The sequence below is a fragment of the Legionella nagasakiensis genome (genome assembly GCF_900639915.1).
GTDB classification, from domain to species: domain Bacteria; phylum Pseudomonadota; class Gammaproteobacteria; order Legionellales; family Legionellaceae; genus Legionella_A; species Legionella_A nagasakiensis.
In genome coordinates this window covers 1-57671 of sequence record NZ_CAAAID010000003.1, presented here as the reverse complement: position 1 = coordinate 57671, position 57671 = coordinate 1, and the positions used below count along the sequence as shown (strand labels likewise).

Here is a 57671-nt window from a genome sequence, read left to right as displayed (position 1 = left end):
AGATCTTTATCAATGTTTGTCCAAATATTTCCATATTGCGAATCCAGAATAACGATGGTACCGCGTAATACATTATTTTCTATTACAGGTTTTTGATAAGGCAACTTTACAATGGGCTCATTTAATACTGGCCCTACTTCTTCAAAAGAAATTTTTCCTGAAGCGAGTTTTGCAGCGGTATACGCATACACATCTCTGCCATAAAAAGTATAAGAAGCATTTGAAGCCTTTAGGCGATGTTTGGTCTCATCAATGATTCTGGTTTCTTTTATGCCATAAGCATCATCAATAAAAGTTAAGGTACCATTATCAGGGGTTACAAAATATTGTCCATGGTTGCTTAGAGCCACTACTGAGCGCCGCTCTGTACCTACACCGGGATCAATCACACTTACAAATACCGATTGTTTTGGCCAATAAGGAGCAGTCTGGTAAAGACGATAGGATGCTTCCCAAATATTATAAGCGGGAATTTCATTGGTCAAATCTGAAATAATGAGTGATCGGTCAATGGAATACATCACGCCCTTCACTTCACAGACTGCCCCATCTTTTTCGCCGAAATCACTTTGAAATATTACGATTCCAGGTTCAGCAAAACCATTTGACGCAATAAGGAAAAGGAACAATAAATAATAACGCGCTATTTTATACATTATTGAGCATCCTTTTTGTTATTTCAGGTAATTGTCTAACAGATTTTGTTGATAAGAATCAGGAGTGACCCGCAGGTTGTAATTTCCCCAGCCATGGCCAGCCGACCATATTGTCCAGCCAAGAAAACCAGCGTCTTTATCTTTTGCCGAATTATCTTTTAAATAATTTATAAATGCTATGAGTGCTGGCGCGCAACTGTCTGAATTTCTACCTGTTCCAAACTCTGTCACCATCGCTTTAAATTGATTTTGTTGTAAATAATCAACAAATGCCATCAGGTTAAATCCGGAAGGTCCAACGGTTGATAGGTCTTGCTGGCAGTTATCTTGTGTACCGCTAAAATTACTGTCCAAGTATTGATGAACGTTGATGACGATTTTAGACAAATCATAAATACCGGCTTTATTAAAATTTTCTCGCGTAAATAAACTCGCATTGGTATAAACATGACCATCAGTACCCTGCCATTGCTCCGTGGTCCAGGAATGCAATCCAGACCAGGCATTCCCTTCAATCAGAATGTAGCCTTCAAATCCTTGTTGTCTAAGCATTTTGATTAAATTTGCCTGAATGGTAAATACCTTATCATCAGGAACCCCAACCGGCTCATTAACTAAGTCTATCAAGATATATTGTTGATCAATGGCTGGGTCTTGTTTGATTAGCGTATAAAGTTTTTTCCAGATATCTTCGTAAGCCTTGGAGTTTGTAATCAACGTGCCATCAGGGCATGGGCCATCCATTCCACAGCCAGCGTATTGTTTACCGAACTGGGAATACCGCATGTAAGAATGCAAATCAACAATGGTATGAATTTTTGCGCGGGTTAATGTTTGCAATAAGGGGCGGACATAATAATTATAGTAATCTGTATAAATATCCCCTTTCCCTGGACCTTGCAATTGCAGATATCCCCAGCGCACAGGCACCCTTACCGTATTGATGCCATGTTCGATGAATGCGTTTATTGCCCTAAGATCACTATTAACGGTATCGACGTCTTCTGTAGATAAATTAGGAATCACAAAAGGATCAATGGATTTGCCGAACTCTAAACCAGATAAATTAATGCCGATAAAATCCCAATATTTTCCATTTTTTACTTGGCTCAGATCAGGGTTAGGATAAATTTGGGTATAGCGAATTTTACCTGTTATGTGACCTTGAGTATCAATTGCACCTTCTTCATAAGCGATATGAACACCTTGTGGTGGAGAATAATTGTTAATAAAATTATTTCCTTGGTTATTTAAACTGAATCCAAGGTAGCCAAGATAGGCGTTATTGTAACCACACCCATCAAATCGTAAAGTTGCACCTACATAATTGGCACTCCCTGACATGTTATTGCCATCAATGGATTGGCCTGGCGCCAAAGCGTAAGTGACCTGACCTAAGCCATTTTGAATGCAAATATAAGGCTTTATCGCATTATCTGGCCCAACCCCCTCTATTTGATTCGTGAGATTAGCCGAAAAACTGGCTTCTGATAAAAATAAAGAAAAAGTCATCAGAATAAATAATCTAAATTTAACGAATGGATTTTTAATACATCTCATGAGATGAGCCTATTGCGTTATTGGTTAGTCGATTGATAAATTGATTTTTTGATAACCATATTGTGATGAATTATAACTACGATGAGTCATCAATTTCAAATTATGGTATTTCCAGATAGTTTTGCACAAAAATCGTCCATTACGTGTTTTATTTTATTGTGCTAAACTTGCTACATACTTGTAAATTGAGGGGATTATTAAATGGCACCTGGGCGACAAAGAGAAATAGAACGTTTAAGAGAAGAAACAGAAGAAGCACGAACCGCAAGTGAACTTGCTACAAGGGAAATGAAAGCAAGATTACCTCAAAAATCACCAAAAGAATTTGCCGTAAAAAGTGATGTAGATAATGATCAGATGATTCGGGATTATATGGAATTTATTAAACGAATCACCGGAAAGCCATGTGATAAAGTTCCTGAAACGGTAAACGGAATAACAAAGCTAACCTTTCCCTCAATAAAAGATGCAAGTAATTTTTTCCTTGATCAAGCTGAAAAACATCCAAAATCAAGATTTATTATCATTGATGCTGAGACTAAAACCGTCATGGCTTATGCTAAAGATGGAAAGCTGTATCATGCCAATGGTAGTGAGTTTCAAAAAGGCGATGTGTTAACGCCTTCCGGCATCCAACATGAAGACTTTAAAATACCTGAGCCTGAAGAAACTGCAAGTCATAGACCAAGTAGATGATGAAGCTTGCAGTGTCTTCATTAACGCCACATAATGATCATTTTGAAATTAACAAGCATGATTAGTTCACTGAAAGATAATTTTAGTAAAAGTAATCCTAATCTATTAAAAATATAATTAAAATAGAAAATACCAGATAAAATTCCTTCCATTCAAGTAACTGAACCATTACACTTCATTTTAAATAGAACAAACCTCAGTAACAATTCTTTATGGGGAGATACATGAGTCAAATAAAAAACGGTCAAGATGATAGCTTTCTTCGTCAACTTGAGAAATTTGAAAGTTCCTGGCCAGAACTTTTCCAGCATTCTGATAAGACCTCTCTTAATGTGGCTCGTGTCAACCTGGCCAGTAGCCTTCGTGCATTATTAACAACAACAGACCCGGATAAAACAGACCAAAATGCCCTTATAGTCAGCGTTTATATAAAACTTCTAACGATGCATGAAAAGCTTTCTTCGATGCTGCCATCTGCGATCCGAAATAAATCTGCAACGGCAGAGAAAATATCCAGCTGCAGAGACACTCTTGAAGCGATGATGGCTTCTATCGAGAAAGAAAGCCAATATTTTGCATCTCCTATGATTCGAGATCATATTCGTAGCATACAATTATATAACAAAGAAATAAGAGACATAAAAAGAAGCCAAGTTTTCAAACTCGAAGCCATGCCTACACGAGCTGATTTAGAAAATATTAAAAGAAATATTACCGGCGTGGGAGCATACCTTTACATCCCATCGGCTAACCATGCGTTGTATTATCTGTCAAGAGAAAGCTCGCAACCAAAAAAATTAAACTATCAAGACAAGGATGCAAAAAATATTCGTTTTATTTTGCGTATGAACATTGACGGCACCGTACCGGAACTGCAACAAGCCCTTCTTGAAAAAAACACCAGGTATTATCCTAAATCTAATAGACGAGCTATAGCAAAACAAGTTGAGATTTTGCTGCGCAGGAGAGAAAAACTTATTGAAGACCTGGAAACAGTAGGCAATAGAATATCTGAAACGGATAGTGAGAGTAATCTAACAAGTATATCTATAGATACGGATGAATTACCTTCAACGGTGCCCGTTGCCCTGTCTTCGGGTTTTAGTTGTGCTCCTATTAGCCAATGGTTTAATTTTTTCCGCAATAAACAAACAAGAGAAACCGAGTCAACCATTCAATGTCCAGAATACGATTCTTCTCAATTCCAACCTCCTTTATAAATTAATTCCTTTGTTGTCTTTCCTGTGGCCGGTAATTTTTGATATTCACGGCCATAGGGATGTTAATATTTAGACAAATTCATCCTTGAACAATGACAATGAAAATTTTCTTTTTTGGTTTATTGATGAGTATCCAGGCTATTGCAGCGCCTTATTTCATCTCTGCTGAACCATTGCCCATCACACATGATGAGATTAACGGTTCAGCTTTGTGCGCCACAGCCAGGGAAACTTTGGCTTATTTAAACAAAGGGAGCCACTATGATCCTCAAGTGATTCATGCAGGCAAAGTCTTTCAAGTCCCACTCGCACGAGTCAAAGCAACGCTGGCATTTGTCTGTCGGCATCAACATGAATTAAATGATCCTGCTTTCATTAAGAAACATTTTGATTTTATTCGTTGGTATCCAGATCTTGAGCAAACCAAACCGTTTTTTAATAAGCCGCTTATTGGCAACTTGCCCAAAGATAAGATTTTAATGACCAAGTATTATGTTCATCTCGCCAAGGCATCACCTAAACCGACCTCCGCTTATCCTTTTGCCCTATATGCTCTTCCTAGAGATGAAAAATCGCTAACGCTTGAAGAAGCAAACACCAAACCTGGATTAATTCGTTTTCAATATGGTAAGCAGGCGATATTAAAAGGAGCATTAACTAACAAACCTGTTCCTGTTTTGGCTTATTTAAACCGAGAGGATTTGGAAGCAGCGCTCTTGCAAGGCACCATTGTGGCAGACTTTGGTGATGGAGTAAAAATATTTAATGTTCATCGTAACAATAACATTCTTTACGATAAAGCTAAAAATCCTTATCAGCAAGAGCGCTATTGGTATTTTAAACAAGTGGAAGGCATCAAGGGTTATGGTAAAGACGCCGAACACAAAATTACGGTCAATAGCGAAGCGACATTTGCCGCTGATCTCGGGCAATTTGGCTTGGGGAAATTGCTTATGGTGCAATACTCTGACTCGAAAGGAAATATAATAACCCGAGCTGGCATTTTCGCGGATACTGGCGGTGCATTCAAAGATAACTCATATCAGGTGGATTTTTTAACAGGCAGTTATGCGGGTCAAGAAGCTTTTTATCAAGCCAATCGTCACTTGCCCAATTATGTGACAGCCTATTTCATGGTGTTAAAAAAATAGCGTCCAATCAATGTATACTTAAATCTTCTTTTGCCAACGAGCCACAAACATGATACAAAAAAGTTTAATTATAATCGCGATTATTTTACTACTTTTAGGATTATTTTGGCCATTAATTAAAAAAATAGGTATAGGTCAACTACCGGGAGACATCATCATTCGTAAGGGAAATTTTACCTTTTATTTTCCCATTACCACATCGGTGCTTATTAGTATTCTGATCATGATTATTTTGTGGTTTTTAAATCGATAATTTTTATCTACAAATTAGGTATGTCCGCAATCACTGTTTTTTACAGCGAGTTAGATAATTGAGAATACGTCCTAAAACACTATAATATTTTTGATGTTATTTATCATGAAAATTTTTATACCACTTTTATTTTTTGTAAATTCTATAGGACACGCATTTTCTTGCCATGATCCTCAGATGATTCATAAAATGCCGATTCAATTTAATAGAGAACGTATTGCTTTAACGCAACAATATCAATTGACTCATTATGGCATTGATTCAGAATCCATTGATATTGAACCGAGGATGATTGTTTTGCATTGGACATGCATCCCTACTTTCGAAGCCACTTTTCGTACCTTTAATCCCCCTACTTTTCCGAAAGGTTCGCCACGACAAAGTGAATTGCCTGGCAACTTAAATGTTTCCAGTCATTTTGTTGTTGATCGGGATGGAAGCATCTATCAGCTTATGCCGGAAACTTGGATGGCAAGGCATGTCATTGGTTTAAATCATTATGCGATTGGCATTGAAAATATAGGTGGTGTAGATGGCAAAGATGATTTGACTGAAGCGCAAGCAGAAGCAAATGCATTTTTAGTATGTTATTTAAAGAAGAAATATCCAGAAATAAGCCATGTCATTGGCCATCATGATTATTTAAAATTCAAGAAAACTTCCCTTTGGCTTGAATTAGATCCTAGTTATCAAACCAATAAAAACGACCCAGGTTTTATTTTTGTAGAAAAAGTAAAGAAATTAATTAGTTAGAGTTTTTTTTAAGAATCTTGAGTCAAATAAAAAACATTTCATCTAATTTAGCCGGCTCAATGTCTTTTAACATGCTTCATCAATCGTTTTTTTCGTTTAATTTGCCGTGTACTTAATTTGTTTTTCTTATCCTTAAATGGATTTTGCCCACCTTTAAATTCTATTTTTAAAGGGGTTCCAATAAGGTTCAATTTTTGTGTAAATGCATTGATTAAATAACGTTTATAGCTATCTGGCAATGAGTCCAGTTGATTCCCGTGAACAATGATAATGGGGGGATTATGCCCTCCGGCATGGGCGTAGCGCAACTTAATCCGCCGTCCTTTAACCATAGGCGGTGTATGTTGTTGGACAAGTTCCTGCAGCAACCGTGTTAAAAATGGTGTGGAAAGTGTTTTGACAGCGGATGAATAAGCTTGCTCAATATCTTTGAACAATAATCCTACTCCACTGCCATGCAGAGCCGAGATAAAACGAATTTTAGCAAAATGGACAAAGCTAAGTCGGCGATCTAGCTCCTGTCGGATCTTTTCTTTGTGATCTTCATCTAGCCCATCCCATTTGTTCACCACAATAACCAACGCCTTACCAGCTTCAATGATAAAACCTAATAAATGCATATCTTGTTCAGTTAACCCTTCTTTGGCATCAATAAGCATCAAACAAACATGACAGGCTTTAATGGATTGCAAGGTTTTAATTACTGAAAATTTTTCAATTTTTTCATCGACTCTTGAGCGTCGGCGTACTCCGGCTGTATCAATAAGGGTATAGTGGCGTTGATCCCGTTCAAAGGGAATAGAAATACTATCTCTGGTTGTGCCCGGCATATCATAGACCACAACTCGTTCTTCACCCAGGATTCGATTAATCAAGGTGGATTTACCAACGTTAGGTCGCCCTACAAACGCGATTTTAATAGAATTATCTTCTGTTGCTGAAGTTTCACTGAAAGATGGAAAAAAGGCGGTAATAGATTTTAATAAAGGCTGTAAGCCTCGCCCATGGGTCGCCGAAATAGCATGGATATCTATAAATCCTAATGCTTGAAAATCAGCACAAGCAATTTCTTCATTCACGCCATCTGTTTTATTGACAATCAAATAAATCGGCTTGCTTGTTTTTCTTAGTTGATCAGCAATCTCTTGATCAACAGCAGTTAACCCGGCACGACCATCCACTAAGAAAAAGATAATGCTTGCCTCATCCAAAGCAATTTCAGATTGTTTAGACATTAGCTTATCTACTGCTAAGTCATCCACACCAACACCGCCCGTATCAACAACAATAAATGATTTATTATCAAACTGCGCTTCACCATACTGGCGGTCACGGGTTAATCCGGGAAAATCCGCCACCAAGGCATTTTGGCTACGAGTCAAACGATTAAATAAGGTTGATTTACCGACATTAGGCCGGCCAACCAAGGCAATGACTGGAAGCATGGTTTAACTCACAGATAAACGATTTAAGCGACCGTTTGCACTAATAACGTAAGCATGATTTTCTGAGATCACTGGTGCAATATACACTGGCCCGCCTAGTTGTGTACGACTAAGGAATTCGCCATTTTGGGTTGATAATGCATGAAGATAACCCGCTTTATCTCCCACGAGCAATTGTTTGCCCATGAGTACAGGTTCCGTCAATCCTCGTGCTTTTAAAGCAAGTTGCTTCCACTTTACTTGCCCATTTTGTTTATCAAATGCCCATATGACATCTTCGCTATCTGTCATATAAAGGTTCGCGGCATCTATGGCTATGTTTTTATAAGTTGAGGCTGGTTTACGCCATATAAATTGACCATTCATGAGAGATAATGCACCAATATAGCCTTGATAGCTTGCCAGATATACGATATTCCCTTGCACGATCGGATCAGCATCTATATCGACCAAACGCTCAACGTCGCTGGCACCACTAGCATAAGCAATTCCACGCTGCCAAACAATGGTTCCAGATTGTAGATCCACCGCGTCCAGTTTACCATCAGAAAAACCAACCAGGGCAAGCTTGTCTAAAATAACGGGGGAAGAGCTGGCTTTTAGCACAAGATTAGGAGCACCATGATCAGCAACCCATACTTTTTCACCATTTGTCAGATTGAATGCGTATAAATTTCCATCAATGGTTTTAACAATGACTTTTTGGGCGGAAATAACCGGTTTGGCTAAAGAATCTCCAGATATATTGGCTGTCCAAACCTCTTTCCCATTGGATTGCTGCAAAACCACAATGCTTGAGGCATTGGTTCCTAAGGCAATATAGCCATTTGCAACCGTTGGTCCGCTAATAATTCCCTGCTTCAATTGGTTTGTCCAAAGCACTTTTGCTGTCTTTTTATCAATTGCTTGTACTAAACCGCTGGCATCAGCACTATATAAAATCTGTCCTTGAACGACGGGTTGTAATTTTAAATAATGGCCATTCTTGGCTGGCTTACTGATAGGAATAGACCAATTTTCAACTAAATTAACCTTGGAGGTTATAGGTTGCAATGCTTGTGGCTTGGGCGTGTTATCTTTCCCAAGCACATAATCGTCCACTTGTGTACAAGCTTGGAGCAAATAACAAATGACCAAAAGAATAACGGTTTTACTATTCATATGTCCTCTATTTCTATGCAGCCTGATGTGTTTCTTGTGTCAAATTTAAAGAGTGCGTCAGCGCTGCTAATTCGTTAGTTTTCATTTCTAAAAAGAGATTACCAACGCCTTGTGTTTGCGCTTGATGAATTGCTTTACGATAAGAAGCCACCGCTTGTGGATAGCGTCCAGTTGCTGCATAAATATCGCCTTTTAATTCATTAATGACTGGCATATAAGAGGCATCATCAACGTGGGTTAATTCGGTTAACGCTTGATCGTATGCTTTTTCAGCGAAAAACAATCGTGCTAGCCGAATTTTAGCAACTTGCTGCAATGGAAGCATAAGGGAATGAGAGGCTACTTGTTGTAATTGTTCTTGAGCTTTTTTATAGTGTTCATGAGTAATGAAAAGTTTTGCTAACGTTAAACGAGCCGCATCAGCATAAACTGTTTTTCCGTATTCCTTTATTAATTGATTGGCATAGGATTGAACTTTTTTATTATCTTGATTTGAAAAGGCAATCATAAGATGCTCATAAGCATTAGAAGCTTGTTGTGCCATACGATATTCATGCCAGCTCCAATATTTATATCCTGCAATTAATAATAGTGTAATGGAAGCGATTATAGTTATGATGCCATTATAGCGTTGCCACCATTTTTTGATGGCTTCCAGTTGCTCTTGTTCTGTCATATAAACTGACATGTTTTTTTACTCCAAATGGGTTTTTATGTGTTGTTTTAATTCATGCTGAGCAATTGTTTTCTGCTCACTGGCATGACGCAAATCTTTTATGCTGATCTGCTGTTGGCTAACTTCATCCTCACCAAGGATTAATGCCAGTCGAGCCCCACTTTTATCCGCTTTTTTAAATTGGCTTTTAAAACTTCCACCAGACGCATGCACAATAATATTCCATTGAGGCTCATTGTCCCGCAGCATCTCAGCCAAAACAAGTGCTTGCTGCAACGCTTCATCGCCAACAGCAATAAAATAGATTAAAGGAGGTAATTCTTGAAATACCTTCGAGACAACCGTTTCCTGCAGTAATAATAAACGCTCAATCCCCATTGCAAAACCTACAGCGGGTGTTGGATTACCACCAAGTTGTTCGACCAGTTTATCATAACGACCACCAGCACAGACAGTAGCCTGGCTTCCCAGTTTATCGGTGACCCATTCAAAAACGGTATGTCCATAATAGTCAAGGCCACGTACCAGAAATGGATTGACCGTATAGGAAATACCTAACGTATCCAACCCCTGACACACCGCTAAAAAGTGTTGACGGCTTGTTTCACTGACGACATCCATCAACTTAGGCGCATGCTTGATTAAATCCTGAATTTCCGGATTTTTACTGTCTAATATACGCAGTGGATTTTTGCTTAGCCGGCGCTTACTGTCGTCATCTAATTGTTCAAAATGAGGCTTAAGATAATGTATCAAGGCTTCTCGATAAGCTTGACGCTCATTGAGTTCGCCCAAGGTATTAACTTGTAACTGCACGTCCTGAGTAATACCTAACAAGTCCCAGAAGCGTTTACAAATGGCAATAAGCTCAAGTTCAATACCAACCCCAGGAATTCCTAATGCCTCTACCCCCAGTTGATAAAATTGACGGTAACGTCCTTTTTGTGGTTTCTCATGGCGAAACATAGGACCACAATACCATAACTTCTGTTGCTGATTATGAAGCAATCCATGTTCGAGGCATGCACGTACGCAACCTGCTGTGCCTTCTGGTCTTAAAGTGAGACTATCTCCATTTAAATCTGTAAAAGTATACATCTCCTTTTCTACGATGTCCGTAATCTCACCAATTGTGCGCTTGAATAACTGCGTATTTTCTAATAGAGGAAGTCGAATTTCCTGATATCCATATTGACTTAAACATTGGGCAAAGGATTCTTCAAGGCGCCGCCAAATAAAAGTTTGGCTGGGTAATACATCGTTCATGCCACGTATTGCTTGAACTTTTTCACTCACCTGGCCCCTCCAGTGTATTGTATTGATTGCTTGAAGAGAGTAATGAACGCATTTTAGATAAATCAGTAAGTCGTATTTCACTTTCTGATTTATTGGATGAGGTTTCCTGACGGCTTACACTGGTTGGGAAAATGCGTTCATTATCTTTATTTTTATACCACCATACGGCAACGGCTATTAGGACGCCCAAAGCAAACAACGCGGTTAACCAGCGCACAGCATGTTCCGCTCTATTTGTTTCGCGTCGACTTTGCCACAATGCTCTTTCAAGTTTGCGCTCGCTGCTATATAAACCATTAAATGCTTCGAGCAATGGCTCCGGCGCAACATCAAGTAACTTCGCATAAGCACGAAGATACCCTTTAATAAATACCGGTTCAGGCATGTTTTGATATTCATCTGCTTCTAATAATTCAATTAACCTAACCCGCAAATGCAACTTCCCCGCGACATAATCGGTGCTATATCCTTTAGCTTGACGCACCGCTGCTAATTGTGCACCAGGTTTTTCCTGCATGCTCTCTTCTACTTCATCCATTATCGTTGTTGTATGCATGTTTCTCTCCGGTATTGTCCGAAAAACTATTTAATTGCTGCAAACGTGCTCTATAGTCTGCCTCAAGTTCAATCTTTCCAGTCTGTTGGGCGATGTCAGCCGCTAAGGATAACAAAGTACGATCACCTAAAGAAAGATTAGGGTATTTTTGTAAATAGGCTAGTGCCTCATTTGGCTGATTTTGTTTAATATTAATATTCACCAATTCATATAATGATTGCTTGCGAGAAGAGTCCTGTTCAAGCGCTTTGATAAAATATTCTTTAGCTTTGGTATAATCAGGAACAGCTATGGCACATAATCCTGCATTTTCATACGCTCCAGCTGTGTTTTCATAATGAATGTCTTTTACAGCTTTTGCAAAATACTCTTCCGCCTTATTATAATGACCTTGCCTGCATAAAAAAGCACCATAATTATTTAATTGCGCCCCACTGCTTGGTGCTAATGACATCGCTTTTTGGTAATAAGACTTTGCCTCCTTTAAATCACCTGTTTTTTCCATAAAATAGGCCATAGCTGAATTAACAGCAGGTGAATCAGGCGCCTGAGACAATGCGACTAATAATTTTCGTTTAGCTCGCGGCCTGTTTCCTTGTTTCAGATAAGCAAGTCCCAGTTGTATATTATAGGAAGCCGCCTCGGCCCGATTATATTCTCGAGTAAGCGTTTCTTCTTTAATCTCTTTTTGCTGTTGGCATGATTGCAATAAGAATAAGGTAATCACAAGAAACAGACGATAAAATTTCAATATTTGCTCTCTAAGCGTCTATGAATTGGATGGACATTATAACTGTGAATATAAGACGCCACAAATGAATTTATGGCCAAATCGTTTAAATAAGTATAGATATTGCTCAGAATGTCTTATTTGGCATTAATGTTCCACAGTGCTCTTAATTTGTTTCTATCGGTTTAAAATGCAATTTTTGCCAGCGCTGCGAGCGACTGGTTTTATCTTTTACTGAACCCGCTAATTGTCCACAAGCTGCATCGATATCCTCGCCTCGAGTTTTGCGCGTAATGGTATTAATTCCTTTCGCAGTTAATAAATCACGAAAGGCGTCAATGGATTTTTGCGACGAACGCTCATATTGTGTTAAGGGAAAAGGATTAAATGGAATCAAATTAATTTTAGAGGGAACATTATGCAACAATTTAATTAATTGAGCTGCATGTTCTGGTTGATCATTGACTCCCTTAAGCATCACGTATTCAAAAGTGACTTTACGCTTTGGTTCATTTTGAAAATAACGCTTGCATAGAGCGATTAATTGCTCAAGAGGATATTTTTTGTTAATAGGAACTAATTGATTGCGTAACTCATCATTCGGAGCATGTAATGAGACGGCTAGAGACACTGGACTACGTTTTCTTAATTCCTCCATGGCAGGAAGAACACCAGAAGTACTTAAGGTAACACGCCGCTTGGATAATCCATAAGCAAAATCATCCATCATGATATCCATTGCGGCCACAACATTTTCAAAATTTAGCAACGGTTCACCCATACCCATCATTACAACATTTGTTATTTTTTTATCATGTATGCCCTGTTGTTGGGATAATTCGCGCACGGCCACCCATACTTGACCAATAATTTCTGCAGTCGTTAGATTTCGATTAAAACCTTGTTTTGCAGTGGAGCAAAAACTGCAATTTAAACCACATCCTACTTGGGATGATACACATAAAGTCCCTCGACTCGTTTCTGGTATAAAAACAGTTTCTATACAATTGCCACAATCAAGCTTAAGCAACCATTTATGTGTACCATCTTTGGATTTTTGACAACTTACAATCTCAGGCAAGCGAATTTCGGCAATTTGCTCAAGTCTCTCGCGAAACGCTTTGCTTAAATTGCTCATTTGAGAAAAATCGTAGTATCCTACCTGATGGATCCACTGCATTAACTGTTGGGCGCGATAAGGTTTTTCACCACAATCGCTTATAAATTGCCGCATCTGCTGGTGGTTGTAATTCAGAAGGTTAATTTTCCCACTCATTGCTTACCTTAACTATAAATTTTATGACCGGTTATATATTTCATGTGGCTCAAAGAAAAAGGCTATTTCCTGAGCGGCTGTTTCATGACTATCTGAACCATGAACAGCGTTTGCGTCGATGCTTTCAGCAAAATCCGCACGAATGGTGCCTGGGGCGGCTTCTTTGGGATTTGTGGCCCCCATAATGTCACGATGTTTGGCAACGGCATTTTTACCTTCCAGAACTTGGATCATGACGGGACCTGAGGTCATGAAAGAAACTAATTCATTAAAAAAAGGTCGATCTTTATGAATAGCATAAAAACGTTCTGCTTGTTCTTTGGATAAATGCAACATTTTTGCGGCAACGATATTTAATCCAGCTTGCTCAAACCGAGCATAAATCTGACCGATAACCGATTTTGCAACGGCATCAGGTTTAATAATAGACAAGGTTAACTCCATCGTAGACTCCCGTTAATAATTTAAAAAGCAGGCATTATACACGAATAGAGTCCAAACTGGCCAAGTATTTTAGAATAAGTTTAATCAACAGCTCATCATCTTTCACCAATGTTTGCATCAAAATCAAGAGACTCAAGATTTTCTGTTCTACGTCCTTCATCCGGATGATAATCGGGCAATAATTGAACCAGCTCAGATGCCCGAAGAATTTGCTTATAGAATTGACTCCGATAGTCACGAAGTGCCATGGTCATTTCATCCGTTCGATTAAGATAAGTTTCAAGAATTTCATCAATCTGGCTTCTTGCATTTCTAAATTCATTTAATACGCTGGTCGCCTGATCTCGCAATTCATCATTAAAAGTCAGATTCAATTCTTTTTCCATAATAGACCAAAATGAGGAAGTTTTGCTGAATATTTCATCCTCTTCCTTATCGTAACGAATGGTGGCAGAGCGAATAGCTTGTTGAATAGTATCCTGGGATTTAGCAAGGTTATGACTTTGCAAAACGCGAGCAATCTTTTGTGAGGCAGTTTCTAAAATCTTTTGCAACTCCCGAGCAAGCTTGATAAGACTTGCCTGACTTTCAGAAATTAATTTTAAATGCGCCGCTTCTTGTTCACTAAATGCCTCTCCCACTTCTACAAGATTCTTCCGTTCGGTTTCCATGTCTTCACGAATGCTTGCACCAGGAGATTCCGGCGGTTTATCGGCTTGCCCTGACATCAGATAATCAATAAATATTTTCTGAGCATATCCTTGATAATCACGGGCTTGCTGCAGAATAATGCCATTGAAAATGTTTTTTAATGGCACACGCAACAGCTGAAAATAAATGCTACGGGGATTTTTAACGGCACTGATTAGTTCATCTTGCACAAGACGAATTTTAAATCTCTCAAGAATTCGTTCGGCAGTCAGTAAGCCATACGTTGAAAACCATAAAGACAGATCAGGCTCTTTTATTTCTTCATTCATAATTTATCTTAAGACACGTATAATTATATTTTTCAAAGTATAGTGTATTCGTTTATGGTAAAGCCAGAAGTTCCTGACATTCAAATTCTTATTCAGTTTCTGAAAACTCCAACACCTACTGAATGGCTGAAACAAGCAATGATCCAATTGCCCTTGTTATTGATTGATCACGCCCATTGCGAGAGAAAAGCAGCGGCAACAGCCATTAATCTTATTAGCAAATACCCAGAGAAGCGTGAGCTGGTGACTGTCATGTCTCCACTTGCCCGGGAAGAATTGTTGCATTTTGAAAAGGTCATGACCCTTTTAAAAGAACGAAAGATTGCCTATAGAGCGCTGCAGCCTTCTGCTTATGCACAAAGACTACACAAAAAAGTAACAATTCAGTGTACGAATTCACGCCTATGCGATCAATTAATTATTGGAGCCATCATTGAAGCACGCTCTTGCGAGCGATTTAGCGCCTTAGTGCCTATGCTGGAAGATCGATCACTCGCCAAGTTTTACGCGTCCCTCGTCAAATCCGAAGCGCGTCATTTTCAAGATTATCTGCGCTTGGCAAATTTCTATGGAAAAAACATCGAGACGCGCCTTGAGCAATTTATTACACTTGAAAATGAATTAATTTGCTCGCGGGATGGGATATTTCGCTTTCATAGCGGTATACCCTTAGAAGCATCATAGAGACGCAATTATAAAGATTCAATTATCCTTTATCGCGTTAGAGAGGGCGGCGGCGCTGGTGCATCCTCTTCTGCAGCGATTTCTCTTCTTACTTTGTTTAAATCTATCTTAAACTCTCTTGCTTTTTCGTACAATTCAGCACTATCTTGCAATCTAGCACTATCTTGTGGTGTGTACTCTTGGGCGGCCTTCACTGCGTTCTGATATTTAACCGCACTTAGAATTTCACTTAATTTATTGTGTGCTGTAAGGAATATTTTTCCCATTGGATCCGATTTGTTAATCGCCTCACCCAACAAACGACAATTCTCTATAATGCGAGCCATTGCTGAAACCCAACTATCATAACCAGCATTACCTTGCTTCACTAAACTGTTGGCAGTTTTATCCACCTCATCCCACAATTGATCTGCATTAGCGGTTTTTTTCTCGCGGCGCGCGGTTCTTTCGGCAGCACCGATTTGAGATTCCCGCAAGGCATCTTTGGCATTTTCTTCCATTTTTGCGCGCAGCAATCGTAAAATCTCATTCGCCTCTCTGGCTTTTGCTGCATCTACTCTTCTTCTATCTGCATCACCTGACATGTTGGCTATTCCCCCGAGAAAAGGTCAAAATAAAAACCATTTGAATTATCATAGCACATCAGCAGTGGTTTGTCATCCCAATCACTTAATACAAACTGGCTGTATGATTGACCATGATATTCATAATTAGTCAGACCAGGTTTGTGTATATGCCCATGAATCACGAGATGAACGTTGGATTTTTCCATATGCTCTAACATAGCCGTGGAAACAATGTCATACTGTGACTGAGGCCGGTAACGCCCAGCCTGGCTGTGTGCACGAACTTTGTTAACAATTTTGTTTCGGATGCGATAAGGAATACGTAAAAATAATTGGGGGAAAATACGATTACGAGTAATGCGCCGCAACCATTGATGAAGAACGTCGTTTAGACAATAACGGTCACCATGAACTAATAATACGCGTTCGGAGCCTAATTTAATAATAGTGGGCTCAGGAAGTAATTGTATTTTTGCAAGACGTGCAAACCGTTCTCCCAGCAAAAAATCCCGATTGCCATGCATGAAATAAATTGCAACGCCTTGAGACGCCAACCAAGCCAGGCGTTCAGCAATGGATGCACTCCAATCATCTAAAGCATCGTCACCGGCCCATACATGAAAAAAATCACCCAATATATAAAGAGCGTGAGTATTTTTTGCAGCCCACTCAATAAAATCAGTAAATCGTTTCGTTATCTTTTTTTCATTAGGATGCAAATGAAGATCGGATATAAAAACAGCGGTAATCATAATGCTTCAATTTGAATATGATCATCCTGAAGGTAAACTTGACATGCTTTAGCGATAGGTTCCATCGCATCGCTTAAACGATAATATCCAGCGATAGAAACAAGCTCGGCTTCCAAAGACTGACAAAAAATTCGAACGTCTTTATTGCCATTAATCCCTGCAAGCGCCCTGCCACGCAAAGCGCCATACACATGAATATTGCCGTCAGCCAAAAGCTCAGCTCCATGACTAACTGCCGCCGTAATCACCAGATCGCCAGGACTTACTATCTGCTGTCCAGAACGCACTGGCGTTGTTATCAGTTTAGTTTTTATTATTTCTGTCATTGGTGCTTCTTCCTGATGATAATCTGGCAGCCACTTATCATGATTGGAAGAAGCGTTTACTACCGCAAGTCCTTGACATTGTGCTAAGGTCTCTAGCATTGCATTTCCCCCTTGCACAGCAACAGGAATTAAACCGTGCTCACGTGCAGATTGACAAAACGCTTGTAAGTCAAGCTGACTACTGTCAATAGCAGAACAGTCCAATACAATTGGAGTTTGTTTAAACAAACGGGGGGCTTGTGAGACGATTTCAGACAATTGCTGGGAAAAAAGAAACTTATCTGTTTCTAAAATAGACAGAACAGTGAGCGTATAAAGCCTACCTTTCAATTTAAATGCCTGTGATTTCAGTATTTTATCAGTCATGCCCGCGATATCCATCGCCAGTTTTTTTGTTTATACTAACATGCAGAAATCAATAACAGAAGGCCAGCAACGTGGAGAAATTATGGTTGTCGCAATATCAGCAGACTGTTCCAAGCGAAATCAACATGAACGATTATACTTCTATCGTTCAGATGTTTGAGGAAACCTGCCAAACATTTAAAGAAAATATTGCTTATACGAATATGGGCACTGAAATCAGTTTTCGTGAGTTAGATAAATTAACCCTGCAGTTTGCTGCTTTTTTACAGGGAATTGGCTTGCAAAAAGGGACGCGCATCGCCATTATGATGCCTAACTTATTGCAATACCCTATCGTACTTTTTGCCAGCCTACGCGCAGGCTTAATTGTTGTAAATACGAACCCGCTGTATACCAGTGATGAACTCATTCATCAAATCAATGATTCGGAAGCCGAAGCCATCGTTGTTTTGGCTAATTTTGCCAAGACAGTGGAAAAAGCACTACCTAAAATGCCTTCCCTACGACATGTCATCACTACGCAAATCGGTGATGTTTTTCCGGTCATAAAACGCCTCATCGTCAATGCTGTTGTCAAATATGTAAAAAAAATGGTTCCTGAATACCATATTCCGAATGCAATCAGTTTCAATCAAGCCTTGCAACAAGGGAAAAATAAAACATTCCAGCCCATAGAGATTAATCAAGAAGACATCGCTTTTCTTCAATATACGGGGGGTACAACTGGGATTGCTAAGGGTGCGATATTAACGCATGGAAATATGATCTCCAATGTATTGCAGGCTTCTGCTTGGATAAAGCCTCTAGCATTGGGGGATCAAGAAATTATTGTTACTGCTCTGCCTCTCTATCATGTCTTTTCTCTCACAGCAAATTGCCTGACCTTTCTCAAACTGGGAGCAAAAAACATATTAATCACCAATCCTCGTGATATCCCTCATTTCATTAAAGAAATCAAACAGACAGGTTTCACCGCCATTACGGGCGTAAATACTTTATTTAACGCTTTACTTCATCATCCAAAATTTGATGAAATTGATTTTTCCAAACTAAAATTGGCGCTTGCCGGTGGGATGGCTTTGCAGAAAAGCGTTTCCGTTCAGTGGCGAGAAAGAACAAGATCACGCGTGCTTGAAGCGTATGGTCTGACAGAAACAAGTCCTGCAGTTACAATTAATCCCATGTATCTTGAAGAATATAATGGCAGTATTGGTTTACCCTTGCCATCAACCGATATTTCGATTCGAGATGAAGACGGTCATGAACTTCCAGTGGGAGAGCGAGGCGAATTATGTGTAAAAGGACCTCAGGTTATGGCGGGTTACTGGCGACGTCCAGAAGAAACGGAGCGTGTATTTTGGCCTGATGGATTTTTACGTACTGGTGATATTGCAACCATTGACGAAAAAGGATTTGTTTATCTTGTTGATCGTAAAAAAGATATGATCGTTGTTTCTGGCTTTAATGTCTATCCCAATGAAGTTGAGCAGGTCATCAACATGCATCCTGATGTTTTGGAAGCAGGGGTCATCGGTGTTATGGATGAAAACTCGGGAGAAAAAGTCAAAGCCTGTATTGTGAAAAAACATTCTTCTTTAACTGAAGAACAAATAGTGACTCATTGCCGCGAGCATTTAACAGCCTATAAAGTGCCTAAGATCATTGAATTTTACAAAGAACTACCAAAATCCAACGTGGGAAAAATTTTAAGACGTGCTTTACGGTGAATTGGCGTTGTTAACGTAGCATAGTTGTTTCATAATGCGAGCAGTTGCACCCCAAACAAACTGTTCGCTGCCTATAAATTGGCAGCAGTGGACTATTTGACCCTGCTGTTTTACGGCTATGTCTTGATAGTTGCCGATCTTAGTGACTTCTTTCATCGGTAACGTAATAACATCCGATACCTCATGTTCATTCATTCTATAGGGTTGCAGGGTAGAAATGGTTGCAAGCCATGGATGAATGGTTGTTCCAATAAGTGTTTGTTCTGGCTGTAATTTCATAATAAATGTTACTCGTGAAGAAGCAATGCCTAACTCTTCATGAAGTTCACGCAAAGCGGTTGACCACAGATCACTATCCCCATGCTCCCATCCCCCACCTGGAAAACAAAACTCTCCAGGGTGATTGCGCAGATTGGGGCTGCGTTTGGTAAGAATCAACGAATCGCCTGCTTGTTCATGTAAGACAACAACAGCAGATTTTTTAAGCATAGTTTACTAAGTTATTCATAATTGCTTTAATTTTAGTATAGCACTCCAAATATTCTTCTTCGCAAGTTGAATCAATGACAATCCCACCGCCTACTGGCAAATACAGATAACCATCTTTTGCCGTTATCGTACGAATGGCAATGTTTGTGTCAAAACGACCATGTCGTGAGAAGTAGCCAATACTTCCGCAGTAAACACCACGTGCAAACGGCTCATGCTCAGCAATAATACGCATGGCTTCTCTTTTTGGAGCACCAGTGATCGACCCGCCAGGGAAACAAGCAGCAAATGCTTCTAATGGTTGAATATTTTCAAGGCACTGAGCTTCAATGTGACTTACTAAGTGATGTACGGAATTAAAACTTTGCAATTCGCATAAGGATTTGACCTTCACGCTACCAGGCACAGCAATCTTACCTAAATCGTTACGCAGCAAGTCAACAATCATGATATTTTCCGCCTGATTTTTGGGACAGGAAACTAAGGCTTTTTGCCACTGATTATCTATGACCATATCATGTGAGCGCCTGGCTGATCCTTTAATTGGTGAGGCGAGTAAAGTTTTTTCATTCAGCAAAAGAAATCGCTCTGGTGAAAAACTAAGAATCTCTGCTTCCTCAGAGCGTAAAAATGCAGAAAAAGGCACGGGATTTCGGTTACGAATACGGCAATACATTTCCCAGGGATCTCCAGAATAGCTAGCCAAAAATGCCTGTGTATAATTCACCTGATAAGCACGGCCTCTGGTTAATTCTTGATGAATGGCTTGAAATGCCTGCTGATAATTTTCTTTTGATATCAAGGGGACAAAAGGTTTCCGTAAGGTACAAGATTGATTGGAAACGGACGATTGACTCCACCGCTTTCGGATTTCTTTAATGATATGGATTGTTTCCGATTTTAAGTTGGCTGTTATTAAATGGACTTGCTTCGTCTTATGATCCGCCAAGATTGCCCAATCATAAAAGCGCAAATGAACCATTGGCATAGTGGCTAATAACGGATGGATGGGTGAATTTATATCAAAAAGCTTTGCGCCAAAATCATAGGAAAAATAACCAATAGCTCCTCCTTGAAAAGGAAAGTCATGCATGGAAGAAATATGAGATAGGCGTTCTTGGATTTGGCTAAAAATAAAGTTGATGTCAGTATCATGATAAATTTTAAATTCATCATAATGATAGGCACTTATAATATCGTAACGCCCCTTGTTTTCATCACTACTTTCCAGCAATACAAATCCTGGAAGATGGCTAAGCGAATAGTAACGATCAATAAGATTTTCTGAATAATCCAAAGGATAGACAGCTATATTACTCAATGTTTACCTTAAATTTTAAAATTTGCCTTTTACAACAGTCCATGTTCCCCAACACCTTTTTTAGAGGTTGCATTAACTCTTAATGATCTCCCCTTTTGCAAAGGGGGATTAAGGGAATTTTTTAACCTTTTTAAATTGCGGAGCATTAATTGCTATGGCAGATGTTACCTTTGTCGTTTTGCTCACGGACGTGGGATGCTACAGTAGTCAATAAATAATACTCATGACCAACATGGTGGCAACGTGTTTTTTCATTTCTCATCTCTCATCTCTCATGATAGCAATTAAGAAATGATAACATTCTAGCTGATTAATGCCATATTTGCTGATGAGGTAATTATATCAATGTTTTCCATGATCGTCTCTCTAATGGCCTGTTTCTTAGTCCCTATTAGGTGCCAGGAAGAGCAATCTCTCTTAAATAAAGTCTAAGTTTTAGCAAGAGATTGCACGGGTATAAAAAGACGCGGAGAAGAGACCGCTCCAATGGCTGGTGTTTAGGAAAAATTATGAGTATTCTATGAAGCTTCTTGCTTAAACGGAGAGAAGCTATGGCAACAATCGTTGCACGCTTTGAAATACCTTATAACCAAATACTCGACTGTAATGGCGAATTATGTGCCACTCTACCCTCTTTTGCTGCAAATGAAGCGACATTAATTGATTTGTACCGCCAAATGGTTCGCGCTCGTTTGTTTGATAAAAAAGCAATTGCGTTACAACGTACAGGCAAGATGGGAACTTATGCGCCCATTAATGGTCAGGAAGCAATTTCAACTGCAATTGGTCATGCGATGCATGCCGATGATGTGCTAGTCCCCTATTATCGTGATTATGCTGCCCAATTTCAGCGAGGTGTCAAAATGTCTGAGATCTTGGCCTACTGGGGTGGCGATGAACGTGGCAGCCAATTTTGTTGTGGTTCAGAAGATTTGCCCATTTGTGTTCCCATTGCTTCCCAATGTTTGCATGCTGCAGGCGTGGCTTTTGCCTTTAAATACCGGGCCGAGAAGCGTGTGGCGGTTGCGTGTATTGGTGAGGGTGGCACGTCCGAAGGCGACTTTTATGAGGCCATGAACGTTGCAGGTATTTGGAAGCTTCCTTTAGTCTTTGTCGTTAATAATAATTGTTGGGCTATATCAGTCCCTTTAAACAAACAAACGGCATCACAAACCATTGCACAAAAAGCCATTGCTGCAGGCTTTAATGGGTTACAAGTGGATGGCAATGATATCTTGGCAACACGAGAAGCTGTCGGTGAAGCCATTGAAAAAGCAAGACGTGGAGAAGGTCCTACTCTGATTGAAACATTAACTTACCGCCTTTGTGATCATACGACGGCTGATGATGCGACACGTTACCAGCCGAGAGAGGAAGTTGAACACGCTTTATTAAATGAACCAATCAAACGGTTTAGAGTTTATCTTGAAAAACAAGGGTTATGGAACGAAAAACAAGAAGTCGCATTGATTGAGTCTTGTGCAGATGAAGTGCAAAAAGCGGTTGATGACTATCTAAATAAAAAGCCACAACCAATCAGTAGTGCTTTTGATTATCATTTTGAAACCCTTCCGGATTACCTTGTTGAACAACGTGCAATTGCCATGGAGGAAGCAGCAAATGGCTGATATTACTCTGGTAGAAGCGGTAACCCAAGCATTAGCTTATGAATTGGCTCATGATGAAAACGTGGTGGTTTTTGGAGAAGATGTTGGTAAAAACGGTGGTGTTTTCCGTGCAACCGCTGGCTTGCAAGAGCAATTTGGTGAAGCACGCGTTTTTGACTCACCTTTAGCTGAATCTATGATTGCAGGTCTTGCCGTAGGTATGTCCACACAGGGATTAAAGCCTGTAGCCGAATTCCAATTCATGGGTTTTATTTATCCGGCAATGAACCAAATCATATCCCATGCAGCCCGTATGCGTAATCGTACCCGTGGCCGACTTCACTGTCCTTTGGTGTTTCGTGCACCATTTGGTGGCGGGATTCGAGCGCCGGAACATCATTCTGAAAGCACAGAAGCTTTGTTTGCTCATATCCCAGGCCTACAAGTGGTGATTCCTTCCTCACCAAAACGAGCTTATGGATTATTACTCGCAGCCATCCGTAATCCTGATCCAGTTATTTTTCTTGAGCCTAAGCGTATTTATCGATTGGTTAAACAACCGGTTGAAGATGATGGGAAGGCTTTACCCTTGGGAAAATGTTTTACTTTGCAGGAGGGAGAAGACGTGACCTTGCTCAGTTGGGGGGCAAGCATGCACGAAACTTTACAGACGGCCAAACAACTAGCAGAAGAAGGAATATCTTGTGAAGTGATTGATGTGGCCACCATCAAACCACTGGATATTGAAACTATTTTAGCTTCCGTTGAAAAAACAGGACGCTGTGTTATTGTCCATGAAGGTGCAAAAACAGGTGGTGTTGGTGCTGAGATTTCAGCACAAATCATGGAAAATTGCATGGCAGAATTGCTTGCTCCTGTGCAGCGAGTAACAGGGTATGACATTGTCATGCCCTATTTTCAATTAGAAAAACACTATCTTCCCAGCGTATATCGGATTAAAGAAAGTGTTTTGAGTATAATGGAGTAATCATGACTATTTTTAATTTACCTGATTTAGGTGAAGGTCTACCTGATGCCGAGATTCATGAGTGGTTTGTTAAGGTAGGAGACAAAGTGAAAGCTGATCAACCGCTGGTTTCTATGGAAACAGCAAAAGCGGTGGTTGATGTTCCTTGTCCACAGGATGGAACGATTGTAAAGCTTTTTGGTCAATCCGGTGATGTCATCAAAACAGGCGATCCATTGGTTGCTTTTGAAGCGGAAGGAACCGTTGTCAAAGACAAGGGCACGGTTGTTGGCAATCTTGAAGAAAGTACTGAAATCAGTGAAGATCGTTTCATTGTTGGTTCAGCAGTAAGTACTCATAAACGCATTAAAACCACCCCAACCGTGCGTATGCTGGCTAAAAAATTAGGTATTGAGTTAAATACACTAAAAGGCAGTGGTGAGCATGGCGTTATAACCCGTGAAGACGTGCAGCGCGCAGCCGAGAAAAAATCACAACTTAAGGAAGGATTTGAACCTCTACGCGGCGTTCGACGAGCGATGCTTAATAGCATGGTGCAATCACATCAAGAGGTTGTGCCGGTTAGTATTTTTGATGAAGCGGATATTGAACGTTGGAAACCAGGTGATGATATTACGGTTCGTCTCATTCATGCTATCGTTGATGCCTGTCAAAAGGAACCAGCATTAAATGCTTGGTTTGATACAGAGCATGGAGCACGCTGCTGTTTTGATGAGGTTCATCTAGGCCTTGCGATGGATACTGAAGATGGCTTATTTGTACCTGTCATTCATAATGCAGATCAGTGCTCAGCTAAAGAATTACGCGAAATCATCAACGAATATAAACATTCTGTACGTGAACGTGATGTACCGGCGGAAAAATTAAAAGGCGCGACCATTACCTTATCCAACTTTGGCAAGTTTGCTGGCCGTTTTGCAAGCCCAATCATCGTTCCTCCCATGGTTGCTATCCTGGCTGTAGGTCGGTTATATCAGGGTGCCGTCAGCGTCGATGGAAACATTGAAGCGCATCATCTGTTGCCGCTTTCATTAAGTTTTGACCATCGCGCGGTAACAGGGGGAGAGGCAACTCGCTTTCTAGGGGCTGTTATTGAATCATTACAAAAACCTGAGTAAATAACATGCTGTGGACTACACAGCATGTTTACTTCCTATAAATTAAATATCTTGTCATTGTGTTACGACTCTTTTATAACTTCAGCACATTTAACCGCATCAATAATGGCAAGTCTTACCTGTTCTGCCACGATTGTTCCTAGTATAAGCTCGCCAACGTCCCAATCCCCAAGGGAAAAACAAAAAATAGTATCACCATCATAAGGAGAAAAAACAGGGGATATAGCACGCGCGCACCCTGCGACTGCCATTTTTGCAATTCTCTTAAGGAATGCTTTATCTCCTTTGGCGTTGGTAAATATTGCTACCAACGTTGTATTAGTCCCTGCAAATAAATTTTTTTCGGATTGCCCTGATAATAACAGGTCCTGGCTATTAGCCCAGCGACCATCTTTAAAACGTGCTCCGGCTAATAATTTTCCGTTATCATATACATCTCCTACGGCATTAACAGCAGCGTAAACAATCACTTCCAGACCTGACATAAGCTGTATTGCAGAGCGACCAAGACCACTTTTCATTTCATAGGCAGATGAAACAAGTTTTCCAACGGTTGCACCAGTTCCTGCCCCAATGACACCACTTTCTGTGTTGTTTTCTGTTGCAGCAGAGCAAATTTCGTAGATTGCGCTTGCGGACGGTGCTACAGGTTTACGATAACTCAGATCATAGAGCGCCGAAGCTGGAACCAGGGGAATTGTTGCATGCGGTAACTGAAAGCCTATGTTTTTTTCAGCAAGGTAGCGCACAACGCCTTCGGCGGCATATAATCCGAACGTGCTGCCACCGGTTAACATTAATCCATGTACGCAAGGTACGCTATGTTCTGGATCAAGTACAGCAATTTCATGGGATGCAGATGCCGCTCCTGCAATAACATAAGAACCAACCGCTCCTTGCTCAAATAAAAAGACAGATGCGCCAGTACCATCTTCCCGATTTGTAAAATGACTAATTTTTAAACCTTCCATGCTGCTCCCTAGCTGTAACTAGATACAACATTCATCGTATTGCGTCTAACGAACACTGCATTTTAAACGATGCAGTACATCACTATAACGCTTTTTCGTTTATGTCAAAAAATACGACTTCGCCTGTTTTTATATTATGCATTGCTCCAATCACCATAACTTTTTTTTCTTTTACTAATTTTGCTATGGCACGACTATTCTTTAAAATCAAATCAATCTGATTAATGACATTTTGTTTTGCGATACTATCCACTATCGCAGGACTGTTACAATTTTTAGAGGTATTATCCTCATGAATAATTGTATTCACTGCAGGTTGGATATGATCCAGTACATGTTTCAAATTCCCCGAAGCGCCACCAGCACATGCGCCATGCACTGCCCCACAATGTGTGTGTCCCATCACTATAATCAAGGGAACTCCTGCGTATTCCGTGGCAAATTCCATTCCACCCAGAATATTAGTATCCACCACATTCCCCGCTACCCTGGAGACAAATAAATTTCCCAGTCCCTGATCAAACAATATATCCGCGATGCTTCGGGAGTCAATACAATTCAAGACAATCGCCACTGGAAATTGTCCACGCTTTGCGGTGACTTTCATTTCTTTGCGGTAATCATATGAACGTACTTTATCTTGTAAAAATCGCTTATTCCCTTCCTTTAGAATTTCTACTGCCCGTTGTGGTGTCAGTGTGCTTTGTTTTTTTTCTGTCATTGCTTTGGAAACCGGCAACTCATCTGATGCCTGTGCCACCATTGTAAATATTAAGGCCAATATCCATAACAGGTGAGAAGTAATTTGTTTCATTAGTCGGTTTCCTATGTATGTATGTAAGATTTTTATTATAGTTAAAAATTCATCGTGGTATATAAAAACAGGTTATATTCATAGGATGCATCATGGATGCTGAAAATATCCTGCAATGCACTCCCCTACCATAATTACGAAACGCCACTGTTCTTCTTTGATAGGTTGCTATCAATTTGATTTAATACAGCGGCTAAACGGCAACCCGCCAAAGCGAGACGTTGCTTAACAATTTTCTGGGCGTTTCGTTGATACTGAACGGTGGGTATTTCATTATTTTTTATGGTGTAAGCATATTTTACTGCGAGCTTATGAGATTCTTCTGCCCAATGGTTTGGTTCAATATCTATGGAAGCTGGTTTACATGGATATTGCTTCTCAATAGCTGACGTCCATTTAATGACGTAGTGACGACTGTAATGACGCTTTCCCAGGAGTAATCCACCCCCTTTATCCCAGTAGGCATGGAGATTATCGGCAACTGGATTATTGCCAAGATGAACAAGATTGCCACCTTGATCACCTTCCGGTAGCTGCTTACTGACTCGCGATGCCGCATGCAATGGTTGGTGAATGTCTCCAACCACATGTAAAAGAATACGTAAACCAATGCCTTTTTCAAATTCATTAGCTTTGCTACTTTCTAAAACATGAGATGCTTCCCGGATTGCCCAGAGTGCATTAATCATTTGCGTCAACGGTATGGGACTAGCATCTTCGGAAAAGTACCAGTTTATATAATGCATGCTGTTAAACCAGTTCACATCATGATATCTCATGCTATCCAGCCATACGGCGGCATTAACAAGGCTTTGAGGTGGATATTCTTTATCCAAAGCATGGTTATAATGATTGAATGTGCTGCGTGCATGTGGTGTTAGGTGATCATAAGCAATTTGGGCAACCAAACGATGACCTAATGCATTCCAGCCTAATGCCTGTGGTTGTAAAAGACATGATAAGATAAATACCAATACACTGTTTTTCATGATGACCATGGCTTATATAGTAACTCCTCTCCCTCATCTTTGCCTTGCAATCTTGTCCGCAAGATTCAAATCCGTCGACAAAGTAGGGAAAGAGCAATGACAGTTCATCCTAAATAAGGAGACCAAGATGGTTCTTGCACATCCCCCTGGCGTGATGGCAAGCGCATGCGAATACGTCCATCAATTGATACCATTGCTAATACCCCTTTATCTTGATAATGCGTGGCATAAAGGATTAATCGTCCATTAGGGGAAACAGAAGGTGATTCATCCATCGGTGAATAGGTTAATTGCGTGATTCGTCCTGTATCCGTATTTTGTACACCAATGTTAAATTGCTTCTCTTCACGATGCAGTAAAACAATATTTTTCTGATTAGGGGTGTAGGAAGCACGAGCGTTATAATTGCCTTCAAAGGTGACTCGACTTACCTTACCATCGCTTAATGAGAGCCGATAAACTTGTGGCGCCCCCCCCCTGCCGGAAGTAAATAACAGAAAACGACCATCTGGCGCATAATGAGGCTCAGTATCAATCGCATCACCAAATGTAAGTTGCTTCATGGCACCATTGGTTAAATTGACACTGTATATTTTAGGGGTGCCCTCTTTTGAGAGAACGACGGCTAATTCCCGGCCATCAGGAGACCACGCCGGAGCACCATTAATGCCCGGGAAATTGGTTACTAAACGGCGGTTTCCAGTTTCAACATTGACAGTAAAAATTTGCGCGCGTTTTTTTTCAAACGACACATAGGCAATCTGTTTCCCATCCGGAGACCAAGCCGGTGACATAATAGGCTCGGTTGAAATAAGTAGACTTTGTGGATTATGTCCATCAACATCTGCAACTTCCAGAGAGTATTTTCGCTTTCCATGTTCATGTTGAACCAAAATATAGGCAATTCGTGTAGAAAACACACCGCGCTCGCCTGTTAGTTTTTGATAAACCTCATCGCTGATATGATGAGCCAGGGCTCTTAATTCATTGGCATTGATCTGAAAATCCTTTGCCAACAACAAACGGCCGTGAGCTGCCGCATCCAATAATTCAAAATGAACATCATAGCGATTGAATCCGCTTGGTGTTACTTGTCCTGATAATACACTATCAGCGCCGGCCTGACGCCAAGTATTAGTATCAGTACCAGACTGGATTTCAGGAATAATTTTAAATTGGCCGGATAAACGCAGATCATGTTCAATGATTCCATTCAACGTTTGTCCAGCCTGTCCACCACTGAAAGTATTAATACCAATAGGCAGTGCGGCATTAATACCTTGTGTTAATTCAAGATCGAGCGAGAAAGCCATTTTAGTAACCAATAAGAATAGAATGGCCAAAAAACGATTCATCACAAATTACCCCCTCACGTTTTCGGGTCGTACGGTTAAACTGATATCACGAAAGATATTGAATGCATCTGGATCACTTGGTACTGGCAGCGGAGAGGCTTTATAGATTGCTGATTGAGCTGAACGATCGAGAATAGGATCTCCACTGCTACGAACTAGATTAACTTCGAGCACTGCACCATTTGGAGCAAGACGAATACGAAACTTGCTGGATAATTGATTATCAACATTATCAGGCAATATCCATTGGCGGCTAATGGCATTGATGATTAATGCTTTATACTTGTCCACTTCTCCAGCAATGCGGGCATTTTTTTCTGCATCTCTGGCGGCTTGTTCTATTGCAGCTTGCCTTTTTCTTTGCTCCTCTGCTTTGGCTTGTGCTTCATGCGCTTTTTGTTCTCTGGCCTCTTCTTCTGCCTTTTTCTTTTTTAATTCCGCTAATTTTGCAGCCTCTTCTTCCTGCTGTTTTTGCAGCTGAAGCTGTTTTTTTCTTATATCAACCAGACGTTGCTCTTCTTCTTGTTTTTGTTTTGCTAACTGTTTTAACCGTCTTTGTTCTTCAACTAATTGCTGTTGACGCGCTTTCGCCAATTTGGCTGCTTCATTTTTTAATGTTTCCAGTCGTTGCTGTTCTTTAATACGACGTTTACGAGCTGCTTCTGCTTGTTGTGCTAAAGCTTGTTGTCTTTTTTCTTCGGCTTGTTTTTCGCGCAAACGTTCAGATTTCAAACGGTTAACCGTTTCCATAACTTCCTGGCTATCGACACTCACCGCTTTAATAGCCTGCTCTTGAGACTGTGGTTCAATTTGCTGTATTTGATAATGTTCATTTTTAGCCTCAAGCGTTAAAACAGGATGCTTATTATTGCTGGGGTCTGAGATTAAAAAAATGACAATCAAAACATGCAGCATAATGGCCGCTGCAAATGCCACACGATAACTTTTCTCTTCCATCATGCCATGTCCCCCTGAATGACTTCAGAAGAATCGGTCATTAACCCAACTTGTTCAGCACCGGCTTGTTTTAATAGACTCATTGCAACGACCACTTTACCGTAAGAAACCCCTTGGTCGCCTTTAACCAAAACATGGATTGGCTTACCTGATTGACGTGCCAATTCCAATTCGGCAGCAACACGTACCATCAATGCTTGAGACGTGATAGGCATATCAGGTGTTGTGCTTACGTTTAGGAAATAATCACCTTGTCGGTTCACCGAAACAATAATGGGTTCGCGTTCAGATGCCTTCATGGTGTCGCTGGCAGCTTTTGGTAAGTCGACGGTTACTCCTTGAGTCAGCATAGGCGCGGTAATCATAAAAATAACCAAAAGAACCAACATGACATCAATGTAAGGAACGACATTAATTTCAGCAATCGGGCGAGCACGTGTCGTTTTCTTCTTCATTATTCGGTTCATCCTCTTACAGGTGATGATGTTTGTTGTGTAATTAATGCAATAAGTTCTTCCTGAAAAAGATCGTACTTATCCAACAACGCGTTTGAACGTGCAGTATAACGATTAAATGCAATCACGGCTGGTATGGCAGTGAATAATCCAAGTGCGGTAGCCACTAAGGCTTCTGAAATTCCTGGAGCTACCATAGCAATCGTGGCTTGCTGGGCATGTCCCAACGCTTGAAATGAAGTCATAATTCCCCAAACCGTGCCAAATAAGCCAATGTAGGGTGCGATGGAGCCAATAGAAGCAAATAAAGGTAAATGTTGCTCAAGCCGCGCTGCTTCTTTGGCATGGTTTATTTGCATGACTCTTTGTATGGGTTCCAATGCAATCTGCCCCACTTTACGGACACGCAAAAACTCTTTAAATCCAGAATGAAAAATAGCGGCTAATCCATGCCTCGTATCGGTATTGGAATCAACTTCCATGTAGAGTTTACTTAAATCATTTGCTTCCCAAAAGCGTTGACTAAATGTCTCATACTGATACTTTATTCGCCTAAAAAACCACGCTCTCTGTAAAATAAGAGTCCATGAGGCAATAGAGGCAATCAGCAAAATCAGCATCACCGTTTTTACAACAAATCCTGCCTGAAAAAAATAACTCAACACATTGGCATGATTGACCATGTTCTACTCCTTCAATATATTATCTGGTAGACGTTTCGGTTTTAGATGGTCGTTCACACAGACGACAAAGACGGTAATTTCACTCAACAAATGATTCAATTGATTATACATACGCTGTTTAAACTCCAACGTGCTTATTCTAAGACGCACACATCTTGTTTTAATGGTTAGAACATCATCTAATCTGGCTGGATGAAGGTAACGTATATGTATGTCATGAATGGCGAAATGTGTACCATATTTTGCCATTGCAGTCAAAGATAATCCAAGGTTACGTAGCATTTCTGTTCGGGCACGCTCAAAAAAATACAGGTAATTCGCATGATAGACAATGCCCATATGATCCACGTCTTCAGCATAAACTGTAAATTGTTCTCTGTATTCTTTCTCTGTATTCATACGCATTAATTATGTTCTGTTATTGCGATGCCAAAATGCTCATAGGCCGATTGAGTTGCCATTCTTCCTCTAGGGGTCCGCATTAGAAATCCCTGTTGGATCAGGTAAGGCTCAAGGACGTCTTCAATGGTTCCTTTTTCTTCACCAATGGCGGCAGCAATACTATCAATTCCCACTGGTCCCCCAGCAAAACGCTCGATGATAGCAAGCAATAGTTTTCTATCCATCACATCGAAGCCATGTTGATCCACATGCAGCATATCCAATGCAAGCTGTGCTGTTATTCGATTAATAACACCATCCCCTTTGACTTCTGCATAATCTCGTACTCGCCTCAATAAACGATTGGCAATGCGTGGCGTCCCACGAGAACGTAAAGCAATTTCACTGGCTCCTTCATCATCAGCAACAACATTTAGTAATCGGGCCGAACGATTTACTATATGCGTTAAAGCCTCAACGGAATAAAATTCCAATCGTTGGACAATTCCAAAACGATCACGCAAGGGCGACGTTAAAGAACCGGCGCGGGTTGTTGCACCGATTAAGGTAAATGGAGGTAATTCCAGTTTAATAGAACGTGCTGCCGGTCCCTCGCCTATCATAATATCCAGCTTATAATCTTCCATGGCTGGATATAATATTTCTTCAATCACAGGACTTAACCGATGAATTTCATCAATAAATAAAACATCATTTTCCTGCAAATTCGTCAAGATAGCCGCGATATCCCCTGCTCGCTCCAGAACAGGGCCAGAAGTCTGGCGTAAGTTAACCCCCATTTCATGAGCAATGATATTTGCCAACGTTGTTTTACCTAAGCCTGGTGGACCAAAAACAAGGACATGATCCAAGGCATCGTGACGTTTCAGAGCAGCATCAATGAAGATCCTCATTTGCGCTCTCACTTCATCCTGACCAATATATTCCTCAAGACTTAACGGTCTAATTGCCCTGTCAATGGCGTCGTCAGAGGTGGCCTGCGAACTGATTAAACGGTCACTTTCCAGCATGGAAATAGAACTTAGGTTAATTAAGAAGTATGGAAATTTTAACATAGGTTTTATGACAAGGCTTGTGAGAAGTTCGCCAATTTTTAAAAAAATGTTACATCAAATGATTTTGTATATGATATTAAATTTGTTAATATGTATAAAAAATGAATAAATGATTCTTAACAATAGAATTCATTTCCTTAAAATAGTTCATTCATTATGAATAAAAAACATCCTCGCCTCTTAGCCTTAGATGTCTTCCGAGGTTTAACGGTCGCTTTGATGATTTTGGTTAATAGTCCTGGTGATAAAATTACCTATTCTTGGTTAACGCATTCCTCATGGCATGGATGCACCTTGGCTGATCTTGTTTTTCCATTTTTTATTTTCATTGTTGGCGTATCCTTGACCTTTACCTTGACTAAAGCGCGTGCACAACACGTATCATTTCAGAATTTGTTACAAAAAATCTTTAGACGCTCTATTTTATTATTTTTGATTGGGTTGGCTTTAAATTTATTTCCCCATTTTGATTTCACTACCCTTCGTTTCTTTGGTGTATTGCAACGTATTGCCATTTGTTATTTTTTTGCTTCACTGATTTTTTTAACCACACGACCTCAAACACAAGCTTTTATCCTATTTGCCATTTTAATTATCTATTGGTTTCTTTTAACCAAAATTCCTGTTCCTTTTTATGGTGCAAATCATTTGACTCCATCAGAAAACCTTGCTGCTTTTTTGGATCGCCTTCTTTTTTCTTCACTTCATTTATATGGAAAAGTATACGATCCAGAGGGATTGTTAAGTACTCTTCCAGCAATTGCGACCGCATTATTGGGAAACTTGACTGGGTTTTGGCTATTGTCTATCCGTTCAAAAAAACAAAAATTAACAGGTTTGTGTTGTGCTGGCACACTTCTTGCAATTTTTGGATGGCTATGGGGCATGGAATTTCCACTTAATAAAGCACTCTGGACAAGCTCTTATGTTTTATGGACCGGAGGACTCGCTTTGTTTGTTTTGGCTATATGCTATTGGTTAATTGAAGTTAAGAACTGGGAGCATTGGATAGAGCCTTTTAAAATTTTTGGCACCAATGCCATGCTCGCGTATGTTTTGCATGTTTTTTTCTTAAAAGTACAGGCAATGATTATTTTTCAAGGTGCCGATGGTTCAACAAGTAATGTAAAACAGCTTATTACCCAATGGCTATTTGGTTGGGTGTCTTCTCCAATGTCTTCCTTTTTGTATGCACTTAGTTACACAGGATTATGGCTAGGCGTTTTGTGGCTTGTTGCAAAGCAAAAAACATTGACCCAATCGGCTTTCAACCAAACGTAATCTTCATCGATGGACATCACAACAGCGTTACATGCAATGAGGCATTCATTAACAACCTCTTATTTTTTCTTTATTTTCCCATAATACATAAAAATTCTTTTTTGGGATGATGTGATTTGATCCGTAAAAATGGTTAACGTTTTTCGAACATCATGGTTGGTTAATGCTACAATGAAAAAGAAGCCAGCATCAAAAAAAATCGATAAGTGCTCATATTTAATTTGCTGTCCATTATAGCGATGTAAAAACCATGCGCCAGACTGGAAAGATAATCCATTATAAGTAGGCGGGTCTTTGCTGATATGAAAAATAGAATGCAGTGAAAATAATAAGACAATAGCCATAATCATTATTATGCTAAGAGGTAAGGCAGATTGTAATAAGGCAAACATTGCTAAGCCATGGCTAAGGATAGCCAGTTTTAAATAGTCTTTTGATGGTTTAATGGTTATTGTAAAGTTTGATAATGGCAACAATATTGGCTAGCTCCTTGTCATCTGGTTGCTCATAACCCATTAACCAGGCATGAATATCGGGATCCTGACAATTCAATAGCTTTTCAAACGCGTGGATTTGTTTATCAGATAGCAAATCAAATTGTTTTTCCATGAAGTGACTCAGGATTAAATCCAGTTCGAGCATGCCCCGCCGGCAATGCCAGATTATTTTGGCTTTTTTTTCGGAAGATACCATGCGCTGTCAAACTAAAAGATTTTAACACACTATAATGGTACACTATGACTCTATAGAACAGCAATCCAAAACATCGATGACCGAAACACATTATCTTATTAATAACCGTTCATTCACCGTTTTTTCGCCTCTGAATTTGGAATTAATTTTTGAACCGCATAAGAATTATCTCTTTGATTTATCTTATCTGGGAATCATGAATGTCCAAGGAGAACAGGGCAGGGAATTTTTACAAGGACAATTAAGTTGTGATGTTCGAGAAGTTCATCCCTGGCAAATGCGTCAAGGGGCGCTGTGTAATTTAAAAGGCCGTGTCATGGCGTTACTTGATGTATTGGAGTGGCAAGGACTTCATCTTATTCTTCCAAATGATTTGATGGAGGATACCCAGCAATCCTTAATGAAAGCTGCGATGTTTTCTAAGGTGCATTTACGGGCTTCTTCTTCCTACCAATTATTTGGATTCTATCTGCAAAATCAAGAAGATTTAATTCCTTTTGATCTTGAACCCCCAATGGATGAATTGAGTGTGTTTAACAATGATGAGTATTGCTGTTATCACTTAGGGAATCATTTTTTTATTTTTCTTGTTTCTGCCGAGCAAACTGCGTTTGTAACCCCTTATTTACAAAAAAATCAATGGCGTGGATCTCTTGCATGGCATGCATTGCAATTAAAAAATCATCGGATTGATATTTATCCTGAATCACGCGGTTTATTTCTCCCTCATCGCTTGAGTTTACATCATTCAGGTTATTTGAATTTTGCTAAAGGATGCTATAGAGGCCAGGAAATTATTGCGCGAACGCATTTTCGCGCAACATTAAAACATGAACTAAAATCATTTGTTATTCAAACAAAAGAACCCTTACTATCAGGGAAAAAATTGTATGCCGACAATAGCCAGACCGAGATTGGCGAGCTTATCGATTTTTGTCCTATAGATGATGAACAGTTCATTATTGCCGCCAGTATCTTACTCAATCATCCATCTCAGTGCCTGATTGAAGGACATCAGCAGATGATCAATCTTGCCTAGAATCGGATAGCATGCTTTGCAAAACCCGATCTTTATCGATGAAATAGTGCTTCATCGCACCAGCAACATGCAAAACGATAAGGACAATTAAAATCCATGCAATGACTCCATGAGCATCAGCCATCAATTTTGCTAGTCCTTTATTAGGCTCAATTGGCAAAGGAACTGGAAATAAGCCAAAAAAAACAGGGATTCTATTTGCCGAAACCGACATAATCCAACCACTCATTGGCATAGCAAACAAAAAGACATATAAGCTATATTGCACGCTTCTTGCCATTATTTTCTGCCAACCTGGAACAGTTGTAGGCAAGGAGGGTTTACCTCGACAGATAATCCAAAGTATACGTAAAAAAAATAAAAAAAGGACAGTTAATCCAAATGACTTATGAATAAGATAGCCCAAAGGTTGGTATTTTTCTGGCAAATCTCCCAAAAAAAAGCTAAGTGACAACATCGTAATGACAATTACAGCACTTAACCAGTGAATGACTTTAGAGCCCATTGAGTAAGTAACTACAGCGCGTTTCACACATACTCCTTGTTATTATGAATTAAAAATCCTCGTTATGTTTCACCTCAATACATCAAGCTTCATGCTTCCACCAATTCCTTGCGATTTTTGTTTTCATGCATTTGCATGGTTGTTTGAGTTAAATCAAGTAATTCACGGGTCGCCACAAAAAACATGGTGTAGTTCAAGGTGTTGGTTGATCGTAAGTTATTTAATACATGACGCCATCTTTCAATAAGATTGGCATGTTTTTCTGCCCATATATTAAAGCATTTCATAAAATCTTTTTTCTTTTCATCAAAAAGAATAATCCCAGCAGTTAATTGTCGTTGCTGCCAGTCTAAATCATCCCGTAAAGCTTCTCTTGATAAGGCTTCCCAATGATTATCAGTAGGTTGAATGATGACTTGTGTACGAATCCATGCCAATTCAAGAAACTCGCCAATATTAAAGTAAACTTCAGCTGCTTTGCTTATTTTAACATTCAATTGATGAGCCACCTCAATAATATCCAATACAGCGAACAATGCTCGAGTGATTGTTAATTCATGAGCTAAATGTTTCGTTAATCCCATTTCTTGATATTTTCTATGATGCTCATCGTATTTAGCACGATTATTATCCCCCAAAATTCCTGGTAGAGATTTTTTTAATTCTTCTACGCCGGCGGCATACAATTTAACTGCTTTGGAGATGTCTAAACGTTTACGTTGACTGCGTAAAAACCAGCGAACCAGTCGTCTGAGAAGGCGCACATACATCATCATAATTTCTATCTGACTCTCTGCGCTAATCTGGTTGCCTAAAGCATCAATTTGTTTCCAAATGGTATCCATATCAAGAATACTGCGTGTAATCATGTAGGCTCGTACGATCGCAGAAACTGGCGCTCCGGTCTCATCCTGCATGCGGAATACAAATGAAAAACCCATCTCGTTAATAATAATGTTACTGAGTTTAGTTGCAATGATTTCCCGCTTCAGAGGATGACGTTGCATCTCATCCCTAAAGCGAACCTGTAATGGTTCAGGAAATGACCGAATTAAAAATTGCTCAAGATAAGCATCCTCAGGGACATCGGATGATAAAATTGCTTCTTTCAATAAGATTTTACTGTAACAAAACAAGACGGACATACTTGGCCTGCTTAGACCTTTTCCAGCCAGTTTGCGCTCTAACAATGTTTTTTCATCAGGTAAAAACTCAAGACGTCTATCCAGTTTTCCACTACGTTCCAATTCATTAATATAACGGGAATGTAATTCCAACGAACGTAATGATTGATCAGCCATTAAACTGATAGCACGAGTTTGTAAATAATTTTCACGCAAGACCAGTCGCGAAACTTCGTCAGTCATTTCAAGTAATAATTCATTACGCTGCTTGATGGTTAAATCACCAGCAGCGACAATCATATCAAGCAGAATTTTGATATTAACTTCTTTATCCGAACAGCTAACTCCTGCAGAATTATCAATAAAATCTGTATAAATAAAACCGCCATTTAAAGCGTATTCAACCCGTGCCAACTGAGTAAGACCTAGATTACCGCCCTCACCAATCACTTTACAGCACAATTGTTTTGCATTAACACGTATCATGTCATTGGTTCGATCACCAACTTCAGCATTGGTTTCTGATTTTGCTTTAATAAAGGTGCCAATGCCTGCACTCCAAAGTAGATCAACCTTAGCCTGCAAAATAATGCGTATTAATTCATTCGGTTCGACAGAAGCTGGTTTAATTCCAAGAAATTGTTTCATTTCTTTGCTGACTACAATCGATTTGGCGCTACGATTAAAAACACCACCACCTTTAGAAATTAGTTTTTTATCATAATCTGCCCAAGATGAGCGTGGTAAATTAAATAAACGCTGCCGTTCTTTAAAACTTATTTCAGGGTCAGGATCGGGATCGATAAAAATATGCATGTGATTAAAGGCAGCAACTAATTTGATGCGCTTAGACAACAACATACCATTGCCGAAAACATCGCCTGCCATATCGCCAATTCCCACAACAGTAAAGTCGGTTGTTTGGATATCCATCCCCATTTCATAAAAATGGCGTTTGACTGACTCCCAGGCACCTTTGGCAGTAATACCCATTTTTTTGTGGTCATATCCAACTGAGCCACCAGATGCAAAAGCATCTCCTAACCAATAACCGTATTTTACGGAAATTTCATTGGCAATGTCTGAAAAAGTGGCTGTACCTTTATCGGCGGCAACAACCAGATAAGGATCATCTTCATCATAGCAAATAACATTGACTGGTTTGGCAATAAGCCCCTCTTTGTAGTTATCCGTAATATCTAACAAACCGCGGATAAATAATTTATAACAATTAATTCCTTCAGCAAGCATTTCTTCACGACTACCACTCACTGGTAATTGTTTGGCAACAAATCCACCCTTGGCTCCGCTGGGCACAATGACCGCATTTTTGACTTGTTGGGCTTTCATTAATCCTAATATTTCTGTGCGAAAATCTTCCTTGCGATCAGACCAACGGATCCCTCCTCTTGCAACTTTGCCACACCTTAAATGAACCCCTTCTAATTTAGGTGAATAAACAAAAATTTCAAACATTGGATAAGGTCTAGGAACACCGGCAATGGTTTTACTGTTTAATTTTATGGAAATATAATTTTTATATTCACCATCCTCATCAAGTTGATAAAAGTTAGTACGTAATGTTGACGTTATGGCTTGGATGTACTGACGAATAATTTTATCTTCGTCCAAGTTTTCCACTGCATCCAAATCCGTTAATATTTCTGAGACCAAACTATGAATCCGATTTTCACGATTTTTTATTTTTATTGGATTGAAATGCAGTTCAAATAGTTGCACTAATTTTTTTGCAAGTAATGCATTATTATTTAATGCGGAAATGATATAATCCTGACTAAATGTTATACCAATTTGTTTAAAATATTTAGCGTAAGTTCTTAAAACAGAGACTTGCCGCCAATCTAGGCCAGCTGCTAACACGAGTTGATTAAAACCATCGTTTTCTGCATTACCAAACCAAATATTGGTAAATGCATTTTGAAATAAGTCTCTGATATCATCAAAATTAAAGATATTACCACGCGTATATTGCATGGCAAAGTCATTGATCCAGGTTACTTTTTCATCAGCAAACTTAAGCGAATATGGACGTTCCGTGAGTGCCTTCATCCCAAGATTTTCAATAATGGGCAAAACGTCCGATAAAGGAATGGTTGTATCGTTTTGATATATTTTAAGTCTAAATGTATCTGAAAATTCATCTAAAGGACGGTAAAAATTCATACTTAACACATTTTCCCTGGAAAGTTGCTCGATATGTTTAATATCAAATACTGCCGTTCGAGGAGGGAAATTGGTCATATAAACCGCCGGGAAAACATCCTTATATTGCATATATAAACGATTAGCCCTTTCTTCACCAAACGCTTCGGCTAAGTGTTGTTGTAAATCATCGATCCAGGAGCGTCCTATCTCAATTAATTTCTTCTCAACTTCCTTAAAGTTGAATTCAATGCTTTCTTGTGGATTAATTCGGATAATAAAATGAATCCGAGCTAAAACAGATTCAGAAAAACGAGTGGAAAAAGTAATTTCTTGCGCATTAAAGCTTTCACGTAACACTTCCTGCATTTCCTGCCGAAGCTCTGTATTAAAGCGCTCTCTGGGGACATAGACCAGACAAGATATAAATCGGCGATAAACATCTACGCGGGCAAACATTCTGATACGTCGCCGCTCTTGCATATGGAAAATTCCCATTGCAATTTCAAGCAATTCATCTTCTGATGCTTGAATTAAGTCATCACGAGGCAATGTTTCTAAAATATTGAGTAAGATTTTCCCGGCATGACTGCGTGGACTCAATAACGAATTCTTCATAATTTGCGCCACTTTATGACGCAAGAATGGGATATGCTTGGGGTTGGTATTATAGGCTGCTGAAGTATATAAACCAATAATGCGACATTCACCAATTACCTGTCCCTTTTTATTAAACCGTTTTACACCGATATAATCGGTATAAGCATCACGATGGACCGTAGCGAGTGTGTTCGTTTTAGACATCACTAGAATACGAGAAGATAAGGTTAATTCCCTCGCTTCAGGCGTCATAGCAGAAATGCTTCGTGCTTTTGATTTACTTAACCCTTGCTTAAGCACGCCTAATCCAGTTTCAGGGATAGCTTGTAAAATGGTTTCTTTACCTTTATGAACGATTTCATAATCTCTAATGCCAAGAAAAGTAAAGTGGTGATCTTCAATCCAATTTAAAAAGGCTTTAGTTTCTGCAACTTCATTTGGATCCAAAGTAGGAGAAGCAATATCCAGTTCATGAATAATCAGTCTGACTTTTTCTCGCATAGGATGCCAATCTTCGACAACAACACGATTATCTTCTAATACACGTTCAAAATTTCGGTATAATTCATCCAGTATGCGAGGGTCGGTTTGTCGATCAATTTCCATAAAAATAGGAGCATCGGTTTCTGCTTCTGAATGTGTTTGATCGTATTGTGGTAATACGCCCGTTACTTCATTATCTTTTCCACGTAATAAACGCACGCCCCCCATATGAATGATGAGATGGGAAGATAAGCCCATACGGTTGACAACCATACGAATGGAGTCCACCAAAAATGGCATATCTTTACATATGATTTCGACTACGGTATGAGTGGTCTGCCAACCGTGTCGCTCAAAATCAGGATTGTAGATTCTAATTTTAGTTTCATCGGGTGCACGACGATATATAAGAGACCAGAAATTGATGGCAGCGCCGTATAGATCATCTATTTCCCACTCTAACAGATCGTCCAATGCCACGGTACCAAAAAACTGACGTACAAACTCTGCGCAAAAAACAGCTTGTTCCCCACTTATTTTTTGCCTTATCTTGTCAACAATGGTTTCAATGATTTGATCTTTACCCGCTTCAAATTTGTAAGACATTCAAGCACCCCATCTGGCATGGAATTATGATGATAATGAATTGAACCAAATTATATACCCATGTAGGGTAGTTTGCGATATATGGAAGAAAGAGATAATGCAATATTTGCATAAATTAAAGCAGGTCAATCAGTAAAATCTTCTTTATTGATTTCTGAAAACGATCATCATTGCGATGCACCTTTAATGCAATTTTCCAGTACAGGAAGATTTCGCAAGAATCAATTATTCTATGTATACACGAGCATCTACGTTTACCCAATTGCTCAGCTCTATAATATCTCGATTGCCCATGCGTATGCAGCCTCGAGATCCTGGGGTGCCTAGCACCGTAGTATCAGGTGTGCCATGAATATAAATATATCGTTCCAGACTATCTACCTTACCTCCTTTATTACGTCCTGGCTCCAAACCATCCAATTGTAATATACGAGTCAAAATCCAGTCACGCTCAGGATATTGTTTCGCTAGCTCTGGACAATAGATTTCCCCCGTCCAACGTCGCGCAACAAAAACACTATTGATTTCATTTTTAATACCAATAATGCTGTGAACTCTATGCCAACCACGTGGCGTACATTCACTATTTTGTTGCTCACCAAGTCCGTTTTTACCTGTAGACACAGGATAAGTTTTGAGAAGTTTATCCCCTTCATAACAGTGCATTTGCTGATATTGGGCAAAAACAACGATTAATTGATTGGTTCTCATACTATTTGATGCTAATTGTTTTAACATTTACAAACTCAAGGATGCCTTCTCTTGATATCTCTCGCCCAAATCCTGAATGTTTAATTCCTCCAAAAGGAACACGAGGGTCAGAGGCAACATGAGAGTTGACAAAGCAACTGCCTACCTCAATTTCTTCCGTTGCAATTTTTTCACCATGCTCCAGATTGCGGGTAAATACTGCCCCTCCCAAACCATATTTGCTTTGATTCGCAAGGCGGATAGCATGTGCTTCATCATCTGCTCTCACGACAGCAATAACTGGGCCAAATAATTCGTCATCAAAAGCGGGCATGCCGGGACAGACATTGATCAATACGGTCGGTGGATAATAAAAACCCTTTCGGTGAGGAATTTCTCCTCCTCGCAATATTTTAGCGCCTTTTTTTTCGCTATCCAGTACTTGTTGATGCAGTGTATCACGTAAATCTTTACGTGCCATGGGGCCAAAATTAGTCGAAGGGTCAAGAGGATCTCCCATCTGAAATTTTTCGATTAATTTTATGATCTTATCGATCAACTCATCCATGACCTCATGGACTACAATAATTCTTTTTGCTGCGATACAGACTTGTCCAGTATTGTTCATGCGCGACGTTACAATGCAATTGGCAGCAAGTTCAAGATCAGCATCCGCAAGAACAACATAAGGATCATTTCCTCCCAACTCCAGCACAGATTTTTTTAAATGGCTTGCCGCATTACTTGCTACAATACGACCTGCTTGTTCACTGCCCGTCAGACTAACACCGATAATTTTTTCATGAGCAATCACCATCGCTGCCAGCTCATTGTCCAGTATAAAATGTTGAAATAAATGTTCCGGAAATCCTGCCTCAAGAAACAATTCAGCAATGGCATTCCCACTTCCTGTAGAAATAGGAGCGTGTTTTAAAATGGCTGCATTTCCTGCCATAATGGTTGGAGCAGCAAAACGAAACACTTGCCAGAAAGGAAAATTCCAGGGCATGATAGCAAACACGACACCCAAAGGTTGATAACATACCTTTGTTTTGGTCATTTCTGTAGGGATTAATCTCGGCGCAAGATAAGTTTCAGCCTGCTCCGCAAAATGTTCGCAAACCCAGGCACATTTTTCGATCTCGCCTTTACCAGCCGTCAGTGGTTTTCCCATCTCTTTCGCCATAAGGGAAGCATATTCTTCCTGTTTTTTTCGCAGCAGTTCTGCCATCTTTTTCATTCGTTGCCGTCGCTGTAAAAAATTTGTTTTACGCCAAGCTTGATAACATAGATGCGCTGCATCGATAAAGGCATACACTTGCTCTTCTTTAAATAAAGGATAAGATTGCAGCACTTCTTCAGTGGCAGGATTGATTGTTTTAATTTGCATTATGTAGTTCCTTGCTTGTATTTTATTCTAAAGTGTAGCGGATTAAATAGAATTCTTGCAGATAAGTTTTAATTATTGATACCATCGCGTAGGAAAATTTTAACGTATTGATTTATTCGTTAGTATAGAAAATATCCATTCAAGTAGGATAATTAATGAAAGATAAAAATGGCTGTCGCTTTGCTCCATACACATTCGCCTGGGCCGTTCATATATTCACTGCTAGTGCTGTTTTTGTAGGCTTATTAAGTCTGGTTAAAATATACCAGCACCAATACGTTCTTGCACTCTGGTTAATGGCATTAACGGTTGTTATTGACTCTGTAGATGGCTCCCTGGCACGATTGGTTCGTGTAAAAGAAGTTTTGCCCAAAATAGATGGCACGTTGCTTGATAATATGGTGGACTATCTAAATTATGTGGTAACGCCTTCTTTTTTTCTACTCGTTAAGCCAGATATGCTTCCTTCTGATTATGCATTATGGCTTATTTTCGCACTTACGCTTGCTTCAGCCTATCAATTCTGCCAAGACGATGCCAAGACACCCGATCATTTTTTTAAAGGCTTCCCTTGCTATTGGAATTTTGCTGTTTTTTACATGTTTATTTTTGACACATCCATGACAACCAATGCTTGGATTATAGGTATTTTATGCTTTTTAATTTTTGTCCCTATAAAATATGTTTACCCATCACGGCTTGATTATCTTACTCAATCGACCACGCTAAAAATACTTATGCATACTTGTTCAATTATTTATGGGATAAGCTCTGTTCTATTATTATGGAACTATCCGCAAAGTAATCCAATCTTGCTGAGCATTTCTTTGGGGTATGTGGCGATGTATTTAATGTTAAGTATCTACCGTACTTACTCACCTATGATCATCGCAAAAATGACAATTGGTAAACATTAATTAAAACTATGAACTGAAATGTCAACTCACCCTAATATTGGACTTTGATTTTTTTTAAATTAAAATAAGACCACTAAGATTGCTTCTGAGACTGTTCATGACACTTAACAAAGTTATCATTATTTTTACATGTATGGCAATTTACGTTGGGACAAGCAAGGCAGGTAGTTTCCCTCGAGGGTGCGAAGTATCAGGTTTTGGTTATAGTGATAATTATCTTATTGTGAATGAAAAAGGCGAACAAACATTCTACCTCATTCAAAATCGCTCCAATACCCAAATTGAGCTTGAGCGTTATGAAACACGTGAAGTTTTCATGAGCCCCACATTAAAAAGCAAATTAGATCCATTACGTTGGGCAGCCTTTGCATCAGATGTTGAAAATCTCCATTTTAAATGTTTTACTCATACAGATAACACTACTGCGATGGTGAATTGTAGTGACGTTCTTGAAGTCTGCCAATATCCTCGTGTTAAATTCGCATTGAGTAATATGGGTAATTATTGGGTATCAACAAATAAGCCACAAGCTCAGGTAATTAAAGATGCCATCGCTAAAGGAATTTTACTTCGTTGGTAGTTCCGTAGGTAAAAAAATTATTTCATTATGCATTCTTTTCGCTGGTATAATTGGCGCATTGATTGTTTTACTCGGTTTTATTCAAACAAAATCTCAAATTTATTACGTCTCAGGCGCCTCTTTACTTCTTCTTACAGCTATTTATTACAAATTAACTTATTTTATTGCACTTGAAATCATTCTCCTTTCTGGTTATGGTGCCGAACTTTTAGGGATAGGGCCTATTTTACAGATTGTACTTCCAAGTTTGTTAACTTTACAAATGTTGGTTTATTATCTGTTAAGCGGTCAGCTTAAGAATGTCTTTCGCTTGTTTGGTGTCATAGGTATTGCCTTGCTTTCAATAGGATTTTCTTTTAAAAACAATTGGATTTTTTTATTTGGAAGCTTGGCTGTGGGACTCTATGCACTGGATAATGTTTATCGTGGCAAATATGTAGCCTTATTATGGGCCGTCTTAAATTTATTTTTTGCCTTTGCTATGGCTTTGGCTATTTTATTGTAGATAGGAGGAATGTATGGCTAAAACACCATCAACGATGTTACCTCTTGGGACACACGCACCTGATTTTTCATTACTGGATGTTGTTAGTGATAAACCTGTTAGTCTCACTGCCTCCCAGAACATCGTTGCAACGGTGATTATGTTTATTTGTAATCATTGTCCTTATGTAAAACATATTAATCATGAGTTGACTCGGTTGGCTAGGGACTATCTATCAAAGAATGTTCGTTTTATTGCAATTAATTCCAATGACGTTGAAAATTATCCTGATGACTCGCCTGATAATATGATAAAAACTGCCCAGAAACATCATTATCCGTTTCCTTATCTCTATGATGAAACGCAAGAAGTTGCCAAAGCTTACCATGCTGCGTGCACTCCGGACTTTTTTGTGTTTGATAAAAATCTTGTTTTGGTTTATCGAGGACAATTAGATGACTCCCGTCCTGGAAATGACATAGAGCCTGATGGATATTCCATACGAACGGCACTGGATTGTCTTATCCAAGAAAGCCCTGTGCCTGAAAATCAAAAACCCAGTATTGGCTGCAATATTAAATGGAAAAAGTAATGGAATATCAGCTTATATTTTACGTACCGGAAAGCCATGTTGATGAAGTTAAACAGGCCTTATTTGCTCTTGGAGCAGGAAAACAAGGCGCTTATAGTGAAACATGCTGGCAAACATTAGGGCAAGGCCAATTTCGGCCGCTTGCAGGAGCTAATCCAACCATTGGTGAATCAGGAGAGTTAACTTTTGTCAATGAATATAAAGTTGAAATGCTTTGTTCTGCCGAATTAATTCATTTAGTCGTAAAAAAACTAAAAGAAATCCATCCTTACGAAGAGCCTGCTTATGCAGTCATCCACTTAGAGTCCTACTGATTTTTAATTCATAATGAAGGCTGATTCATGTTATTTATTAACCAAATAAATTGATTTTTATTCAAAATAAAAATAAAATAAACCACAAGATTTATTATTAAGCAAAATTTTGGGCGAGGGAATGCTGATCTTTCTTAGGAGTCCCCATGCCTTTAACCGATACTGGTTACGTATTACAATATACTGGCCTACGATTCACCGATGATTTATTTACTCTTGATAAAAAGTATATTGATCCGGATACCTCTTTGTCGCCATTCCAAGCGTTTGTTGAGCGTTTTAGCAACCTTGGCGCTCTTGTGATTCGCAACCATTTATCTCATGGCAAGCGTGCAGGGCTACTCCAACAGATTGCGCGAATTGACTATACAACGAACCCCGTTGAAAGACCTGCCGAAGGGCGAGATGAAACCGGTTTGTTTTTCCGTGAAAAAATGGGTGGTCGGCCAATGCATGCTTCTGTCACTGCAACACAAACATACGAACACAATGCGCATTGTACTTTAGGACAAAGTAAAGTATTAAATACCAGAGCCCAACCTTTAATTCATGTGAATTCAAGAGGATATTATGGAGAACAAGGCATCTGGGATATTATTCATTCGCCTGTGTGGAATGTTGGTCGCAGTATGCAATTTGAGCTAAAAAACCAAGGTTTTAAATACGTCGCTTGTCCAGTAGGGACAACACCAGAACAACGAGCGCTGCTTGACCATGCAATTCGTACGTATCATCAACTTGATGGCACTACCTTACGCCTAGACGATCACTCAGAACTTTTTACAGCAGACATTCCAACTCTTGATATCATCACCGATGATAAAAAAACGTATACTTCTGAAAGTAATGGACTGGCCATTCGAGTCAAGTTCAGTGGTGCCCCAATGGATCCTGCTCCATTAGGTTGGATTATTCATGAAGCAACTGGTGAAATTTTACCCCAAGATATCACTGAAGACATCATACGAGTAACGGCCATATCAAAGGGCGAATTCTATAAACGCACCAAAGCCCAGCAGGCCATTTTGCAGGCAGGTCGTTTGAGTAATACATCCGGATTAGGATTATTTATTCAAAATCAAGCCTTTAATGCTATGTATCATATTTTTGATCATTTACAAAAATATGATTTTGATCCACGTCCTATGCTAGACGGTACTTTGTCCGCCATGAAAAACCGGCTAAAAGAAAGACTTGAAAGGGAGCCTGATGTGATTGATGACCTACTAACAGGTGCTTTACTGAATGAATTAGTCGAGCCCTTACACGTCACCCGTTCTCGAAGTGAGCGAGAAACATTACCTATCCGATTCACAAATTCAAGTCATATCTGCTGCAATAATCTTAAAGCGATTGCCTATGCATTTGACTTAAAAGATTGCGAAGGAGCAATCTTATTTAAGGCTTATGATGACACGCCCCTGGTTGAACCATCACCCACAATGATTGATGTAAAACTTAATGGTGAATTAGCAACCCCTTCTTTTAACACGGGAATGCATGTAAGTGCTGTACTATCCACAGCCGATTTAGTCGCTGAGCAGATGATACTGGAACAACTCTTAGCCAGATCGTTGGAGTCTGAAGCTCCGATAGAATCCAGCGATTTATATAAATTATGCATCGATGTTTTAGAGGATGAAGAAAAAGCAAGAACATTGGTTACTCAACTCATGGAGTTAGCCAGAACAATTGTGGTTTACGGTAAAAATCCTGACGCGCCAAAATTAGCTTTAGGCTTGCAATACAGTTACTGTCAGGATTTAGTTACTTTATTGCGTGAAGGTTTGGGACTTGAGCAACTAGCAAGAATAAGCTGTTTATTTGGCTTCCCGGGGAAATCAACTCAAGAAGTGATGGACGAAATGAGTCAAGGCGATCAAGAGAAACTTCAAAAAATGTTGAAAGCATTATATAAGATAGGAAATCACTTACAAAGCTCCCCCTCTACGTCTGTTGAAGCAGAACATGCTCATGGTATTAATACAGGAATTATTCCCCTGATTGAACATTTATGCCCATCACTCATCCCAGAACTGCATGGAATCATGAGTCTTCGACCTAAAGCCAGTGTTCCTGCGGCCACACTAGAAAATATGCATAGACGACTCTCCACACAGGATTTTATGAAAGGTTGTCCTTTTCTTGCACATCGTCGAAAAGAAAGCAGTGCACCCGTAGTAACACCGGAATCATCCACCTATACCTATACGGCTGAAATTGCCCAATTATTAGGCGGTATCGGTCATTTTCTTTGGGAAAATAAAACTCATATTGCTGTAGCTGCTGGAGCAATTGCTGCAAATTACTTGATGTAAAAAGAAATAAATTAGGACTGAACGTATGTTAAAACCTGGTTACTTCTAAATAGCAACCAGGTTTTAAGAGATTATTTAGCTTGAACAACTTCCACTTTTAAGTTTGCTATGACATCACTGTGTAGATGAATTTCAACTATGTAATCACCCACTGAATGCAAAGAACCTTCTGGCATGACAATTTCACGTTTATGAACTTCAATAGAACGCTCAGATAAAGCATCTTTAACTTCATTCACACCGACTGAACCATACAATTTGCCTTCGTCACTTGCCTGAGCTGATATAACCACAGTAATATCATTTAATTTAGCGGCACGTTGCTCTGCTGCAGCTAAAGATTGTTGTGCTTTTTTCTCTAACTCAGCACGTCGTTGCTCAAACAATTCAATATTTTTTGCCGTTGCGAAAACAGCTTTATTTTGCGGAATCAAAAAATTTCTACCATATCCAGCCTTGACAGAAACTTTATCGCCTAAATTTCCCAGATTTCTCACTTTCTCTAATAAAATAACTTCCATCATAAACCCCTTCATATTTTCATCCGCAGCTTCATCGTTCTTCTTAAAATTAAGAATACGATCTGGGCAGATATAATCTAAAATTAAATAAACTATCTAATGAACCTAGCACCACATAGATAGGCAGCATCACCAATGGCATTAACAACAATGGCGTTATCAACAATAAAAATGAACCTAACAGTCGTTTTTTCGCAAACAGATTAAAGCCTAAGCTTAATCCTGAAAGTAAAAAATAGGCTATTAATACTGGCAAAATATTTATAGCAAGAATATTATTATGACTTGCAGCAAACATCATAATGACCAGCAAGAATAATCCTAATTTTTCACTGCGAAAATCAAGCATCTCTTTTCTAAAGCCACCAGGATAATAAAGCTGGGATTGCAAGGAACGCGCAAGCATCAACGACAAAGTCGCAGAAAGAACAATCCCTGCAGCTTGGATACCAAGCAAATAATTCGCCAGCATCAAATCCTTGGCACCATGACTGCTATTTACAAATTCCAATAAAGCATTATCGTAGTGTAAATCTCGTAAAGCAGCTTTGAAATAAAGAAACTGGGCCATACTAAAATCTGGCAACATGGTCTGCAGTAACATCATAACGATAAGTACTTGTAGAAAAAAACCTCCGGCCACTGCCCGCCAACTGGCGGTCGTACGCAACAGAATGGCAGCAAGGTAACACGGCGTAAAGATAAGCAACGTGTTGATGAGAGCAAGTTTTGCTGTCAATGTTGTCAGCGAGAGAGAACAATGAGCCAGAAGGACAGCCATATACATCAAACCACCTTCTCGACTACCCTTTCGCAACGTGACTAAAGCAATTAATGCCACAGACAACCACGATGTGTAAGGAAGCAATGCCAATACCACTGCACATAATGCTGCATGCCATGGATTTTCTAACAAAAACTTAGCCTGATTACGCATAAACATGCTCAACCTGGTCATTTTTTACTGATGTCGATCACAATAAGGCAGCAAGGCAAGAAACCGTGCATGTTTTATAGCCTTGGCCAATTGCCGTTGAAAACGGGTTTGTACGCCAGTGATTCGGCTAGGTACAATTTTACCTGTTTCAGTAATGTAATTTTTCAATAAATTAATATCTTTGTAATCGATATCTTCTGCACCTTCTGCGGCAAATCGATTCATTTTTTTGCGACGAAAATAAGCTGACATAACAATTCTCCTCTTAAGCTGCGCGAGTTTCTTTTTCTTTTCTCATCATGACGGATTCTGTAGTAATAGCATGCTTTTGCTTAACTACTAAATATCTTAGTATTGCATCATTAAATTTAAATGCGGTTTTTAACTCGTCCAGCGCAACTTGATTACACTCAATATTCATCAAAATGTAATGAGCTTTATGAACATCATTAATTGGATAAGCTAACTGCCTGCGTCCCCAATCTTCTTTACGATGAATGGTTCCTTCGTGTTTGGTAATCAAACTTTCATAGCGCTCAACCATAGCAGGAACTTGTTCGCTTTGATCAGGGTGCACTAGAAAGACAATTTCGTAATGTCTCATGAATTCTCCTTTTGGATTACAGTCTTCCCGAATTAATTCGTGGTAAGACAAGGTTTTAAAAAGCGCTTAATCATAACCGATTTGAATGTATTGAGCAATTTTTTGCTTTGATTTTCAGGTGAGACAAAGGGAAGATACTTTACGCCCTAGAGTCATGCATACCATGATTGCTTTAATTATTTAGACAGATTGGATACCCTGGCTTCCTTCCATTTTTAAGCAAAACAAAATCGTATTTATTTTTTATTGATGTTTTTTGTCAGATTGCATTTATCGAACAAATAAGTTATAACATATTAAAAAATAAAAAGGTTTTTTCATGTATATCATAACTGTCCCTTTTGAAGAACCATTAATTATTGATATTAACGGCGAACTGGTTCAGATAGTTGCCTTTAAAACTCAAGAACATGGCAACATCAAATTTGGCATCAATGCTCCTCGCTCAATTAATGTCCACCGGGAAGAAATCTATCATGCAATCAAGCAGAAAGAGCAAGCAGCCACTGAATAATTAATACGACAAAATCATGCATACTCTGAAAACACCATGCATCATTTCTACAGGTGCAGGATTGAGTGGCTTTTCCATTATTGTCATGGCAATCAATTATTTTTATTACCAATACCCTGGTAATAATTACATTCCACCAATTTTTGTAACCATTGCTCTCTTTTTACTATTAACGTATTCGGGAGCAATCTTGCAATATGGTCGCTCTGGTAACTTAACATTAATGATAAAAGAGGCCATTTATTATTATACCGTCGTCATGATCCTGCTTTTTGCTTGCAATGCAATTCAATACACGCCTTTCCCGCCTATTGACAAATACATTATGAGATTTGAATCATCACTGTACATTAATATGGAAGGCATCGTGCGTTGGACTCGCGCTCACCCTGTCATTAACACGTTATTGGTGTATTCCTATCGAACACTCGACTACCAGTTAAACTTTATCCCCTTGTTGGTGATCGCAGCAAAGCGTTTTCAATTAATGCGTGAGTATTATTTTTTATTGTTCTCAAGTGCACTTATTGGGTACACCTTTTACTATTTTTTCCCGACAACTGCTCCAGCCAGTGTCATTGATAGTCCATTATTTTTTGAAGCTCAAAGAGCCACTGGACTAAAATTTCATCAAATTCACAGTTACATACAGCCCACAACCTTGGAAGGAGGCATGATTGCAACGCCTTCGTTCCATGCAATCTGGGCTTGGTTTTGTCTATATTTGCTACGGCCATGGCCTATTGCATTTGGACTTTTACTTATTGTTAACCTGTTATTATTTGCTTCTTGTATCCTTTTAGGTTGGCATTACCCCATTGATCTAGTTGCCAGCGTTGTTATTGTCCTTATTGTTCATAAATTGTATTCATTTTGTCAGCGGCCTTTACGCACAAAAGCGACCTCACTCATGCATATCAACGCATCAGATTGATATTTTTCGAGGGACACCACTTAGGAGGTTAAGCTCTTGCTGCATGGCTTTCTGATTGATTAAAGAAGCAGTTGCACCTAAATGCTTTAGAAGAGGCTCTACCAACGTTTGAATATGAGTGCCGCGCTTTTCTTGCAACATAGGATGAGCTTCCATGTAAACAATGTCATCCAGTTGGCCAAATTTCAATGGTTCATTAATGATCTTAACCTGAGTGCCAACATTGACTAGTTCATATAAATATTCTATGTCATCAGGCAACATACGAATGCAGCCTGCACTGGCCCGCATCCCAACACCATCTGCATGATTCGAGCCATGAATAAGATAAGTTGACCAACCTAGACGCAACACATAACGCCCAAGAGGGTTTGCTGGACCAGGAGGGAATTCTTCTGGCAACAATTGCCCCTGCTTAGTTGCATAAGCTTTCAGATTTACTGTTGGTCGCCATATCGGATCTTTTTGTTTTGCAATAATGTGGGTTACACCAATTGGTGTATTCCATCCTTGACGCCCAATCCCTACCGGCTGGGTAATAACTACATTATCATGTTCTGGAAAATAATAAAGCCGATATTCTGGCAAGTTAATCACTATTCCACGTCGAGGTACTGCAGGCAAGACAAATTGTGACGGAATTAAAAGTGTTATTTGGGGGGATAATGGTTGCTCTTCGTCAGCGTGAGGATTCGCTCGCCGCATTTCTTCAAAACCAATATCAAAACGTATGCCAACCTCACTTAATGTTTCACCCGGGTGGGGATGAGCAAAAAATAACTGGCCAACCACATCGCCTTCCGCAGGGAGTGCATAGATGGCAGCAGTCAAATGGTTCGCATACAGCAAAAAAAGAAAACTCTTTAAAAGCTTGTGTATCATAATGATTTCCTGATTCAGAACAATTCCTCCTAACCTCTCTTTTCAAAAAGGGTGTTGCGTTACCTCCTTTTAAAGAAAGGCTGGGAGGGATTTAATACATTATGATTAAGGATTTTAAAAAATATTACAAACCAGCATCCGCTCTAAACCGTTCTCCATATTGCGTTTCCAGCTGTGAAAACAACTCATTGAGTTTATCTCGGCCAAAATGCTTGGCGTAATGCATAGGACCGCCGCGAAATGGTGCAAACCCTGTGCCAAACACCATTCCCGCATCCAGTAAATCAGCATCAGTAACGACCTCTTCACGCAAACAGGCAGCAGCCTCATTCACCATACGCAAAATCAGGCGGTTTGCAATTTCCTTTTCATTACCTTGACTGGTTACTTCATGTTTTACAGGTTTCCCATTTTTGTATCGATAAAAACCTTCTCCTGATTTACGGCCTAATTTGCCTGCTTTAACCATGTCTTGTAATTTTTGCGGAACTTTACCGCCAAAATGACCCGTTAAATTCTCTGCAACGGCGAGGCATACATCCATTCCTACCGTATCAGCCAGCTCTACAGGTCCCATAACCATACCAAAGGATTTTGCGGCTTTATCAATAAGTTCGGCACGATAGCCCTCATCAAGCAATTGCACACATTCCATTAAATAGGGCATCAGGACACGATTCACTAAAAATCCCGGACTGGATTTAACGGGCAGCGGTAAACGACTAATTTGATCGACAAAAGAACAGGCAGCTTGTGCAACTTCTTTTGATGTCTTAGAACTACTGACTACTTCGACCAAATCCATTTTTGCCACAGGATTAAAAAAGTGAATGCCCACCAGTTTTTGTGGATGATTCATGACCATACTGATTTCATCAAGCGGAATGCTTGAAGTATTCGTAGCGATAATGGCATTGGGTTTTGCTCGCTCTTCAACCGTTTTCATAATGGATTGTTTTACATCCAGATTTTCATATACGGCTTCAATAATAACGTCAGCACGAGAAATACCGTATCCTTGCGGGTCGGCGATTAAGCGATCGGTTGCTGCCTGAATGTCTCTTGTTGTTCGCAGTTTTTTCTTAAACAACTTATGCGCTCTTCCAATAGCCGGAGCAATATGTTCATAGGATCTATCTTCTAACGTTACACGCAATCCTTTTAAAGCACACCATGCTGCAATGTCACCACCCATGACCCCTGCACCGATAACATGAACATGTTCAGCTTTAAACTTACTTTTTTTAGCAAAACCTTTTAAACGTTCACGCAACTGAAAAACTCGAATCAAATTCGTCGCGGTTTCATTTTTCGTAATAAGCTGCTCTATGGAATCAACTTCTTTCAAATATGCTCTTTCATCATAACTGCTCTCTTTCTCCCATAAATCAATCACAGAAAAAGGGGCTGGGTAATGTTCTTTCCGGACTTTTTTAGCAACTTGCTTACGAAATGCCTTAGCCAATAAGATTCTAGCCCATGCATGGTTGCTTAAAGATTGTAAAAAGGTTGGCTTGTGTTTTGGCGGCTTATTTTTCACATAATAGATTGCAGCACGCTCAAGTTGACGAAATGGCATGACATCATCTACAAAACCTAATTTTTTTGCCTTATGGGCCGACAAGGCTGAGCCAGTTAAAATAACTTCTGATAAAGCATGAAACCCACCAATCAATCTAGGCAAACGTACTGTTCCACCCCATCCTGGATGAATGCCAAGTAAAACCTCAGGCAACCCTAACCGCGTGCTCTTATCATCTGTTGCTATACGATAATCACACGCTAAAGCCAATTCCAATCCTCCTCCCATACAAAAACCATCAATCATTGCAACGGTTGGAATAGACATAACTTCCAAACGGTTAAATACAGCCTGGCCTTTTCGTAAGAAATCCACAGCACGTGCTGGATTATCAAATTTAGAAAATTCGTTAACATCAGCTCCGGCAATAAACCCTTTTGGTTTAAGCGAATGAATAATTAAACCTTTCACATCCTTTTCTGGTGCTATCTCCTGTAAGAGACCATTGAGTTCATCAAGCACTTCGTCATTAATGACATTAACGGATGTATCTTGACGATTCAAACCGAGCCAAACAATGTGCTCTGAGTCTTTTTTCATTGTCCAATGTTTATAATTACTCATGTCCTTTTACCTCTGTTGTTCGCTCCAGAAACATCGCTCCGCCCTGGCCACCACCAATACAGATCGCTGCCATGCCACGTGTTCCATTTCGTTGTTGTAGATCTTGTAATACATGCAATACAATGCGTGCACCACTTGCACCAATTGGATGCCCAGCGGCAATTGCGCCACCATCTTTGTTTAAAATATCACGAGATGGAGCTCCCATTGCTTGTTTTAGCCCCAGGTGAGTGCGGCAATACTCATCATCATCCCAAGCGGCAAGACATGCAAGCACTTGCGCGGCAAAGGCTTCATTAATTTCCCAACAATCAAAATCCTGTGGTGTTAAATGATGACGTTCCATGATGGGGGTAGCTGCATGTACTGGTCCAAGTCCCATTTGAGCAGGATCTAATGCTGCCCATTGGGAATCAACGATTTTTCCCATCACGGGCAATTTATATTTTTTGACAGCATCAGCACTTGCTAAGAGTAGTAAACAAGCGCCATCCGTGATTTGTGAACTATTCCCTGCCGTTACCATGCCATATTTTTTATCAAAAAACGGTTTTAATTTTGCCAGTTTTTCAACGGTTGAATCTTCTCGAATACCATCGTCTTTAAAATACAATTCTCCTCGTGTGTCAATCATAGGAACCACTTCATGCATTCTGCCTTCATTAAATGCTTTTGCCAGTCTATGATGACTTTCACAGGAATATTCATCCATTTGTTCTCGTGTAATATGAAACCTAAATGCCAGTTTTTCAGCGGTTTGCCCCATGTTTAAGCCAACAATCGGATCCGTTAAACCACGAAGCAAGGCAATGACCGGAGCAAAATAAGAAGGCCTGAATTCTGCAACTAAACCAGTCCGTTGTCTAAACGTTTTGGCAGTGGACCATTTAGCAAGCCATGCAGCCATTTTTTGATTAAACAATAAAGGAGCATGGCTCATAGCATCCGTCCCTCCCGCCAACACTAAATGACTGCGCCCAGCAGCAATTTGCATGGCAGCATTATCCAGAGCTTGCATACCAGATGCACAATTTCGCATGACAGTAAAAGCCGGCACTTTCTCACCACAGCCAAGTCTTAATGCTGTTACTCGAGCGATATTTGCTTCGTCCGGACCCGGCATCGCAGACCCGATAATGACTTCGTCCAACTCTTTAGGGGAAAAAGGCTGGCGATTCAACAAAGGAATACCGGCTGCTACAGCCAAATCCGATCCACTAAAAGGTCCCACCGTCTTGGCTTTTAAAAAAGGGGTACGGCTTCCATCAATCACATAGACATCTTTGCCACTCAAATTTGACTTATGTTTCATTGCTCCTCCTGATATTTGCCATGATAGCTGGCAATGTCATATCAATTTGCAATATTCAGTATCCATTCTTGATGAACAAACCGATTGATATTAAAAATGATAAGTTCTGAATAATGCGTTATAAATGTCAGACTAAAGATAGCAGCAATCGCCATTTTTTGGAAATACTGTCATTCCACTTAATTATGGTTGATTAACCACTCAGCAAATAAATTCATTGGGAAATTTTCAGCTGGAGTTGACGACATCTGAATACCTGATATACTTCCCCTCCATTGATTGGAGAGATGGCCGAGTGGTCGAAGGCGCTCCCCTGCTAAGGGAGTATGGGACAAAATCCCATCGAGGGTTCGAATCCCTCTCTCTCCGCCACAAAACACGCGCCCGTAGCTCAGTTGGATAGAGTATCTGGCTACGAACCAGGGGGTCGGAGGTTCGAATCCTTCCGGGCGCGCCATTTTAAATAGCAAACTTGGCTCATCCCCAAATCCGGGGGCACTAATCAAGAACACAAAACCTTGGGGCTCATCCCCAACAAAGGGGGCATTTTAATCGAGTTAATCTAGACTAACCCTTTGATTTGACGGTCAAAAGGAAGATTAAAATGCCCCCTTAATTAGTGTAGAGCCAAATGCCCCCTTTGTTGGGGGAGAGCCGTTTAAATGTTTTGCTTTAAAACGAGAATCTTTATTCTTAAATGCGCATAGTTAACACATCAGTCGGATGAGAGAATAATCTACCTTCACAAGCTACTTCTGCACCGTGTTTTTCATATAATCGATTTAAGCTAGGCTTTAAGGTGTCTAATACAATTAAATCTGAGCCTGATTCTGCTGCCAAGGTCTTGGCCTTCTCTATGATCTGTTGGCTCTTTCCCATTTAAGGGGGCAGCTATTAATCACCCGCAGAGCACCTTAACACGCACTCTATAATTTTCAAAATTTCTAAACCCATAAGCTCTTCGCTGAATGAGTTTCATTTTGCGATGAAACCCTTCTGTGATTCCATTTGATTTACTAAACCGCCACATTCTGGCGACTTCATCTTTCCAAGCTCCCAGTGTCTTACCCAGTGAAGCTAAGGCTTTAAAAGCACTTTGTTTTAATTCAGTAAGCATGTCTAAGAAGGTAGGTATTACTTTACGACATGCCTTTTGAGTTAAAGCTCTTTTCATTAAAAGAGAATGAAGTTGTTGTTGGAATCGATAGATTGCATCGATAGCCGGATTTTGAATTAAAAATGCGTCTCTTTTAGCCCTCTTTTCTTCACTCAGGTTATCAGGCCTGGTTCTCAATAAGGCTAAGATACCTCTATTGCTTTTTATTTCACTGGAGTGATGTGGTTTAATGGATTCGGACACACCAGTTAAGAGATAATAAACTTAACTGGAGTAAAAGATATGACAATTAGAAGAAAATTTTCACAAGAATTTAAGCTTGATGCAATTAGCCTTGTAAAAGATCAAGGCTACAGTCGGGCGGAAGCAGCTCGCAGTTTGTCGCTTAATCCGAATGTGCTTAGTCGTTGGATAAAAGAGCATGAAGCAGATGAGGGTCATGCATTC

At 39.7% G+C, this 57671-nt stretch carries 59 protein-coding genes, 2 tRNA genes and 2 pseudogenes (1 of these 63 running past the window's edge); 23 read left to right on the top strand and 40 right to left on the bottom strand.

The genetic code is table 11. From position 1 onward, the window contains the following. Window positions 1-656, bottom strand: partial view of an SAM hydrolase/SAM-dependent halogenase family protein gene (locus E1O52_RS03210; protein ID WP_133127269.1) — the 5' portion only. Its footprint begins 250 nt before the window's first position; only the first 656 of its 906 coding nucleotides appear in the window; the start codon lies at window positions 654-656; its stop codon lies beyond the left edge, outside the window. 18 nt (window positions 657-674) lie between these two features. Then, a complete protein-coding gene (locus E1O52_RS03205) occupies window positions 675-2216 on the bottom strand; it encodes a glycoside hydrolase family 5 protein (protein ID WP_133127268.1) in 1542 nt (513 codons plus the stop codon). A gap of 201 nt (window positions 2217-2417) precedes the next feature. On the opposite strand from E1O52_RS03205, the gene E1O52_RS03200 reads away from it, so the two are divergent. The 5 genes from E1O52_RS03200 to E1O52_RS03180 all read left to right on the top strand — a co-directional run bounded on the left by E1O52_RS03200 (window position 2418) and on the right by E1O52_RS03180 (window position 6289). Beyond that, window positions 2418-2912 carry a type IV secretion protein Dot gene (locus tag E1O52_RS03200; protein ID WP_133127267.1) on the top strand — a complete coding sequence of 165 codons (495 nt, stop codon included), beginning with the start codon at window positions 2418-2420 and terminating at the stop codon, window positions 2910-2912. Between the two features lie 224 nt (window positions 2913-3136). Further along, window positions 3137-4132: a hypothetical protein gene (locus tag E1O52_RS03195; protein WP_133127266.1), complete on the top strand. Its 996-nt coding sequence runs from the start codon at window positions 3137-3139 to the stop codon at window positions 4130-4132. 92 nt (window positions 4133-4224) lie between these two features. Then, window positions 4225-5283: a hypothetical protein gene (locus E1O52_RS03190; protein WP_133127265.1), complete on the top strand. Its 1059-nt coding sequence runs from the start codon at window positions 4225-4227 to the stop codon at window positions 5281-5283. A 49-nt stretch (window positions 5284-5332) separates the two neighbouring features. Then, the gene (locus E1O52_RS03185; RefSeq protein ID WP_207384167.1) at window positions 5333-5536 is read left to right on the top strand and encodes a DUF2905 domain-containing protein; all 204 of its coding nucleotides are present in this window, start codon (window positions 5333-5335) and stop codon (window positions 5534-5536) included. A gap of 105 nt (window positions 5537-5641) precedes the next feature. Next, on the top strand, window positions 5642-6289 hold the full coding sequence (locus E1O52_RS03180) for a peptidoglycan recognition protein family protein (RefSeq protein ID WP_133127264.1): 648 nt from the start codon (window positions 5642-5644) through the stop codon (window positions 6287-6289). A gap of 56 nt (window positions 6290-6345) precedes the next feature. Here the strand turns inward: E1O52_RS03180 and der are convergent, their stop codons facing one another. The 9 genes from der to E1O52_RS03135 all read right to left on the bottom strand — a co-directional run bounded on the left by der (window position 6346) and on the right by E1O52_RS03135 (window position 14853). Next, complete coding sequence (gene der, locus E1O52_RS03175) at window positions 6346-7734, bottom strand: ribosome biogenesis GTPase Der (RefSeq protein WP_133127263.1); 1389 nt, start codon at window positions 7732-7734, stop codon at window positions 6346-6348. A 3-nt stretch (window positions 7735-7737) separates the two neighbouring features. Continuing rightward, window positions 7738-8895, bottom strand: coding sequence for an outer membrane protein assembly factor BamB (gene bamB, locus E1O52_RS03170; protein WP_133127262.1), 1158 nt, complete (start codon window positions 8893-8895; stop codon window positions 7738-7740). Window positions 8896-8908: 13 nt separating this feature from the next. Beyond that, window positions 8909-9583 carry a YfgM family protein gene (locus tag E1O52_RS03165; protein WP_133127261.1) on the bottom strand — a complete coding sequence of 225 codons (675 nt, stop codon included), beginning with the start codon at window positions 9581-9583 and terminating at the stop codon, window positions 8909-8911. Window positions 9584-9589: 6 nt separating this feature from the next. Further along, window positions 9590-10867 carry a histidine--tRNA ligase gene (gene hisS / locus E1O52_RS03160; protein ID WP_133127260.1) on the bottom strand — a complete coding sequence of 426 codons (1278 nt, stop codon included), beginning with the start codon at window positions 10865-10867 and terminating at the stop codon, window positions 9590-9592. Beyond that, complete coding sequence (locus tag E1O52_RS03155; RefSeq protein ID WP_133127259.1) at window positions 10860-11423, bottom strand: helix-turn-helix domain-containing protein; 564 nt, start codon at window positions 11421-11423, stop codon at window positions 10860-10862. Before E1O52_RS03155 ends, hisS begins: the two co-directional genes overlap by 8 nt. Next, window positions 11398-12174, bottom strand: a complete 777-nt coding sequence (pilW, locus tag E1O52_RS03150; protein ID WP_242602140.1) for a type IV pilus biogenesis/stability protein PilW — start codon at window positions 12172-12174, stop codon at window positions 11398-11400. The genes E1O52_RS03155 and pilW overlap by 26 nt, the downstream gene beginning before the upstream one ends. Before the next feature lie 145 nt (window positions 12175-12319). Further along, window positions 12320-13429, bottom strand: coding sequence for a dual-specificity RNA methyltransferase RlmN (gene rlmN / locus E1O52_RS03145; RefSeq protein WP_133127258.1), 1110 nt, complete (start codon window positions 13427-13429; stop codon window positions 12320-12322). A gap of 21 nt (window positions 13430-13450) precedes the next feature. Next, window positions 13451-13873: a nucleoside-diphosphate kinase gene (gene ndk / locus E1O52_RS03140; RefSeq protein ID WP_133127257.1), complete on the bottom strand. Its 423-nt coding sequence runs from the start codon at window positions 13871-13873 to the stop codon at window positions 13451-13453. 95 nt (window positions 13874-13968) lie between these two features. After that, window positions 13969-14853: a hypothetical protein gene (locus tag E1O52_RS03135; RefSeq protein ID WP_133127256.1), complete on the bottom strand. Its 885-nt coding sequence runs from the start codon at window positions 14851-14853 to the stop codon at window positions 13969-13971. 54 nt (window positions 14854-14907) lie between these two features. Between E1O52_RS03135 and E1O52_RS03130 the strand changes: the two genes are divergently transcribed. Further along, window positions 14908-15537 (top strand): MiaE family protein, encoded by a 630-nt coding sequence (locus tag E1O52_RS03130; protein ID WP_133127255.1) that lies wholly within the window; start codon window positions 14908-14910, stop codon window positions 15535-15537. A gap of 29 nt (window positions 15538-15566) precedes the next feature. Here the strand turns inward: E1O52_RS03130 and E1O52_RS03125 are convergent, their stop codons facing one another. From E1O52_RS03125 to minC, 3 genes are read right to left on the bottom strand one after another with little or no spacing between them, the layout of a single operon-like run. Then, entirely contained in the window at window positions 15567-16121 is a 555-nt protein-coding gene (locus tag E1O52_RS03125) for a hypothetical protein (RefSeq protein WP_133127254.1), read from the bottom strand. Window positions 16122-16126: 5 nt separating this feature from the next. Further along, window positions 16127-16855 (bottom strand): UDP-2,3-diacylglucosamine diphosphatase, encoded by a 729-nt coding sequence (locus E1O52_RS03120; RefSeq protein ID WP_133127253.1) that lies wholly within the window; start codon window positions 16853-16855, stop codon window positions 16127-16129. Beyond that, entirely contained in the window at window positions 16852-17547 is a 696-nt protein-coding gene (minC, locus tag E1O52_RS03115) for a septum site-determining protein MinC (protein ID WP_133127252.1), read from the bottom strand. The genes E1O52_RS03120 and minC overlap by 4 nt, the downstream gene beginning before the upstream one ends. A gap of 71 nt (window positions 17548-17618) precedes the next feature. On the opposite strand from minC, the gene E1O52_RS03110 reads away from it, so the two are divergent. Then, window positions 17619-19274 carry an AMP-binding protein gene (locus E1O52_RS03110; RefSeq protein ID WP_133127251.1) on the top strand — a complete coding sequence of 552 codons (1656 nt, stop codon included), beginning with the start codon at window positions 17619-17621 and terminating at the stop codon, window positions 19272-19274. Here the strand turns inward: E1O52_RS03110 and E1O52_RS03105 are convergent. Both E1O52_RS03105 and pabB read right to left on the bottom strand, forming a co-directional pair. Beyond that, window positions 19266-19763: an NUDIX hydrolase gene (locus E1O52_RS03105; RefSeq protein WP_133127250.1), complete on the bottom strand. Its 498-nt coding sequence runs from the start codon at window positions 19761-19763 to the stop codon at window positions 19266-19268. The genes E1O52_RS03110 and E1O52_RS03105 overlap by 9 nt on opposite strands. Then, window positions 19756-21084, bottom strand: a complete 1329-nt coding sequence (pabB, locus tag E1O52_RS03100; RefSeq protein WP_133127249.1) for an aminodeoxychorismate synthase component I — start codon at window positions 21082-21084, stop codon at window positions 19756-19758. The genes E1O52_RS03105 and pabB overlap by 8 nt, the downstream gene beginning before the upstream one ends. 551 nt (window positions 21085-21635) lie before the next feature. Between pabB and pdhA the strand changes: the two genes are divergently transcribed. Genes pdhA through E1O52_RS03085 form a run of 3 tightly spaced genes read left to right on the top strand, consistent with a single transcriptional unit; the run spans window position 21636 to window position 24797 of the window. Further along, window positions 21636-22712, top strand: a complete 1077-nt coding sequence (pdhA, locus tag E1O52_RS03095) for a pyruvate dehydrogenase (acetyl-transferring) E1 component subunit alpha (protein ID WP_133127248.1) — start codon at window positions 21636-21638, stop codon at window positions 22710-22712. Continuing rightward, window positions 22705-23679, top strand: a complete 975-nt coding sequence (locus E1O52_RS03090) for an alpha-ketoacid dehydrogenase subunit beta (protein WP_133127247.1) — start codon at window positions 22705-22707, stop codon at window positions 23677-23679. Before pdhA ends, E1O52_RS03090 begins: the two co-directional genes overlap by 8 nt. A gap of 2 nt (window positions 23680-23681) precedes the next feature. Continuing rightward, window positions 23682-24797, top strand: a complete 1116-nt coding sequence (locus tag E1O52_RS03085; RefSeq protein ID WP_133127246.1) for a dihydrolipoamide acetyltransferase family protein — start codon at window positions 23682-23684, stop codon at window positions 24795-24797. Between the two features lie 62 nt (window positions 24798-24859). Here E1O52_RS03085 and E1O52_RS03080 read toward each other — a convergent pair whose 3' ends face one another. The 9 genes from E1O52_RS03080 to ruvB form a co-directional block, all read right to left on the bottom strand. After that, entirely contained in the window at window positions 24860-25768 is a 909-nt protein-coding gene (locus E1O52_RS03080; RefSeq protein WP_133127245.1) for a P1 family peptidase, read from the bottom strand. Window positions 25769-25850: 82 nt separating this feature from the next. Further along, a complete protein-coding gene (locus tag E1O52_RS03075; RefSeq protein ID WP_133127244.1) occupies window positions 25851-26582 on the bottom strand; it encodes a carbonic anhydrase in 732 nt (243 codons plus the stop codon). Window positions 26583-26716: 134 nt separating this feature from the next. Then, window positions 26717-27580 (bottom strand): S1/P1 nuclease, encoded by an 864-nt coding sequence (locus E1O52_RS03070; RefSeq protein ID WP_133127243.1) that lies wholly within the window; start codon window positions 27578-27580, stop codon window positions 26717-26719. Window positions 27581-27675: 95 nt separating this feature from the next. Next, window positions 27676-28926: a Tol-Pal system beta propeller repeat protein TolB gene (tolB, locus tag E1O52_RS03065; protein WP_423202710.1), complete on the bottom strand. Its 1251-nt coding sequence runs from the start codon at window positions 28924-28926 to the stop codon at window positions 27676-27678. 6 nt (window positions 28927-28932) lie between these two features. Then, complete coding sequence (gene tolA / locus E1O52_RS03060) at window positions 28933-29886, bottom strand: cell envelope integrity protein TolA (RefSeq protein WP_133127241.1); 954 nt, start codon at window positions 29884-29886, stop codon at window positions 28933-28935. Next, window positions 29883-30338 (bottom strand): protein TolR, encoded by a 456-nt coding sequence (gene tolR, locus E1O52_RS03055; protein ID WP_423202703.1) that lies wholly within the window; start codon window positions 30336-30338, stop codon window positions 29883-29885. The genes tolA and tolR overlap by 4 nt, the downstream gene beginning before the upstream one ends. An 8-nt stretch (window positions 30339-30346) precedes the next feature. Next, window positions 30347-31021 carry a protein TolQ gene (gene tolQ / locus E1O52_RS03050; protein WP_133127239.1) on the bottom strand — a complete coding sequence of 225 codons (675 nt, stop codon included), beginning with the start codon at window positions 31019-31021 and terminating at the stop codon, window positions 30347-30349. A 3-nt stretch (window positions 31022-31024) separates the two neighbouring features. Further along, on the bottom strand, window positions 31025-31426 hold the full coding sequence (locus E1O52_RS03045; RefSeq protein ID WP_341272563.1) for a YbgC/FadM family acyl-CoA thioesterase: 402 nt from the start codon (window positions 31424-31426) through the stop codon (window positions 31025-31027). After that, entirely contained in the window at window positions 31426-32433 is a 1008-nt protein-coding gene (gene ruvB / locus E1O52_RS03040; protein WP_133127238.1) for a Holliday junction branch migration DNA helicase RuvB, read from the bottom strand. Before ruvB ends, E1O52_RS03045 begins: the two co-directional genes overlap by 1 nt. Window positions 32434-32634: 201 nt before the next feature. Between ruvB and E1O52_RS03035 the strand changes: the two genes are divergently transcribed. Further along, window positions 32635-33759 (top strand): acyltransferase family protein, encoded by a 1125-nt coding sequence (locus E1O52_RS03035; RefSeq protein ID WP_133127237.1) that lies wholly within the window; start codon window positions 32635-32637, stop codon window positions 33757-33759. Between the two features lie 59 nt (window positions 33760-33818). Here E1O52_RS03035 and E1O52_RS03030 read toward each other — a convergent pair whose 3' ends face one another. Further along, complete coding sequence (locus E1O52_RS03030; protein ID WP_133127236.1) at window positions 33819-34235, bottom strand: hypothetical protein; 417 nt, start codon at window positions 34233-34235, stop codon at window positions 33819-33821. Beyond that, window positions 34201-34452 (bottom strand): FAD assembly factor SdhE, encoded by a 252-nt coding sequence (locus E1O52_RS03025; RefSeq protein ID WP_133127235.1) that lies wholly within the window; start codon window positions 34450-34452, stop codon window positions 34201-34203. Before E1O52_RS03025 ends, E1O52_RS03030 begins: the two co-directional genes overlap by 35 nt. Window positions 34453-34486: 34 nt before the next feature. Here E1O52_RS03025 and ygfZ point away from each other — a divergent pair, with 34 nt between their 5' ends. Continuing rightward, window positions 34487-35491 (top strand): CAF17-like 4Fe-4S cluster assembly/insertion protein YgfZ, encoded by a 1005-nt coding sequence (ygfZ, locus tag E1O52_RS03020; protein ID WP_242602139.1) that lies wholly within the window; start codon window positions 34487-34489, stop codon window positions 35489-35491. Here ygfZ and E1O52_RS03015 read toward each other — a convergent pair. From E1O52_RS03015 to E1O52_RS03000, 4 genes are all read right to left on the bottom strand, one after another. After that, on the bottom strand, window positions 35478-36023 hold the full coding sequence (locus tag E1O52_RS03015; RefSeq protein WP_242602138.1) for a cytochrome b: 546 nt from the start codon (window positions 36021-36023) through the stop codon (window positions 35478-35480). The genes ygfZ and E1O52_RS03015 overlap by 14 nt on opposite strands. A 62-nt stretch (window positions 36024-36085) precedes the next feature. Beyond that, the gene (locus tag E1O52_RS03010; protein WP_133127234.1) at window positions 36086-40972 is read right to left on the bottom strand and encodes an NAD-glutamate dehydrogenase; all 4887 of its coding nucleotides are present in this window, start codon (window positions 40970-40972) and stop codon (window positions 36086-36088) included. 225 nt (window positions 40973-41197) lie between these two features. Further along, entirely contained in the window at window positions 41198-41683 is a 486-nt protein-coding gene (locus E1O52_RS03005) for a L,D-transpeptidase family protein (protein ID WP_133127478.1), read from the bottom strand. Window position 41684: 1 nt separating this feature from the next. Then, complete coding sequence (locus E1O52_RS03000; RefSeq protein WP_133127233.1) at window positions 41685-43052, bottom strand: NAD-dependent succinate-semialdehyde dehydrogenase; 1368 nt, start codon at window positions 43050-43052, stop codon at window positions 41685-41687. A gap of 155 nt (window positions 43053-43207) precedes the next feature. On the opposite strand from E1O52_RS03000, the gene pcsA reads away from it, so the two are divergent. The 6 genes from pcsA (at window position 43208) to ceg17 (ending at window position 48257) form a co-directional block, all read left to right on the top strand. Continuing rightward, a complete protein-coding gene (gene pcsA / locus E1O52_RS02995; RefSeq protein WP_133127232.1) occupies window positions 43208-43969 on the top strand; it encodes a phosphatidylcholine synthase in 762 nt (253 codons plus the stop codon). A 97-nt stretch (window positions 43970-44066) separates the two neighbouring features. Further along, complete coding sequence (locus E1O52_RS02990) at window positions 44067-44549, top strand: enhanced entry protein EnhB (RefSeq protein WP_133127231.1); 483 nt, start codon at window positions 44067-44069, stop codon at window positions 44547-44549. Beyond that, a complete protein-coding gene (locus E1O52_RS02985) occupies window positions 44515-45054 on the top strand; it encodes a hypothetical protein (protein WP_242602137.1) in 540 nt (179 codons plus the stop codon). The genes E1O52_RS02990 and E1O52_RS02985 overlap by 35 nt, the downstream gene beginning before the upstream one ends. Window positions 45055-45067: 13 nt before the next feature. After that, on the top strand, window positions 45068-45625 hold the full coding sequence (locus E1O52_RS02980; RefSeq protein ID WP_133127230.1) for a thioredoxin family protein: 558 nt from the start codon (window positions 45068-45070) through the stop codon (window positions 45623-45625). Then, complete coding sequence (locus E1O52_RS02975) at window positions 45625-45939, top strand: YqfO family protein (protein WP_207384165.1); 315 nt, start codon at window positions 45625-45627, stop codon at window positions 45937-45939. The genes E1O52_RS02980 and E1O52_RS02975 overlap by 1 nt, the downstream gene beginning before the upstream one ends. 146 nt (window positions 45940-46085) lie before the next feature. Next, a complete protein-coding gene (ceg17, locus tag E1O52_RS02970) occupies window positions 46086-48257 on the top strand; it encodes a Dot/Icm T4SS effector Ceg17 (RefSeq protein ID WP_207384164.1) in 2172 nt (723 codons plus the stop codon). A 71-nt stretch (window positions 48258-48328) separates the two neighbouring features. Here the strand turns inward: ceg17 and rplI are convergent, their stop codons facing one another. The 4 genes from rplI to rpsF are packed head-to-tail and all read right to left on the bottom strand — an operon-like array spanning window position 48329 to window position 50319. Beyond that, a complete protein-coding gene (rplI, locus tag E1O52_RS02965; protein ID WP_133127476.1) occupies window positions 48329-48778 on the bottom strand; it encodes a 50S ribosomal protein L9 in 450 nt (149 codons plus the stop codon). Window positions 48779-48827: 49 nt separating this feature from the next. Further along, window positions 48828-49715, bottom strand: a complete 888-nt coding sequence (locus E1O52_RS02960) for a YybS family protein (RefSeq protein WP_133127228.1) — start codon at window positions 49713-49715, stop codon at window positions 48828-48830. A 24-nt stretch (window positions 49716-49739) separates the two neighbouring features. After that, window positions 49740-49967, bottom strand: a complete 228-nt coding sequence (gene rpsR / locus E1O52_RS02955) for a 30S ribosomal protein S18 (protein WP_133127227.1) — start codon at window positions 49965-49967, stop codon at window positions 49740-49742. Window positions 49968-49980: 13 nt separating this feature from the next. Then, window positions 49981-50319 carry a 30S ribosomal protein S6 gene (gene rpsF, locus E1O52_RS02950; RefSeq protein ID WP_133127226.1) on the bottom strand — a complete coding sequence of 113 codons (339 nt, stop codon included), beginning with the start codon at window positions 50317-50319 and terminating at the stop codon, window positions 49981-49983. Window positions 50320-50638: 319 nt separating this feature from the next. On the opposite strand from rpsF, the gene E1O52_RS02945 reads away from it, so the two are divergent. Beyond that, window positions 50639-50833: a carbon storage regulator gene (locus E1O52_RS02945; protein ID WP_133127225.1), complete on the top strand. Its 195-nt coding sequence runs from the start codon at window positions 50639-50641 to the stop codon at window positions 50831-50833. Between the two features lie 16 nt (window positions 50834-50849). After that, window positions 50850-51767 (top strand): phosphatase PAP2 family protein, encoded by a 918-nt coding sequence (locus tag E1O52_RS02940; protein ID WP_133127224.1) that lies wholly within the window; start codon window positions 50850-50852, stop codon window positions 51765-51767. Here E1O52_RS02940 and E1O52_RS02935 read toward each other — a convergent pair. The 3 genes from E1O52_RS02935 to E1O52_RS02925 form a co-directional block, all read right to left on the bottom strand. Next, window positions 51759-52649 (bottom strand): L,D-transpeptidase family protein, encoded by an 891-nt coding sequence (locus E1O52_RS02935; RefSeq protein ID WP_133127223.1) that lies wholly within the window; start codon window positions 52647-52649, stop codon window positions 51759-51761. The genes E1O52_RS02940 and E1O52_RS02935 overlap by 9 nt on opposite strands. Before the next feature lie 124 nt (window positions 52650-52773). Next, window positions 52774-54795, bottom strand: a complete 2022-nt coding sequence (locus E1O52_RS02930) for a 3-hydroxyacyl-CoA dehydrogenase NAD-binding domain-containing protein (protein ID WP_133127222.1) — start codon at window positions 54793-54795, stop codon at window positions 52774-52776. After that, on the bottom strand, window positions 54788-56107 hold the full coding sequence (locus E1O52_RS02925) for an acetyl-CoA C-acetyltransferase (protein WP_133127221.1): 1320 nt from the start codon (window positions 56105-56107) through the stop codon (window positions 54788-54790). The genes E1O52_RS02930 and E1O52_RS02925 overlap by 8 nt, the downstream gene beginning before the upstream one ends. 281 nt (window positions 56108-56388) lie before the next feature. On the opposite strand from E1O52_RS02925, the gene E1O52_RS02920 reads away from it, so the two are divergent. Then, window positions 56389-56479 (top strand) — tRNA-Ser (locus tag E1O52_RS02920). An 8-nt stretch (window positions 56480-56487) separates the two neighbouring features. Further along, window positions 56488-56564 (top strand) — tRNA-Arg (locus E1O52_RS02915). Between the two features lie 236 nt (window positions 56565-56800). On the opposite strand, the pseudogene E1O52_RS13320 reads toward E1O52_RS02915, so the two are convergent. Both E1O52_RS13320 and E1O52_RS02905 read right to left on the bottom strand, forming a co-directional pair. Then, window positions 56801-56986 (bottom strand): annotated as a pseudogene (locus tag E1O52_RS13320) (GNAT family N-acetyltransferase); the annotation flags it as partial. A 19-nt stretch (window positions 56987-57005) separates the two neighbouring features. Next, window positions 57006-57434 (bottom strand): annotated as a pseudogene (locus E1O52_RS02905) (transposase); the annotation flags it as partial. 72 nt (window positions 57435-57506) lie between these two features. Between E1O52_RS02905 and E1O52_RS02900 the strand changes: the two are divergent. Next, window positions 57507-57671, top strand: a 165-nt coding sequence (locus E1O52_RS02900) for a transposase (RefSeq protein WP_133126957.1), incomplete at its 3' end; no start/stop codon positions are given.

Excerpts from the sequence above, each read along its gene's own strand:
- E1O52_RS03205 (WP_133127268.1), bottom strand. The coding sequence starts at position 2,216 with ATGAGATGTATTAAAAATCCATTCGTTAAATTTAGATTATTTATTCTG.
- E1O52_RS03200 (WP_133127267.1), top strand. The coding sequence starts at position 2,418 with ATGGCACCTGGGCGACAAAGAGAAATAGAACGTTTAAGAGAAGAAACA.
- E1O52_RS03195 (WP_133127266.1), top strand. The coding sequence starts at position 3,137 with ATGAGTCAAATAAAAAACGGTCAAGATGATAGCTTTCTTCGTCAACTT.
- E1O52_RS03190 (WP_133127265.1), top strand. The coding sequence starts at position 4,225 with ATGACAATGAAAATTTTCTTTTTTGGTTTATTGATGAGTATCCAGGCT.
- E1O52_RS03185 (WP_207384167.1), top strand. The coding sequence starts at position 5,333 with ATGATACAAAAAAGTTTAATTATAATCGCGATTATTTTACTACTTTTA.
- E1O52_RS03180 (WP_133127264.1), top strand. The coding sequence starts at position 5,642 with ATGAAAATTTTTATACCACTTTTATTTTTTGTAAATTCTATAGGACAC.
- der (WP_133127263.1), bottom strand. The coding sequence starts at position 7,734 with ATGCTTCCAGTCATTGCCTTGGTTGGCCGGCCTAATGTCGGTAAATCA.
- bamB (WP_133127262.1), bottom strand. The coding sequence starts at position 8,895 with ATGAATAGTAAAACCGTTATTCTTTTGGTCATTTGTTATTTGCTCCAA.
- E1O52_RS03165 (WP_133127261.1), bottom strand. The coding sequence starts at position 9,583 with ATGTCAGTTTATATGACAGAACAAGAGCAACTGGAAGCCATCAAAAAA.
- E1O52_RS03155 (WP_133127259.1), bottom strand. The coding sequence starts at position 11,423 with ATGCATACAACAACGATAATGGATGAAGTAGAAGAGAGCATGCAGGAA.
- rlmN (WP_133127258.1), bottom strand. The coding sequence starts at position 13,429 with ATGAGTGGGAAAATTAACCTTCTGAATTACAACCACCAGCAGATGCGG.
- ndk (WP_133127257.1), bottom strand. The coding sequence starts at position 13,873 with ATGGAGTTAACCTTGTCTATTATTAAACCTGATGCCGTTGCAAAATCG.
- E1O52_RS03135 (WP_133127256.1), bottom strand. The coding sequence starts at position 14,853 with ATGAATGAAGAAATAAAAGAGCCTGATCTGTCTTTATGGTTTTCAACG.
- E1O52_RS03130 (WP_133127255.1), top strand. The coding sequence starts at position 14,908 with ATGGTAAAGCCAGAAGTTCCTGACATTCAAATTCTTATTCAGTTTCTG.
- E1O52_RS03125 (WP_133127254.1), bottom strand. The coding sequence starts at position 16,121 with ATGTCAGGTGATGCAGATAGAAGAAGAGTAGATGCAGCAAAAGCCAGA.
- E1O52_RS03120 (WP_133127253.1), bottom strand. The coding sequence starts at position 16,855 with ATGATTACCGCTGTTTTTATATCCGATCTTCATTTGCATCCTAATGAA.
- minC (WP_133127252.1), bottom strand. The coding sequence starts at position 17,547 with ATGACTGATAAAATACTGAAATCACAGGCATTTAAATTGAAAGGTAGG.
- E1O52_RS03105 (WP_133127250.1), bottom strand. The coding sequence starts at position 19,763 with ATGCTTAAAAAATCTGCTGTTGTTGTCTTACATGAACAAGCAGGCGAT.
- pdhA (WP_133127248.1), top strand. The coding sequence starts at position 21,636 with ATGGCAACAATCGTTGCACGCTTTGAAATACCTTATAACCAAATACTC.
- E1O52_RS03090 (WP_133127247.1), top strand. The coding sequence starts at position 22,705 with ATGGCTGATATTACTCTGGTAGAAGCGGTAACCCAAGCATTAGCTTAT.
- E1O52_RS03085 (WP_133127246.1), top strand. The coding sequence starts at position 23,682 with ATGACTATTTTTAATTTACCTGATTTAGGTGAAGGTCTACCTGATGCC.
- E1O52_RS03080 (WP_133127245.1), bottom strand. The coding sequence starts at position 25,768 with ATGGAAGGTTTAAAAATTAGTCATTTTACAAATCGGGAAGATGGTACT.
- E1O52_RS03075 (WP_133127244.1), bottom strand. The coding sequence starts at position 26,582 with ATGAAACAAATTACTTCTCACCTGTTATGGATATTGGCCTTAATATTT.
- E1O52_RS03070 (WP_133127243.1), bottom strand. The coding sequence starts at position 27,580 with ATGGTCATCATGAAAAACAGTGTATTGGTATTTATCTTATCATGTCTT.
- tolB (WP_423202710.1), bottom strand. The coding sequence starts at position 28,926 with ATGAATCGTTTTTTGGCCATTCTATTCTTATTGGTTACTAAAATGGCT.
- tolA (WP_133127241.1), bottom strand. The coding sequence starts at position 29,886 with ATGATGGAAGAGAAAAGTTATCGTGTGGCATTTGCAGCGGCCATTATG.
- tolR (WP_423202703.1), bottom strand. The coding sequence starts at position 30,338 with ATGAAGAAGAAAACGACACGTGCTCGCCCGATTGCTGAAATTAATGTC.
- tolQ (WP_133127239.1), bottom strand. The coding sequence starts at position 31,021 with ATGGTCAATCATGCCAATGTGTTGAGTTATTTTTTTCAGGCAGGATTT.
- E1O52_RS03045 (WP_341272563.1), bottom strand. The coding sequence starts at position 31,426 with ATGCGTATGAATACAGAGAAAGAATACAGAGAACAATTTACAGTTTAT.
- ruvB (WP_133127238.1), bottom strand. The coding sequence starts at position 32,433 with ATGCTGGAAAGTGACCGTTTAATCAGTTCGCAGGCCACCTCTGACGAC.
- E1O52_RS03035 (WP_133127237.1), top strand. The coding sequence starts at position 32,635 with ATGAATAAAAAACATCCTCGCCTCTTAGCCTTAGATGTCTTCCGAGGT.
- E1O52_RS03025 (WP_133127235.1), bottom strand. The coding sequence starts at position 34,452 with ATGGTATCTTCCGAAAAAAAAGCCAAAATAATCTGGCATTGCCGGCGG.
- ygfZ (WP_242602139.1), top strand. The coding sequence starts at position 34,487 with ATGGTACACTATGACTCTATAGAACAGCAATCCAAAACATCGATGACC.
- E1O52_RS03010 (WP_133127234.1), bottom strand. The coding sequence starts at position 40,972 with ATGTCTTACAAATTTGAAGCGGGTAAAGATCAAATCATTGAAACCATT.
- E1O52_RS03005 (WP_133127478.1), bottom strand. The coding sequence starts at position 41,683 with ATGAGAACCAATCAATTAATCGTTGTTTTTGCCCAATATCAGCAAATG.
- E1O52_RS03000 (WP_133127233.1), bottom strand. The coding sequence starts at position 43,052 with ATGCAAATTAAAACAATCAATCCTGCCACTGAAGAAGTGCTGCAATCT.
- pcsA (WP_133127232.1), top strand. The coding sequence starts at position 43,208 with ATGAAAGATAAAAATGGCTGTCGCTTTGCTCCATACACATTCGCCTGG.
- E1O52_RS02990 (WP_133127231.1), top strand. The coding sequence starts at position 44,067 with ATGACACTTAACAAAGTTATCATTATTTTTACATGTATGGCAATTTAC.
- E1O52_RS02985 (WP_242602137.1), top strand. The coding sequence starts at position 44,515 with ATGCCATCGCTAAAGGAATTTTACTTCGTTGGTAGTTCCGTAGGTAAA.
- E1O52_RS02980 (WP_133127230.1), top strand. The coding sequence starts at position 45,068 with ATGGCTAAAACACCATCAACGATGTTACCTCTTGGGACACACGCACCT.
- E1O52_RS02975 (WP_207384165.1), top strand. The coding sequence starts at position 45,625 with ATGGAATATCAGCTTATATTTTACGTACCGGAAAGCCATGTTGATGAA.
- ceg17 (WP_207384164.1), top strand. The coding sequence starts at position 46,086 with ATGCCTTTAACCGATACTGGTTACGTATTACAATATACTGGCCTACGA.
- rplI (WP_133127476.1), bottom strand. The coding sequence starts at position 48,778 with ATGGAAGTTATTTTATTAGAGAAAGTGAGAAATCTGGGAAATTTAGGC.
- E1O52_RS02960 (WP_133127228.1), bottom strand. The coding sequence starts at position 49,715 with ATGCGTAATCAGGCTAAGTTTTTGTTAGAAAATCCATGGCATGCAGCA.
- rpsR (WP_133127227.1), bottom strand. The coding sequence starts at position 49,967 with ATGTCAGCTTATTTTCGTCGCAAAAAAATGAATCGATTTGCCGCAGAA.
- rpsF (WP_133127226.1), bottom strand. The coding sequence starts at position 50,319 with ATGAGACATTACGAAATTGTCTTTCTAGTGCACCCTGATCAAAGCGAA.
- E1O52_RS02945 (WP_133127225.1), top strand. The coding sequence starts at position 50,639 with ATGTATATCATAACTGTCCCTTTTGAAGAACCATTAATTATTGATATT.
- E1O52_RS02940 (WP_133127224.1), top strand. The coding sequence starts at position 50,850 with ATGCATACTCTGAAAACACCATGCATCATTTCTACAGGTGCAGGATTG.
- E1O52_RS02935 (WP_133127223.1), bottom strand. The coding sequence starts at position 52,649 with ATGATACACAAGCTTTTAAAGAGTTTTCTTTTTTTGCTGTATGCGAAC.
- E1O52_RS02930 (WP_133127222.1), bottom strand. The coding sequence starts at position 54,795 with ATGAGTAATTATAAACATTGGACAATGAAAAAAGACTCAGAGCACATT.
- E1O52_RS02925 (WP_133127221.1), bottom strand. The coding sequence starts at position 56,107 with ATGAAACATAAGTCAAATTTGAGTGGCAAAGATGTCTATGTGATTGAT.